This window comes from Halorubrum sp. ARQ200 (assembly GCF_005435115.1).
In the GTDB taxonomy this organism is placed as follows: Archaea; Halobacteriota; Halobacteria; order Halobacteriales; family Haloferacaceae; genus Halorubrum; species Halorubrum tropicale.
Genome location: NZ_SGTZ01000002.1, coordinates 163,812 through 217,596 on the forward strand (window position 1 = coordinate 163,812; position 53,785 = coordinate 217,596).

63 protein-coding genes and 2 tRNA genes (2 of these 65 only partly in view) are annotated in these 53,785 nt (G+C 68.9%); 38 read left to right on the forward strand and 27 right to left on the reverse strand.

Annotated elements, in window-relative coordinates; genetic code table 11:
* On the forward strand, positions 1–29 hold the 3' portion of the coding sequence (locus EXE50_RS04070) for an NAD(P)-dependent oxidoreductase (protein ID WP_053772715.1). The gene continues 823 nt to the left of window position 1, outside the view; 29 of the gene's 852 nt are visible here — the last part of the coding sequence; its start codon lies off the left edge, out of view; the stop codon is at positions 27–29.
* Positions 30–68: 39 nt separating this feature from the next.
* Here EXE50_RS04070 and thiE read toward each other — a convergent pair whose 3' ends face one another.
* A complete protein-coding gene (gene thiE / locus EXE50_RS04075) occupies positions 69–701 on the reverse strand; it encodes a thiamine phosphate synthase (RefSeq protein WP_053772716.1) in 633 nt (210 codons plus the stop codon).
* Positions 702–816: 115 nt separating this feature from the next.
* On the opposite strand from thiE, the gene EXE50_RS04080 reads away from it, so the two are divergent.
* On the forward strand, positions 817–2,268 hold the full coding sequence (locus EXE50_RS04080) for an MATE family efflux transporter (protein ID WP_137704423.1): 1,452 nt from the start codon (positions 817–819) through the stop codon (positions 2,266–2,268).
* Between the two features lie 21 nt (positions 2,269–2,289).
* Here EXE50_RS04080 and EXE50_RS04085 read toward each other — a convergent pair whose 3' ends face one another.
* From EXE50_RS04085 to EXE50_RS04110, 6 genes are all read right to left on the reverse strand, one after another.
* Complete coding sequence (locus EXE50_RS04085; RefSeq protein ID WP_137704424.1) at positions 2,290–3,147, reverse strand: mechanosensitive ion channel family protein; 858 nt, start codon at positions 3,145–3,147, stop codon at positions 2,290–2,292.
* Positions 3,148–3,241: 94 nt separating this feature from the next.
* Positions 3,242–4,405 carry a 7,8-didemethyl-8-hydroxy-5-deazariboflavin synthase subunit CofG gene (gene cofG, locus EXE50_RS04090; RefSeq protein WP_121599623.1) on the reverse strand — a complete coding sequence of 388 codons (1,164 nt, stop codon included), beginning with the start codon at positions 4,403–4,405 and terminating at the stop codon, positions 3,242–3,244.
* A gap of 143 nt (positions 4,406–4,548) precedes the next feature.
* Positions 4,549–5,205 (reverse strand): 2-phospho-L-lactate guanylyltransferase, encoded by a 657-nt coding sequence (gene cofC / locus EXE50_RS04095; RefSeq protein ID WP_053772720.1) that lies wholly within the window; start codon positions 5,203–5,205, stop codon positions 4,549–4,551.
* Between the two features lie 17 nt (positions 5,206–5,222).
* Positions 5,223–6,401, reverse strand: coding sequence for a tubulin/FtsZ family protein (locus EXE50_RS04100; RefSeq protein WP_173230323.1), 1,179 nt, complete (start codon positions 6,399–6,401; stop codon positions 5,223–5,225).
* A 109-nt stretch (positions 6,402–6,510) separates the two neighbouring features.
* Positions 6,511–7,407, reverse strand: coding sequence for a complex I NDUFA9 subunit family protein (locus tag EXE50_RS04105; RefSeq protein ID WP_137704425.1), 897 nt, complete (start codon positions 7,405–7,407; stop codon positions 6,511–6,513).
* A 117-nt stretch (positions 7,408–7,524) separates the two neighbouring features.
* Positions 7,525–8,388 (reverse strand): universal stress protein, encoded by an 864-nt coding sequence (locus EXE50_RS04110; protein ID WP_137704426.1) that lies wholly within the window; start codon positions 8,386–8,388, stop codon positions 7,525–7,527.
* Between the two features lie 143 nt (positions 8,389–8,531).
* Between EXE50_RS04110 and tmk the strand changes: the two genes are divergently transcribed.
* Complete coding sequence (tmk, locus tag EXE50_RS04115; RefSeq protein WP_137704427.1) at positions 8,532–9,125, forward strand: dTMP kinase; 594 nt, start codon at positions 8,532–8,534, stop codon at positions 9,123–9,125.
* Between the two features lie 34 nt (positions 9,126–9,159).
* On the opposite strand, the gene EXE50_RS04120 is transcribed toward tmk, so the two are convergent.
* Together EXE50_RS04120 and EXE50_RS04125 are read right to left on the reverse strand one after the other, a co-directional pair.
* Entirely contained in the window at positions 9,160–9,483 is a 324-nt protein-coding gene (locus EXE50_RS04120) for a hypothetical protein (protein ID WP_053772725.1), read from the reverse strand.
* Between the two features lie 39 nt (positions 9,484–9,522).
* Entirely contained in the window at positions 9,523–10,080 is a 558-nt protein-coding gene (locus tag EXE50_RS04125) for a DUF5813 family protein (RefSeq protein ID WP_053772726.1), read from the reverse strand.
* A gap of 151 nt (positions 10,081–10,231) precedes the next feature.
* Here EXE50_RS04125 and EXE50_RS04130 point away from each other — a divergent pair, with 151 nt between their 5' ends.
* The gene (locus EXE50_RS04130) at positions 10,232–11,536 is read left to right on the forward strand and encodes a carboxylate--amine ligase (RefSeq protein ID WP_137704428.1); all 1,305 of its coding nucleotides are present in this window, start codon (positions 10,232–10,234) and stop codon (positions 11,534–11,536) included.
* Between the two features lie 25 nt (positions 11,537–11,561).
* Here EXE50_RS04130 and EXE50_RS04135 read toward each other — a convergent pair whose 3' ends face one another.
* Positions 11,562–12,824 carry an MFS transporter gene (locus tag EXE50_RS04135; protein ID WP_137704429.1) on the reverse strand — a complete coding sequence of 421 codons (1,263 nt, stop codon included), beginning with the start codon at positions 12,822–12,824 and terminating at the stop codon, positions 11,562–11,564.
* Positions 12,825–12,982: 158 nt separating this feature from the next.
* Here EXE50_RS04135 and pyrF point away from each other — a divergent pair, with 158 nt between their 5' ends.
* From pyrF to EXE50_RS04160, 5 genes are all read left to right on the forward strand, one after another.
* The gene (gene pyrF, locus EXE50_RS04140) at positions 12,983–13,813 is read left to right on the forward strand and encodes an orotidine-5'-phosphate decarboxylase (protein WP_137704430.1); all 831 of its coding nucleotides are present in this window, start codon (positions 12,983–12,985) and stop codon (positions 13,811–13,813) included.
* 236 nt (positions 13,814–14,049) lie between these two features.
* Positions 14,050–14,664: a tRNA (pseudouridine(54)-N(1))-methyltransferase TrmY gene (gene trmY, locus EXE50_RS04145; RefSeq protein ID WP_137704431.1), complete on the forward strand. Its 615-nt coding sequence runs from the start codon at positions 14,050–14,052 to the stop codon at positions 14,662–14,664.
* Positions 14,645–15,067, forward strand: coding sequence for a CHY zinc finger protein (locus EXE50_RS04150; RefSeq protein WP_137704432.1), 423 nt, complete (start codon positions 14,645–14,647; stop codon positions 15,065–15,067). The genes trmY and EXE50_RS04150 overlap by 20 nt, the downstream gene beginning before the upstream one ends.
* A gap of 369 nt (positions 15,068–15,436) precedes the next feature.
* Positions 15,437–15,509 (forward strand) — tRNA-Pro (locus EXE50_RS04155).
* A gap of 470 nt (positions 15,510–15,979) precedes the next feature.
* A complete protein-coding gene (locus EXE50_RS04160) occupies positions 15,980–17,920 on the forward strand; it encodes a hypothetical protein (protein ID WP_241982625.1) in 1,941 nt (646 codons plus the stop codon).
* 45 nt (positions 17,921–17,965) lie between these two features.
* On the opposite strand, the gene EXE50_RS04165 is transcribed toward EXE50_RS04160, so the two are convergent.
* Positions 17,966–18,184: a transcriptional regulator gene (locus tag EXE50_RS04165; protein ID WP_137704433.1), complete on the reverse strand. Its 219-nt coding sequence runs from the start codon at positions 18,182–18,184 to the stop codon at positions 17,966–17,968.
* A gap of 110 nt (positions 18,185–18,294) precedes the next feature.
* Here EXE50_RS04165 and EXE50_RS04170 point away from each other — a divergent pair, with 110 nt between their 5' ends.
* Positions 18,295–19,086, forward strand: coding sequence for a DNA methyltransferase (locus tag EXE50_RS04170; protein WP_137704434.1), 792 nt, complete (start codon positions 18,295–18,297; stop codon positions 19,084–19,086).
* Here EXE50_RS04170 and EXE50_RS04175 read toward each other — a convergent pair.
* On the reverse strand, positions 19,083–19,802 hold the full coding sequence (locus EXE50_RS04175) for a hypothetical protein (RefSeq protein WP_137704435.1): 720 nt from the start codon (positions 19,800–19,802) through the stop codon (positions 19,083–19,085). The two genes, EXE50_RS04170 and EXE50_RS04175, sit on opposite strands and share 4 nt — an antisense overlap.
* Before the next feature lie 591 nt (positions 19,803–20,393).
* On the opposite strand from EXE50_RS04175, the gene EXE50_RS04185 reads away from it, so the two are divergent.
* The 7 genes from EXE50_RS04185 to EXE50_RS04215 all read left to right on the forward strand — a co-directional run bounded on the left by EXE50_RS04185 (position 20,394) and on the right by EXE50_RS04215 (position 25,882).
* Complete coding sequence (locus tag EXE50_RS04185; RefSeq protein WP_137704436.1) at positions 20,394–20,756, forward strand: hypothetical protein; 363 nt, start codon at positions 20,394–20,396, stop codon at positions 20,754–20,756.
* Positions 20,756–21,157, forward strand: coding sequence for a hypothetical protein (locus EXE50_RS04190; RefSeq protein WP_137704437.1), 402 nt, complete (start codon positions 20,756–20,758; stop codon positions 21,155–21,157). The genes EXE50_RS04185 and EXE50_RS04190 overlap by 1 nt, the downstream gene beginning before the upstream one ends.
* Positions 21,158–21,283: 126 nt before the next feature.
* Positions 21,284–22,981, forward strand: coding sequence for a hypothetical protein (locus EXE50_RS04195; protein WP_241982626.1), 1,698 nt, complete (start codon positions 21,284–21,286; stop codon positions 22,979–22,981).
* Positions 22,982–23,014: 33 nt separating this feature from the next.
* Positions 23,015–23,503, forward strand: coding sequence for a hypothetical protein (locus EXE50_RS04200; protein ID WP_241982627.1), 489 nt, complete (start codon positions 23,015–23,017; stop codon positions 23,501–23,503).
* A complete protein-coding gene (locus EXE50_RS04205) occupies positions 23,500–24,339 on the forward strand; it encodes a hypothetical protein (RefSeq protein WP_137704439.1) in 840 nt (279 codons plus the stop codon). Before EXE50_RS04200 ends, EXE50_RS04205 begins: the two co-directional genes overlap by 4 nt.
* Positions 24,332–25,291 (forward strand): hypothetical protein, encoded by a 960-nt coding sequence (locus EXE50_RS04210; RefSeq protein ID WP_137704440.1) that lies wholly within the window; start codon positions 24,332–24,334, stop codon positions 25,289–25,291. The genes EXE50_RS04205 and EXE50_RS04210 overlap by 8 nt, the downstream gene beginning before the upstream one ends.
* Positions 25,292–25,393: 102 nt before the next feature.
* Entirely contained in the window at positions 25,394–25,882 is a 489-nt protein-coding gene (locus tag EXE50_RS04215) for a hypothetical protein (RefSeq protein WP_137704441.1), read from the forward strand.
* Between the two features lie 124 nt (positions 25,883–26,006).
* Here EXE50_RS04215 and EXE50_RS04220 read toward each other — a convergent pair whose 3' ends face one another.
* Positions 26,007–26,243 carry a winged helix-turn-helix domain-containing protein gene (locus EXE50_RS04220; RefSeq protein ID WP_137704442.1) on the reverse strand — a complete coding sequence of 79 codons (237 nt, stop codon included), beginning with the start codon at positions 26,241–26,243 and terminating at the stop codon, positions 26,007–26,009.
* A 337-nt stretch (positions 26,244–26,580) separates the two neighbouring features.
* Here EXE50_RS04220 and EXE50_RS04225 point away from each other — a divergent pair, with 337 nt between their 5' ends.
* From EXE50_RS04225 to EXE50_RS04240, 6 genes are all read left to right on the forward strand, one after another.
* On the forward strand, positions 26,581–26,835 hold the full coding sequence (locus EXE50_RS04225; protein ID WP_137704443.1) for a hypothetical protein: 255 nt from the start codon (positions 26,581–26,583) through the stop codon (positions 26,833–26,835).
* The gene (locus tag EXE50_RS17110) at positions 26,832–27,002 is read left to right on the forward strand and encodes a hypothetical protein (RefSeq protein ID WP_158293649.1); all 171 of its coding nucleotides are present in this window, start codon (positions 26,832–26,834) and stop codon (positions 27,000–27,002) included. The genes EXE50_RS04225 and EXE50_RS17110 overlap by 4 nt, the downstream gene beginning before the upstream one ends.
* Positions 26,999–27,175 (forward strand): hypothetical protein, encoded by a 177-nt coding sequence (locus EXE50_RS17115; protein ID WP_158293650.1) that lies wholly within the window; start codon positions 26,999–27,001, stop codon positions 27,173–27,175. Before EXE50_RS17110 ends, EXE50_RS17115 begins: the two co-directional genes overlap by 4 nt.
* Positions 27,172–28,245 (forward strand): site-specific integrase, encoded by a 1,074-nt coding sequence (locus EXE50_RS04230; RefSeq protein ID WP_137704444.1) that lies wholly within the window; start codon positions 27,172–27,174, stop codon positions 28,243–28,245. The genes EXE50_RS17115 and EXE50_RS04230 overlap by 4 nt, the downstream gene beginning before the upstream one ends.
* Positions 28,246–28,405: 160 nt before the next feature.
* A complete protein-coding gene (locus EXE50_RS04235; RefSeq protein WP_053772732.1) occupies positions 28,406–29,179 on the forward strand; it encodes a DUF429 domain-containing protein in 774 nt (257 codons plus the stop codon).
* A 105-nt stretch (positions 29,180–29,284) separates the two neighbouring features.
* Entirely contained in the window at positions 29,285–29,986 is a 702-nt protein-coding gene (locus EXE50_RS04240) for a TVP38/TMEM64 family protein (RefSeq protein WP_053772733.1), read from the forward strand.
* A 51-nt stretch (positions 29,987–30,037) separates the two neighbouring features.
* Here the strand turns inward: EXE50_RS04240 and EXE50_RS04245 are convergent, their stop codons facing one another.
* Entirely contained in the window at positions 30,038–30,460 is a 423-nt protein-coding gene (locus tag EXE50_RS04245; RefSeq protein WP_053772734.1) for a GtrA family protein, read from the reverse strand.
* On the reverse strand, positions 30,457–31,980 hold the full coding sequence (locus tag EXE50_RS04250; protein ID WP_053772735.1) for a sulfatase-like hydrolase/transferase: 1,524 nt from the start codon (positions 31,978–31,980) through the stop codon (positions 30,457–30,459). Before EXE50_RS04250 ends, EXE50_RS04245 begins: the two co-directional genes overlap by 4 nt.
* Positions 31,981–32,138: 158 nt before the next feature.
* On the opposite strand from EXE50_RS04250, the gene EXE50_RS04255 reads away from it, so the two are divergent.
* The gene (locus EXE50_RS04255) at positions 32,139–33,095 is read left to right on the forward strand and encodes an alpha/beta fold hydrolase (RefSeq protein ID WP_137704445.1); all 957 of its coding nucleotides are present in this window, start codon (positions 32,139–32,141) and stop codon (positions 33,093–33,095) included.
* A 126-nt stretch (positions 33,096–33,221) separates the two neighbouring features.
* A complete protein-coding gene (locus EXE50_RS04260) occupies positions 33,222–33,497 on the forward strand; it encodes a hypothetical protein (protein ID WP_053772737.1) in 276 nt (91 codons plus the stop codon).
* Positions 33,498–33,531: 34 nt separating this feature from the next.
* Here the strand turns inward: EXE50_RS04260 and EXE50_RS04265 are convergent, their stop codons facing one another.
* Complete coding sequence (locus EXE50_RS04265) at positions 33,532–34,059, reverse strand: hypothetical protein (protein ID WP_053772738.1); 528 nt, start codon at positions 34,057–34,059, stop codon at positions 33,532–33,534.
* A gap of 83 nt (positions 34,060–34,142) precedes the next feature.
* Between EXE50_RS04265 and EXE50_RS04270 the strand changes: the two genes are divergently transcribed.
* Positions 34,143–34,217 (forward strand) — tRNA-Val (locus EXE50_RS04270).
* Between the two features lie 180 nt (positions 34,218–34,397).
* On the opposite strand, the gene EXE50_RS04275 is transcribed toward EXE50_RS04270, so the two are convergent.
* Both EXE50_RS04275 and EXE50_RS04280 read right to left on the reverse strand, forming a co-directional pair.
* Positions 34,398–34,826, reverse strand: coding sequence for a desampylase (locus EXE50_RS04275; RefSeq protein WP_053772739.1), 429 nt, complete (start codon positions 34,824–34,826; stop codon positions 34,398–34,400).
* A gap of 83 nt (positions 34,827–34,909) precedes the next feature.
* Positions 34,910–35,650 carry a molybdopterin-binding protein gene (locus tag EXE50_RS04280; protein WP_053772740.1) on the reverse strand — a complete coding sequence of 247 codons (741 nt, stop codon included), beginning with the start codon at positions 35,648–35,650 and terminating at the stop codon, positions 34,910–34,912.
* Positions 35,651–35,739: 89 nt separating this feature from the next.
* Between EXE50_RS04280 and EXE50_RS04285 the strand changes: the two genes are divergently transcribed.
* Both EXE50_RS04285 and EXE50_RS04290 read left to right on the forward strand, forming a co-directional pair.
* Entirely contained in the window at positions 35,740–38,199 is a 2,460-nt protein-coding gene (locus EXE50_RS04285; protein WP_137704446.1) for a penicillin acylase family protein, read from the forward strand.
* The gene (locus tag EXE50_RS04290; RefSeq protein WP_137704447.1) at positions 38,196–38,534 is read left to right on the forward strand and encodes a hypothetical protein; all 339 of its coding nucleotides are present in this window, start codon (positions 38,196–38,198) and stop codon (positions 38,532–38,534) included. The genes EXE50_RS04285 and EXE50_RS04290 overlap by 4 nt, the downstream gene beginning before the upstream one ends.
* 20 nt (positions 38,535–38,554) lie before the next feature.
* Here EXE50_RS04290 and EXE50_RS04295 read toward each other — a convergent pair whose 3' ends face one another.
* Positions 38,555–38,920 carry a cupin domain-containing protein gene (locus EXE50_RS04295; protein ID WP_053772742.1) on the reverse strand — a complete coding sequence of 122 codons (366 nt, stop codon included), beginning with the start codon at positions 38,918–38,920 and terminating at the stop codon, positions 38,555–38,557.
* A 174-nt stretch (positions 38,921–39,094) separates the two neighbouring features.
* Here EXE50_RS04295 and EXE50_RS04300 point away from each other — a divergent pair, with 174 nt between their 5' ends.
* The 6 genes from EXE50_RS04300 (at position 39,095) to EXE50_RS04325 (ending at position 44,429) form a co-directional block, all read left to right on the forward strand.
* Positions 39,095–39,952: a hypothetical protein gene (locus EXE50_RS04300; protein WP_137704448.1), complete on the forward strand. Its 858-nt coding sequence runs from the start codon at positions 39,095–39,097 to the stop codon at positions 39,950–39,952.
* Between the two features lie 80 nt (positions 39,953–40,032).
* Positions 40,033–41,064, forward strand: a complete 1,032-nt coding sequence (locus EXE50_RS04305) for a VOC family protein (RefSeq protein WP_137704449.1) — start codon at positions 40,033–40,035, stop codon at positions 41,062–41,064.
* Positions 41,065–41,154: 90 nt separating this feature from the next.
* Positions 41,155–42,015, forward strand: a complete 861-nt coding sequence (locus EXE50_RS04310; protein WP_137704450.1) for a TatD family hydrolase — start codon at positions 41,155–41,157, stop codon at positions 42,013–42,015.
* A complete protein-coding gene (locus EXE50_RS04315) occupies positions 42,012–43,133 on the forward strand; it encodes an SDR family oxidoreductase (protein WP_137704451.1) in 1,122 nt (373 codons plus the stop codon). The genes EXE50_RS04310 and EXE50_RS04315 overlap by 4 nt, the downstream gene beginning before the upstream one ends.
* A 158-nt stretch (positions 43,134–43,291) precedes the next feature.
* Positions 43,292–43,873 carry a DUF2150 family protein gene (locus EXE50_RS04320; RefSeq protein WP_137704452.1) on the forward strand — a complete coding sequence of 194 codons (582 nt, stop codon included), beginning with the start codon at positions 43,292–43,294 and terminating at the stop codon, positions 43,871–43,873.
* 73 nt (positions 43,874–43,946) lie between these two features.
* Positions 43,947–44,429, forward strand: a complete 483-nt coding sequence (locus tag EXE50_RS04325) for a DUF456 domain-containing protein (protein ID WP_053772748.1) — start codon at positions 43,947–43,949, stop codon at positions 44,427–44,429.
* A 17-nt stretch (positions 44,430–44,446) separates the two neighbouring features.
* On the opposite strand, the gene EXE50_RS04330 is transcribed toward EXE50_RS04325, so the two are convergent.
* The 3 genes from EXE50_RS04330 to EXE50_RS04340 all read right to left on the reverse strand — a co-directional run bounded on the left by EXE50_RS04330 (position 44,447) and on the right by EXE50_RS04340 (position 46,561).
* Positions 44,447–45,253 (reverse strand): DUF63 family protein, encoded by an 807-nt coding sequence (locus EXE50_RS04330; protein WP_137704453.1) that lies wholly within the window; start codon positions 45,251–45,253, stop codon positions 44,447–44,449.
* The gene (locus EXE50_RS04335; protein WP_053772750.1) at positions 45,253–45,702 is read right to left on the reverse strand and encodes a universal stress protein; all 450 of its coding nucleotides are present in this window, start codon (positions 45,700–45,702) and stop codon (positions 45,253–45,255) included. Before EXE50_RS04335 ends, EXE50_RS04330 begins: the two co-directional genes overlap by 1 nt.
* A 73-nt stretch (positions 45,703–45,775) precedes the next feature.
* A complete protein-coding gene (locus EXE50_RS04340) occupies positions 45,776–46,561 on the reverse strand; it encodes a DUF547 domain-containing protein (RefSeq protein ID WP_137704454.1) in 786 nt (261 codons plus the stop codon).
* Between the two features lie 100 nt (positions 46,562–46,661).
* Between EXE50_RS04340 and EXE50_RS04345 the strand changes: the two genes are divergently transcribed.
* Together EXE50_RS04345 and EXE50_RS04350 are read left to right on the forward strand one after the other, a co-directional pair.
* On the forward strand, positions 46,662–47,180 hold the full coding sequence (locus EXE50_RS04345) for a peroxiredoxin (RefSeq protein WP_053772752.1): 519 nt from the start codon (positions 46,662–46,664) through the stop codon (positions 47,178–47,180).
* 3 nt (positions 47,181–47,183) lie between these two features.
* Entirely contained in the window at positions 47,184–48,119 is a 936-nt protein-coding gene (locus EXE50_RS04350) for a prenyltransferase (RefSeq protein ID WP_053772753.1), read from the forward strand.
* A 72-nt stretch (positions 48,120–48,191) separates the two neighbouring features.
* Here the strand turns inward: EXE50_RS04350 and EXE50_RS04355 are convergent, their stop codons facing one another.
* Together EXE50_RS04355 and EXE50_RS04360 are read right to left on the reverse strand one after the other, a co-directional pair.
* The gene (locus EXE50_RS04355; RefSeq protein WP_121599656.1) at positions 48,192–49,112 is read right to left on the reverse strand and encodes a Dam family site-specific DNA-(adenine-N6)-methyltransferase; all 921 of its coding nucleotides are present in this window, start codon (positions 49,110–49,112) and stop codon (positions 48,192–48,194) included.
* 88 nt (positions 49,113–49,200) lie between these two features.
* A complete protein-coding gene (locus tag EXE50_RS04360) occupies positions 49,201–49,500 on the reverse strand; it encodes a hypothetical protein (protein ID WP_121599657.1) in 300 nt (99 codons plus the stop codon).
* Positions 49,501–49,839: 339 nt separating this feature from the next.
* Between EXE50_RS04360 and EXE50_RS04365 the strand changes: the two genes are divergently transcribed.
* Positions 49,840–50,127: a hypothetical protein gene (locus EXE50_RS04365; RefSeq protein WP_121599658.1), complete on the forward strand. Its 288-nt coding sequence runs from the start codon at positions 49,840–49,842 to the stop codon at positions 50,125–50,127.
* 121 nt (positions 50,128–50,248) lie between these two features.
* Here EXE50_RS04365 and EXE50_RS04370 read toward each other — a convergent pair whose 3' ends face one another.
* Together EXE50_RS04370 and EXE50_RS04375 are read right to left on the reverse strand one after the other, a co-directional pair.
* Positions 50,249–51,304, reverse strand: coding sequence for an NAD(P)/FAD-dependent oxidoreductase (locus tag EXE50_RS04370; protein WP_137704455.1), 1,056 nt, complete (start codon positions 51,302–51,304; stop codon positions 50,249–50,251).
* Positions 51,305–51,348: 44 nt separating this feature from the next.
* A complete protein-coding gene (locus tag EXE50_RS04375) occupies positions 51,349–51,858 on the reverse strand; it encodes a universal stress protein (protein ID WP_137704456.1) in 510 nt (169 codons plus the stop codon).
* A gap of 343 nt (positions 51,859–52,201) precedes the next feature.
* On the opposite strand from EXE50_RS04375, the gene EXE50_RS04380 reads away from it, so the two are divergent.
* Entirely contained in the window at positions 52,202–53,563 is a 1,362-nt protein-coding gene (locus EXE50_RS04380; RefSeq protein WP_053772759.1) for an OFA family MFS transporter, read from the forward strand.
* Positions 53,564–53,652: 89 nt separating this feature from the next.
* On the opposite strand, the gene EXE50_RS04385 is transcribed toward EXE50_RS04380, so the two are convergent.
* On the reverse strand, positions 53,653–53,785 hold the final stretch of the coding sequence (locus tag EXE50_RS04385) for a hypothetical protein (protein ID WP_137704457.1). The gene runs 272 nt beyond the window's last position; only the last 133 of its 405 coding nucleotides appear in the window; its start codon lies beyond the right edge, outside the window; its stop codon occupies positions 53,653–53,655.

Here is a 53,785-nt window from a genome sequence, read left to right on the forward strand (position 1 = left end):
TCGACCCGGAGTTCGAGCGCGACTGGTGACCGCGCCGGTGCGGTCGACGCCACACCGGCGGGGCCGGATCACTCCGTCACGGCCTCGCGCAGCGCCGCGGTCGCCGCCGCCGGGTCCTCGGCGGCGGTGATGGCCGACAGCGCCGCGACGCCGGCCGCGCCCGCCTCGACCACGGGCGCGGCGTTGCTCGCGTCGATCCCGCCGATCCCGAAGACGGGGACGTCGACCGCGTCGGCCACCGCGGCGATCCGCTCAACCCCGATCCCGTCCCGGTCGCCGGAGACGTCCTTCGAGTCGGTGCCGTAGACGGCCCCCACGCCGAGGTAGTCCGCGCCCGCGGCCTCGGCCGCCTCGGCCTGCTCGACCGTCGAGGCCGAGACGCCGACGACGGCGTCCTCGCCCAGCCGTTCGCGAGCGACCGCGACCGGGAGGTCCGTCTGCCCGAGGTGGACGCCGTCGGCGTCGACGGCGGCGGCGAGGTCGATCCGGTCGTTGACGAGCAGGGGAACCCCGGCCTCGGCGGTCAGCTCGCGGATCCGGAGCCCCGTCTCGTAGCGCTCGCGGTCGGTCACCGCCTTGTCGCGGAGCTGGACGACGTCGAGCCCCCCGTCGAGCGCGGCCGCCACCACCTCGGGGGTCGCGCGCCCCGCGGAGCGGCTCGCCGCCGTGACGAGGTACGTCCGCCACTCGCTGATATTCACGTATGGTACAATCCGATGGTCGCGTCAAAACGGTTGCGCTTCGACCGCGGCCGCGCGGCCCGGTCGCGGGCCGTGACGGACAGACACAAGCCGGCGCGACCCGTACGGGAGTCCAATGCTATCCCGGCTCCGGAACGGCGCCGCGCGCGTCGCCGAGGCGGTCGCGGGCGCGCTCGACCGGGCCGGCGTCATCGACCGGTCGCGGCTGGACGAGACGATGGGGCTGGCGTGGCCCCGGATCGTGACGGGGTTCGCGATCATGTCGAAGAACACCGTCGACCTCGCGGTGATCGGGTACGCGGTCGGGGTGTCGGCGGTCGCGGGCATGGGGTTCGCGTTCGCGTACTGGCAGCTGGCGAAGTTCGTCTCCATCGGGCTCGCGGGCGGCACCGTCTCGCTCGTCTCGCAGAACTACGGCGGCGAGGAGCGCGGGCGCGCCGGCCTCGTGGTCAAGCAGTCGCTGATCGTGGCCGCGCTGCTGGTCGCGCCCATCGTCGCGGGGTACGTCCTCGGCGCGGAGCGGCTGATCGCGCTCGTGGGCGGCGACGGCGCCGCGCTGTCGGCCGGGACCACCTACCTCGCCGTCACCGCGCCCGCGCTCGCCTTCGAGTTCTTCAACATGATCGCCAGCCGGACGTACGCCGGCGTCGGCGACACGCGCACTCCGATGGTCGCGCGCGCCGGCGGTGCGATACTGAACGTCGTCCTCACGGTCTGGCTCGTCCTCGGCGCGGGGTTAGGCGTGTTCGGCGCCGGCCTCGGCACCGCGGTCTCCATCGCCGCCGTCGGGCTCGTCCTCGCGTGGGGGATGACCGGGCGGTCGTACCTCGGCCGCGGCGCCTCCCCCGTCCCGGTCGGCCGCTCCGGCCCGTGGTTCGACGCCGGGCTGACGCGCCAGCTGCTCCGGGTCTCGTCGCCCCTGATCGCGCGCCGCGTCGCCGAGGGCGTCGTCGTCTTCCCGCTCCTGTGGGTCGCGTCGTCGTTCGGTCAGGCGACCGTCGCCGCCCTGGAGGTCGGCCGCCGCGTCAGGGCGCTGCTCGGCAGCTTCAGCTGGGGGTTCTCCATCGCCGCGAGCACGCTCGTCGGCCAGCGGCTCGGCGCCGGCGAGGAGGCGCTCGCCACGGCGTACGGCCGCGACGTGATCTCCCTGTCGGCGGTCATCTACGTCCTCGCGTCGGCCGCGGTGATCGCCGCCGCCACGCCGATCGCGGGCGTGTTCGTCGACGAGCCGGCGGCGGTGAGCGCCACCGCGGCGTTCGTCGTCGCCGCCGCGGTGAGCGCGCTGCCGCTCGGCGTGGACGGCTCGATAACGGGGTCGCTTCGCGGCGCGGGCGACACGCGCTGGCCCTTCCTCGCGTCGATGATCGGCCTGTACGCGTTCGCGCTCCCGGTCGCGCTGGTCGGCCTCGTCACGCCGCTCGGCGTCGGCGGGCTCTACGCGGCGCTGGTGGCTGAGAAGCTGGTGCCGGCCGGGTTGAACGGCTACCGGTTCCGCTCGAACCGGTGGCAGGCGGTCAGCCGGCAGTACCGGCCCGACGCGGGCGAGGCGGAGGAAGAGGTCGGATAGCGGTGCGGACGCGGCTGCGGCCTACTCGGCGGCGACCTCCTCGATCACTTCGACGCTGCCGGTGAGCTGCCGGTGGACGTACGGCATGTCGATGCCGGCGTCGTCGAACGACTCCTTCACCGCGGTGACGTACTCGGAGCGCACGCGGACGAAGTCGCCGCGGTCGGGGTCGGCGATCCACCACCGCGACTGGAGCCCGACGGCCGAGTCGCCGAGCTCGACGAGCCGGACCGAGACGCCGGGGTCGTCGAGGATCTCCTCGTGGGCCTCGGCCTCCTTGACGATGATGTCGGTCGCCTCGTCGATGTCGTCGTCGTAGCCGATCCCGAAGACGAACTTCTGTCTGAGCGTGTCGTAGGCGACGGGGTTGGTGACCGCGCTGTTCGCGAGGTCGCCGTTCGGCACCGTCACCAGTTCGTTATCGAACGTCCGGACCCGCGAGACCCGGAGGTCGATCTCCTCGACGCGGCCCGAGTTGCCGTTCCACTCGATCCAGTCGCCGACCTCGAACGGCTTGTCCTTGAGGATGAACACGCCGGCGACGAAGTTCCCGAGGAGCTCCTGTGCGGCGAAGCCGACCGCGAGCGCGATGGCGCCGCCGAACACGGCGAACGCAGAGAGGAAGCTCCCGTAGCCGGCGACGGCGAAGCCGATCGCGACCGCGGCCACCCAGACGACGGCGTTGAGAACGTTCGTGCCGAGGCTCAACACCGCCTCGTCGAACCCGCGCGCCCTGACGACCCGTCGCAGCCCCGGGATGAGGACGAGCTTTCCGAGCAACAACACGGCGACGAAGCCGGCGACGAACCTGACCACCGTCACGGCGATCGCCGCCACGTCGACCGCGTTCGCGATCGCGTCGAGCTGTAAGGGGAGCATCGTCACCCCGTTCGCGAGACTATATAAAGAAGCTACTGGCAGCGCGCTTGTTTACGCCCGGCCGGAGGAGGCGCTCGCCCGGCGCGGCGGCGTGTCAGTCGCTCCGCACCGCGAGCGGCCCGTCGCCGCGAGCGACCGCGCGCAGCCGACGGCCGTGGACGTCGTCGTCGGCCATCCGCTCGCGAACCGCCGGAGGGATCCACGCCTCGCGACCGTCAGGATCGGGGGCCCGGTCGACGCCCGGCGGCCGGATGTCGTCGGGGAGGTACCGGGCGTACGTCGGGAGGCGCTCGCGGAGCGGCACGCCGCCGGCGTCCGCCACGGCCTCGAGCCCGCGGAGGTCGGGCCACTCGTACGCCGGGTTGATGTAGTCGTCCGTCACCGGCGAGACGCCCCCGAGGTCGTCGATCCCGCAGTCGACGAGCTCCGCCGCCGGCGAGAGGTTCGGCGGGACCTGAACGGAGACCTCGGGCGGCAGCGCCGCGCGTGCCATCGCGACGACGCGGCGCATCACGTCGCGGTCGGGCCTCGAGAAGTCGGAGCGCTCGTTGGGCACGACGTTCTGGACGATCACCTCCTGGACGTGGCCGAACCGCTCGTGGAGGGCCCGGATCGCGAGCAGGCTCTCGGCGCGGTCGCGCCAGTCCTCGCCGATGCCGACCAAGACGCCGGTCGTGAACGGAACGCCCTGTCGACCGGCGGCGCGGATCGTGTTGAGCCGCTGGCCGGGCGTCTTCCGGCGCCCCCCGGCGTGCGCGTCGACGTCCGCGGTCGTCTCCAGCATGACGCCCATCGACGCGTTCACCTCGCGGAGGTCCGCGAACTGCGCCTCGGTCAGGTCGCCCGGGTTCGAGTGGGGGAGCAGCCCCTCCTCCAGGGCGATCTCGCAGGCCCGGTAGAGGTACTCGTGGATCGAGTCGAACCCCCACTCGGCGAGCGTCTCGTGGATCTCGGTGTACCGCTCGTCCGGATCGTCGCCGAACGTGAACAGCGCCTCCGTACAGCCAGCGTCGGCGCCGACGCGGCACTGCTCGCGCACCTCGGCGGGCGACAGCAGCGACGCCTCGCCGGGCACGTCGTAATAGGTACAGTAGGTACAGGTGTACCGGCACGCCGTCGTGAGCGGGATGAAGACGTTGCGCGCGAAGGTCAGCCGGTCGGCGGCCTCGACGTCGTCCGGGCCGACCGAGAGCAGTCGCTCGACCGCCCGGTCGGCGACAGTCACGTCGACCCCGTACTCGTCGGCCCCGGCGAACACGGCCGTCACTCGCGGTCGGCGTTTAAAAAGAATCGCGGTTGCGGATCCCCCCGACGACACCGGAACCGGTTACGCCCGGCGACAGGCGGAGGAGACGACCGCGGCGATGGGTGGAGAAAACGACCGCGGCGACCCTGTCTCGGTCACTCTCGAACGACAGCGACGCGGCCCTCGGACGCGTCGAGCGCGAAGCCGGCCTCGCGGAGCCACGCCGCCGCGCGGCCCTCGCCGTGGATCAGTACCTCGGCGAGGTCGTCCGGCTCGTCGACGTCGGTCCCGAGGCGGTGCGAGTCGACCGCGGCGAACGACGCGCCGACCTCGGCCGCGATGTCGCGGTGGTCGAGGTAGGAGGCGCCGTGGTAGTCCACCCGGAACTCGGGGTGCGAGGCGACGAAGGCGTTCGTGCCGCCGCCGCGGCCCGGCACCATGGCAACTTCCGCGTCGCGCCCGGCCGCGAACAGGCGCTCGACCGCGTCGGGGGTCGCCAGCGCGAGGTCCGCCATCACGACGGCGACCGGTTCGGGGGGGCCGTCGGCGTCGCTCTCGTCGCCGTCAGCCCCTAGTCGCGCGTCCAGCGCCGCGTTCACGGCCGCGGTCAGCGGGCGGTCGTCGACGGTGACCGGGCGGTCCGCGTCGACCGCGTCGGTGGCGAGGACGCGCGGCTCGCCGCCGGCGGCGGCGACGGCGTCCAGCACGTCGTCGAGCATCGCGCGGGCGAACGCCGAGCGCTCGTCGGGGGAGAGGGCGTCCGAGAGTCGCGACTTCGGACGGTCGGTCGAGAAGGGAACGATGACCTCCATCGCGGCGGTGGGAGGTCTTAGAACAGGGATTCCAGCTCGTCGCTGTCGTCGTTGACGAGCTCGTCGAGGTTGTCGTCGCTCTCCTCGCGGATCTCGTCGAGGTTGTCCTGCGCCTCGATGGCGACCTGCTGGAGCTCCTTGATCCGCGGGACGTTCGTGACGCCCGCGAGCAGGATCACGGTCGCGACGAAGCCGGCGCCGCGGTACGGGTAGTCCCCGCCCCGGACCTCCATCGAGCCGGTCTGCTCTTCGAGCCACTTGCGGCCGCGCTCGATGCCCTTCCGGTTGAGGTACTCCGGCGGCCCGGCGAGCACGAGCAGCGCGCGCTCCGCGCCCTCGATCTCACAGGGCAGCGTGAGCCGGCCGAGCGCCGCCTTCCGGACGAGGCTGGTGATCCGGTTGGTGGTGTGGGCGCTGTCGAGCTCCTCGTCGTTGCCGTCGTCGCGGAGCCGCGAGAGCAGGCCGCCCGAGGAGCGCTCCTCGACCTCCTCCTCCGCGTAGCCGACCGTGGAGACGCCGCCGCCGGAGAGCGTGTTGATGATCTCCGAGGAGTCGACGACGCTCTCGGCGACCTCCTGACCCTGCTGGATCTCGCCGGCGCCGAAGAGGATGCCGAACCGCCGGACGATCTCCTCGTTGATCTCCTCGTAGCCGCCTTGGACGGACTCGCCCGTTTTCCGCCAGGCGTCGTTGTCGAACACCATCAGGTTGTCCACCTCGCGGACGAACGTCTGGAACGAGCGGGCCGCGTTGAGGGTGTAGATACCTCCTTCATCGCTGCCCGGCAGGATGCCGAGCCCGTAGACGGGCTCGGTGTAGATCCGCTTGAGGTGCTTCGCGAGCACCGGCGCGCCGCCGGAGCCCGTCCCGCCGCCGAGGCCGGCGACGACGAGGAAGGCGTCGACCTCGTGGACCGGGATCGAGTCGATGGCGCCCTGGACCTCGTCGATGTCCTCCTCGGCGATCTCCGCGCCCAGTTCGTTGTCCGCGCCGACGCCGTGGCCCTTCACGCGCGACTGGCCGATGAGGACGCGCTGGTCCTCGGCGATGTGTTCGAGCCCCATGAGGTCCGCCTTCGCCGTGTTGACGGCCGCCGCGGCTCGAACGATCTCGGAGCCCGTCCGCTTGTCGTACTCCAAGAACTTGTCGACGACTTTACCCCCCGCCTGTCCGAATCCGATCATTGCGAGTTTCATCGTGTGCTCCCTCCGCGTTTGAACTGAACAGAACGCGATCTCGTATATAAGCCTTCGGTTGCCGTTACCAGCGTTGAGATTAGGACAGTTGACACGTTCAGTCCCCCGGTCATCGGATCCCGAGGTGTTCGCCGAGCGTCGTCAGGTCCGCCTGGTCGACGCCGAAGGCGCCGACGTCGCTGTCGGCGGTCGTGTTGTCGAACTTCAGCGACCGGTACTGGTCCGGCCCCATCGGGAACCCGGGCACCGCCCCGAGCACCGAGAGGCCGACCTTCGCGAGCGGCATCGGCAGCGGGACGATGGTGACGCCCTTCCGTTCCGCCTCGTAGACGAGGTCCGTCACCTGCCGGAGCGTGAGCACCTCCGGGCCGCCGATCTCGTAGGTCTCGCCGGCGTGCTCGTCGTCCGTCACCGCGGCGGCGATCATCGGGACGAGATCCTCGACGTGGATCGGCTGGAACCGCGTCTTCCCGCCGCCGGGGAGCGGGTACAGCGGGACCCCCGGCGCGAACATCCCCTTCAACCGCTTGGTGAAGGAGACGAACTCGCCGCCCTCGCCGAAGACGACGGAGGGGCGGAAGACCGTCCAGTCGAGCTCGCTGTCCCGGACGATTTCCTCCGCCTCGCCCTTCGCGCGGATGTAGGCGGTGTCGCCGTTCGGGTCCGCGCCGAGCGCGCTGAGCTGGACGAACCCGTCGACGCCGCCGTCCTCCGCCGCGCGGACCAGGTTCTCCGTCCCGCCGCGGTGGATCCGGTCGTGCATGCGGTTGCCGCCGTCGGGCTCGAACAGCGGCGAGAGCGCGACCAGGTTCACGACCGCGTCGTGCCCCTCGACGGCCGAGGCGATGGAGTCGTAGTCGGTCACGTCGCCGCTGACGCCCGTCACGCCCTCCGGCGCCTCCTCGGGCGATCGGGAGAGCGCGGTCACGGCGTGGCCGTCGTCGGCGAGCGAGCGACAGAGGTACGACCCGATGAATCCGGTCCCCCCGGCTACCAACACTTTCATGCGAGCCACGAGGCGTGGAAGGCCCGTAAACCTACCGCGATGTCAGACGCTCGCGGACGCCGGCGCGATCCGGGGCAGGGAGGTCCGCGGCGAGGGCGGTTGACCCGTTTGTCGCGGTCACTCCTCGTCCGGAACCGGGACCGTCAGCACCGGAACGGGAGCGCTGCGGAGGGTGCGCTCGGCGACGCTGCCCAGCAGGTACCGGCCCACGCCGGTCCGCCCGTGCGTCCCCATCGTCACGAGATCGACGCCGGGGTCGTCGACGTACGACAGGATCCCCCGGGCGGGCGAGGAGGCGACCTCGACGGCGCCGACCGCCTCCAGTCCGGCCGCCTCGACGCGTTCGACGCCTGCCGCGACCGCGTCGTCGGCGTACTCCGAGAGCACGTCGACGTCGACGTGGTCCCCGACGCCGATGCCGCCGGTGTCGACGACCGAGAGGACGTGGACCGTCGCCCCGGCCCGTTCGGCGACCGGGAGCGCGCGGTCAAGCGCGGCGGTCGCGGCCGGGCTCCCGTCGGTGGGCACCAGCACGTCCTCGTACGGGTACGGGACGGCCTCGTCGCCCGGCCGGAGGGCCAGCACCGGCACCGGTGAACGCCGGACGACGCGTTCCGTGGTGCTGCCGACGAGGCGTTCGACGCCCTGCCGCCCGCGCGTGGACATCGCGACGAGGTCGGCGTCGGTCCGGTCCGCGTAGTCGACGACCGTCTCGGGGACGCCCCCCTGCTCGACGGCCGTCTCCGCGTCGACGCCGCGCTCCGCGGCGCGCGCGGCCGCCGCCTCGACGATCGACTCGCCCTCCGTCTCCAGCACGTCGACCACGTCGCGGCCGATGCGCGTTACGCTGTCGCGGGTCGTGTCCGCGACGTGGAGGACGTGGACGGTCGCGCCGTGGTCGGCGGCGATCGCCAGGACGTGGTCGAACGCCGCCGCGGCCGCGTCGCTGCCGTCGGTGGGGACGCAGATCCGGTCGAACATATCCCCTCGGTCACGCCCGCGGGTGAAAAACGCTCGCGTCGCTCTCGCCGCCGTCGACCAGCGCGCTCGAACGCGTCGCGACGCCTCCGAGCGACCCCGTTCCGACCCGGGCCGTTTATTCCTCGCCGCGGCGGAACGCGACCATGCTGATCACGCTGGAGGGGCTCGACGGCAGCGGCAAGACGACGGTCTGGGAGGCGCTACATGACGTGTACCCCGACGCGACGTTCACCCGCGAGCCCACCGACAGCTGGTACGGCGAGGCGGTCGGGCGCTCGATGGACGACCCGGACGCCGACCCGCTCGCGGAGCTGTTTCTGTACACCGCCGACCACGCGAACCACCTCTCGGAGACGGTGCGTCCGGCGCTCGCGGACGGCGGCCTCGTGATCGCCGACCGGTACTCCGACTCGCGGTTCGCCTACCAGGGGGCGACGCTCGCGCGCTCGGACGCCGGGATCGAGCGACCGCTTGAGTACGTCCGCGGGATCCACGCCGCCTTCTCGCGCCCGCCGGACGCGACGATCTACCTCGACTTGGACCCGAAGACCGCGGCCGAGCGGGCGGGCCGGACCGACAAGTTCGAGCGCGACGGCTACCTCGCCGCCGTGCGCGACAACTACGAGCGGCTGATCGACGCCGACCCCGGTCGGTTCCATCGCGTCGACGCGACGCGCGCGCCGGAGGACGTGGTCGCTCGGGTCGAGGACATCGTGGCCGGCTTGGTCGACCGCTGACCGCCGGGGCAGCCGCGGGCGACGGCGGTCGCCGTCAGCGCGTGTCCGGCAGTTCGTAGTCGTCGGGCGACGGGACGTAGAGGTAGTCGATGGCGACCCCGAGCGCCAAGGGGAGCGCGATCAGGAGCGCCAACAGGATCGTCGAACTCCCCACGTCGATCCCGGTTCCCACGCCGAGCGCGCCGGTAAACACGAGCGTGGAGACGAGCAGGAGCAGGGGAGTCAACACGAGCGTGTAGAGGACGGATCCCCACGACGTGGAGAGCTGAATCCGGAAGAACCGGGTCGCGACCCCGGCGAGGAACGTGTGGAACGCCACCAAGGCGAGGAGGCTGCCGAACCCGAACAGCGCGAGCATGGTCGTCGTACGGGCCGCCGACACTTCCCCCTATCGGCCTCAGACGGGACCGCCGCCGCCCTGCTGCCGCGCGGCCGAGAGCAGGTCCGAGACGGGCGCCGTGTACTCGTAGCCCGGGATGACGCCCTGGACGTACGTCCCCTCGACGAAGTCGATCAGCGCGCCCGCGTCGTCGACGCCGCGGCGCTCGTTGACGTCGACGAACTCGTAGGCGACCGTTATCTCGTCGCCCTCGCGCTCGACGACGGGGTCGAACTCGCGGTCCGTCCGGGTGACGCCGCCCACGTCGACCGCGCGGCGCTCGAACGTGTCGGCCCAGCCGTCCTCGACCACGTCGGCCACCTCGTCGGCGGTGACGGCCGACAGCGTCGGCACGCGGACGGTGACCGCGAACGCGATCCGTCCCTCAGCCGCCGGCTCGGCGCAGACGCGGCCGTCGAACGCGGTGGTCGTCGAGACCCAGACGTCGCCCTCGCGCTCGAACGAGCCGTGGTCCGCGAACGCGCGCCGGACCCGGTCGGGGAGCTCGTCGGCCGTGGCGGCGTCGTCGGCGTCGTCGACGCGCTCGGCGTCGGCCTCGTCTTCGGTTTCGGTCATACCGATCCGGAGGCGACGCGCCCTGAAAAGCCGCTCGCGTCGCCCGCGCGAACCGCGACCGCCGACGCGGACGATCCCCGCTCCGTCCTCGATACGGGCACTCCGGGCCGGCACGTGGGACCCTTTTGTGCGTCCGCCGACGAGGCGGGGTATGGCAGACACGTTCCGGTCCACGGAGGGACTGATCGACGCGCTCGCGGGCGCCGAGTTCGACCGGCCGCCGGCGCTCGTCAGCAACGCGCACATCACCGGGCTCGGCGTCGCTCGCGCGCTCGACGCCCACGACGTGCCCGTGATCGCGCTCGACCGGGCGGGCGGCGACGCGGGAGCCGACGCCGGAGCCGTCGCCCACGACGGGCTCGCGCCGCCGTCCGACGCGGTCGACTACGCCGGGGCGGTGACGTACCCGCTCGACGACCTCGACGGGTTCCGCGAGGACGTGGAGGCGGTCGTCGACGCCGCGGGCACCGAGGCGGTCGCGTTCGGCTGTATGGACGAGTGGGCGCTGTCGTACGCCGAGGCCGATCCCGACGGCGTCCGGCTCCCGTTCGCCGGCAGCGAGACGCTCGACGACGTGTTGAACAAGTCGGAGCTGTACGCGACCTGCGAGGCGCTCGGCGTCCCCTACCCGGAGACGTACCGGCTGGCGGAGACCGCGGCGGCGGCGACGCGCGAGCCCGACGCGACGGTCGAGGAAGCGGCCGACGCGCTCGGCTTCCCGCTGGTGGTGAAACCCGAGCTCAAGCGCGACTTCGAGGAGGCGTTCGGCACCAACGTGATCGAGGTCGCGGACCGCGGGGAGTTCGCGGACGTCGTCGCGGCCGCGAGCGACGAGGGGATCGCGGTGATGGCCCAGAAGCGAGTCGACATCGCGGCGGGGCGCGACCACTCGCTCGCCTCCTACGTCCCGCCGTCCGGGAGCGGCGACACGCTCGCGGTCGTCGGCAACGCCGCGGTTCGGTACCCGCGCAACTTCGGCACCTCCTGTCTCGTGGAGACGGCCGACGAGCCCGCCATCGAGGAGCGCGCGCTCGCCGTCCTCGGCGACGCGGGGTACCACGGGATCAGCGAGTCGGAGTTCGTCTACGACGCCGACCGCGAGGAGTTCCTGCTGCTCGACGTCAACACCCGTCCGTGGAAGTGGATCTCGATGCCGGTCGCCGCGGGCGCGAACCTCCCGATGGCCGCCTACGCCGCTGTCACGGACGCGACCTACGAGTCCGACGGCGTCGAGCCGACGCGGTGGGTGTACCTCCGCGACTACCTCTCGCTTTTGGCGGGCGACGACGCCTTCTGGGACCAGCTGTCGGCGGCCGACTGGCGCCGGCTCGTCTCCGGCGCGTTCGAGCGCGAGGGGGACCTGACGACCGGCGTGTACCGGCCTTCCGACCCGGGTCCGGCGGCGACGCTGTTCGAGACGGAGTTCGCCGACCGCGAGTACTACTGCTCCTGTTAGCGGGCGGCGGCGCCGAGCGAGCGCCTCAGCCGTCCGGGCGTTCACCACCCGAGCCGTCGGCCGGCTCGTCGCCGACCGGGACCCGCCAGAGGAGGGCGGCCGTCGCCCCGACGACGAGGACGCCGCCGCCGACGCCGAGCGCGAACAGCGGCGAGACGGCGTCGGAGATGACGCCGCTGCCGAGTTGGAATGGGACGACCGCGAGCCCGCTCACCATCGCCATCGCGCTCAGGACGGTGGCGCGGCCGAGCGTCTCCGCGCGGTCGTTGACGTACTGCCCGGCGAACGACCGCGTGACGTCCGACACCCCCCGAATCAGGAGGAACGTCGGGAGCGCGAGCACCGGGACGAAGTACATTCCGAGCAGCGCGCCGCCGACGGCGAACGGGAGCGCGAGGAACCACGCCCGCAGCCCGATCCGGTCCCGTATCGCCCCCGTGTAGTAGGTGAGGACCGCGCCGACGAGGCTGTACGCCGCGTAGAACCACCCGAGGAGGGGTTCGACCCGCGACCGCGCCACCCCGAGGTCGAGGACGACGGTCTCGAACACCGGCTGGAGGAAGACGAACGCGAGGTACGTGACGGCGGCGTACAGGACGTAGTAGTACAGCAGGAACGAGCGCATCCGACGGCGCGAGAGCACCTCCCGCACGATGCCGACGGTCCGGCGGAGGGTCAGGTCGTCCGCGTCGGCCTCCTTGTACGTCTCCGGTTCGTCGAGGGTGAGGAGCACCGCGACGCCGAGGCTCGTCACGCCGGCCGCGACGAACCACGGGTACGAGAGGTCGACGCCGCCGAGGTACCCGCCGAGGACCGCCGCGACGGCGCCGGCGGCCAGCGCCGCGGACTCGCCGCGCCCCCGAACGCGCGCGAACTCGTCCTCGGAGAGGTCGTCGGTGAGCGTGTCGTAGAGCCACGCGTCCTCGCTTCCGGAGCGGAAGTTGTAGCCCAGCGACCAGCAGACGTACAGCCCCGCCAGCGGGAGGAACGAGTCCGACAGGCCGATGCCGAGGAGCGTCGCGGAGATGAGCGCCGTCCCGATGAGGAGGCTGTTTCGCCGCCCGACGCGGTCGCCGACGTATCCGGTCGGGATCTCGCCGAGCACGGTCGTCAGGTTGTACAGCGCCTCCAGGACGGCGATCTGCGTGAACGAGAGCCCCTGCGCCAGGAAGAAGAGGTACATGATCGGCCGGTAGAACTCGACCGACTTCGTCGCCTTGTAGACGTAGTACTTGACGATGGGTCCGGAGACCGCCGTCCCGAGCCTACCGCCCGTGCGACCGGCCATACGTGTGGCGACCGACGAGGGGCCGACCGGTGTATCCTGTTATTACGGCGGCCCCGGGTCGGCACATACGTCGGCCCGGCCGGCGGGGACGCTCGCGCGCGCCCCGGGCCGCGGCCGCGGAACACAACGGTTAGTGCGCCCGCCGACGCAGGGCGCGTATGGGCTTCTTCGAGACGCTCGCGGACCGGATCGACGCGGTCGACAGCGTCGTGTCGGTCGGGCTCGACCCCGACCCGAGCCGACTCCCCGAGACCGTGACCGACGCCGACCTCCCGCGGTGGGCGTTCAACCGCCGGATCATCGACGCGACCCACGAGCACGCCGCCTGCTACAAGCCGAACGCGGCCTTCTACGAGGACCCGGAGGGCTGGCGCGCGCTCCGCGAGACCGCGGCGTACGCCGAGGGGAAGGGCGTCCCCGTCCTGCTCGACGCGAAGCGCGGCGACATCGGGAACACCGCGCGCCAGTACGCCGGGATCCTCGACCACGTCGACGCGATCACGGTGAACCCGTACCTCGGCCGCGACTCGCTCCAGCCGTTCCTCGACCGCGCGGACAAGGGCGTGTTCGCGCTCTGTCGCACGTCGAACCCCGGCGGGGCCGACCTCCAAGACCTCGAACTCGCCTTCGGCGAGCCGCTCTACGAGCGCGTCGCCGCGCTCGCGGACACCTGGAACGCGAACGGCAACGTCGGCTTGGTCGTGGGCGCGACGACGCCCGACGAGCTGGAGACGGTCCGCGAGATCGTGCCCGAGGTCCCGTTCCTCGTGCCCGGCGTCGGCGCGCAGGGCGGCGACGCGGAGGCCGCGGTCGAACACGGGCTCGCGTCCCGGCCCGACCTCCCGGTCGACGTCGGGCTCGTGAACTCCTCGCGCGGCATCATCTTCGCCGGCGAGGAGTCGAGCCGCCCCGACGACGAGGCGACGTACTTCGGCGCCGCGGGCGACGCGGCCAAGCGGCTCAAGAAGCGACTGAACCGCCACCGATAGGTCACCGACGGCGAGGCGTTCCGGCGGGCGTCGGCTCAGCCGGCGCTACCCTCGTCCGGCGGCGCAGCCCGAGCAAACGCGGGCGGTCTCGTTCCAGTGGTCGTCGCAGACGGCGCGCCCGCAGCGGTCGCAGGCGTGACTCGCGGTCGCCGCCTCGCAGACCTGGCAGAGTCCGGTGAGGCTCACGGCGGCGGTTGGGTCGCACGGCTTATCAGGATCGGGGGCGAGCCCCGCACATGCGCCAGTTCGTCGTCATCGGCCGCGACGTGCCCACCGACCCCGACGCGATCTCGCTGTCCGACATCCCCGGGGCCGGGCGGCTCGACCTCCTCTGTCGGTGCGTGAGCGCGGGCCTCTTCCTCTCGCACGGCATCCGCGAGTCGGTCCGGGTCCACCTCGTGATCGCCGACGAGTTCGCCGTCACCGTCGACGCCGACACGGTCCGCCACCTCCACCCCGACGAGCGCAACGTCGCCGCGCGGATCCGCGACGCGCTCGACGCGAAGGCGGACGCCATCGGGCACATGCCCGCGGACGTCTCTCCCGGCGTCGAACTCCGCCGGATGGGACTCGAAGCGACCCTCGACCGGCTCGTCGGCGACGACGGCCGCGGTCCCGACGGGACCCTCGTCCAGCTCCACGAGGACGGCGACCCGCTCGTCGACGCGGAGCCGCCGAGCGATCCCGTGTTCGTGCTCTCGGACCACCACGACTTCGCGCCCGACGAGGCGGAGGCGGTCGCCGAACGCGCCGAGCGGCAGCTGCGCGTCGGTCCCGAACTGCTCCACGCCGACCACACGGTCACGGTGGTTCATAACTGGCTCGACACCGATGGCTACGCCGAGTACTGACCGCGAGACGACGACGGCGCCCGACGCCGACCCGCGCTTCGAGGTCCCCCTCCGCGGAATCGACGTCGACCCCGAGACGCGCTGCGCGCACTGGGACGACCCCGTGGACGTGATCGCGCTCCGGTTCGGCTGCTGTGAGGCGTACTACCCCTGCGACGCCTGCCACGACGCGGCGACCGACCACGAGGCGGTCCCGTGGCCCCGCGAGCGCTTCGATGAATCGGCGGTGCTGTGCGGCGTCTGCCGGACGACGCTCACCGCCCGTGAATACCTCAACGCCGGCGAAGACGCCTGCCCCGTCTGCGGCGCCGCGTTCAACCCGGGCTGTCGGAAGCACCGGGACCGGTACTTCGAGGGCGAGGGTCCGCACGACGAGGACGGCGACGACGATTTATATCGATGACGCGGGGCGGCAGCGCGTGCCTGCGAGTGGCCGCCCTCAGCGGCCGCGAGTGAGCACGCGCGAGGGAGCGGCGAGCGCTCGGAGAGCGCGAACCGCGAGGCCGGGGAGGCGTGAGGTGCGGTGCCGTCTTGGGCGCGACTCAAACGGGTAGCCGCGAGGCCACAGTCGGCGATGGAAGCACTGGAAGGAGCACGGAGTGAGAGACTGAAGCGCGCAACGAGCGTACTGTGGCCTCGAGGCTGGGGCTTTGGAGGTGTCGGCGGCTGCTATCAATTTGCTCGTTCCTCCCCGATTCGCGTTCCATCAGTGTCTCACTGATCGCCCCCCTTTCGGAAGGATTAAAAGAACGAGCGGCCTTCTGTCGAGTGCGGGCCGGTGGGGTAGCTTGGTATCCTTCGGCCTTCGGGTGGCCGTAACCACGATTCAAATTCGTGCCGGCCCACTACCCCCTTATACTTTTTCCAGCCTCTACTGACAGGTCTTAGCGTCTCTACGGGGTGGTCTCTGTGAGCCTTTCCGACGGCTCAACCGGGACTACCCTCTCTGCTGACGGTCCGGGCGAGTTCTGGTGCGGGCTCTGTAACCAGCGGTGTACTCGTAACTCGTCGAGCGGCGTCGAGTACGGCCACGCCCTGGACTGTCCCGCGCGTCCCAGCGAGCTCTCGAATCCCGACGAGAAGTGAGCCGGCCAGCTGCGCGCCGGTCCACCTCCCCACGGCTCCGGCACGATCTCGTTCGCCCCCTCGACCCGACCCTCGTCAGTCTCTCCAAGCGGTCGGCGACCTTGTGGTGCGCGAGGACCGGCGGACCCGGTCCGAGCGCCGCCGACCGCGCACAGGCGGCCGAAGGCCGCCAAACGAGTGGCGGTGTGGTCGCGGAGCGGTCGCTGTCGCGCACGCTCGGAGGTGAGCGATGAGCGCGCCCGACGAGCCGGCCGCGTCTTGGCCTTCCAAGAAGACTAACTCTGTAACGGCTTCTCTCACCGGATTAGAGGAGGACGCCGATCCGATCGTCGAACGGGTGAGCGAGTTTGCGACTGAGTACCCACACCTCGCCGACCTCCCGCTTTCGGAGTCGCACGGTCGAAAGCTCCGCCGCATCGTCACCGAAGCCGACTGGGAACAGGAGTTCGTCGACCCCGACCACCCGCTCGAAGATTCGTTCGCCGTTGACTCGCTTCGCTCCCGTTCGGCCGGGACGTGGCTCGACGCGATTCACGCCTTCCTGCGCGCTCATCATGAGTACGATGGGATGATGGCCCGTTTCGAGGACCGCGAGTCAGGTGACGAATTCGACGTACCGCTTGCTGACGCGTGGGGGAAAGAGTACAGCAAGAAGCAGTACGCGCGGGCTCGCGCGCTCCAGCGACAGATGTCCGGCGGAAAGCGTCCGTCCGGTGGCGAAGCCGCTCCCGCGTGGGATGACCCGGTGACTGTGATGCTCACCCTGACCGCCTCGTCGGTCCCTGACGACGACCGACTCCCGCCCGTCGAACAGATGGACGCGATACACGACTCGTTCAGCTACGGCGGCGTTCGCGACACGCTCCGGAACGTGATGGAGTATCACCTCGACCTCGACTCCGAACAGTGGGGCTACTGGCTCCAAGCGGAACCGCACGGAATGGGAACCGCTGCGGACCCCGACAAAGACGCTGGCCTCAATGCCTGCTACACTCATATTCACGTCGGCGTCTACTTCGACGGAGCCGGGTTCGGAGATCTCCGCCCGGTCGCTTCTGAGTTCGAACGGGTGATCGACAAGCACCTAGAGGTCTGCGACCCAGCCGGCTGGTCGGCGCACAACTACGACGCCATCGACGACTACCTCCTGGAAGACGACGGCTGTATCTCGATGAACGCAGACGTCGGGAACCTCGGTTCCTACCTCGCTGCGTACATGGGCGGCTACACTGAGGACCTGCTAGACAAGCCGATCGAGTATATCGCGTGGGGAGCGGTCTACTGGTCGGCCGCCCGCCAGCGGACCACCCGCTCGCAGACCGTGAATCAGGCCATTCGTGCCGATCGGTGCGAACAGCGCGCGGAGAACGAAGAGTCCGGACAGGTTGACGCGCACGGCGAGCGCATCCGTTGGGACGACGGCCGCGGTGCCGATGTCGTCTGCTCCTGCTGTGGCTCACCGTGGACTGTCGACCAGGATCAGCTCGACGGACCGCCTGAGACAGAATCTGCGCTCGACGACGATCTTCGTTGGGCCGCTGACGCAGCTGCTCCGCCGCCGGAACCGGAACAGGACCGATCACTCGCCGAGCGGTGGCCCAGTGCCGACAGCGCATGGGCCTACGGAGAATCCCCCCGAAAGACGTTGATACGCGACCGGGTTCACGACTATCTTGACGTACACGGTAAAGACGTGTCTCTGCCCTCGATACTGGCTCATCTGAACATCGACCCGTCACACCGGGAGTTCGTCGGTCAGATTCTAGATGGTGAGATGGAACCCGACTCCGAGGCGTTCGATCGTCGCTCAACGGAACCCGTGTTCGGCTACGAACTGAAAGCGATCGTCGACGCCGAAGGCAACGAACACCAGCCCGGTGGTGGAGGTGTTGATATGGTTCAGCTGAAGCTTCCCGTTCAAAATCTTGTTGAAAACACTCGCCTTAGTAACGACCTCGCACAGGGAGAAATTTTTCGAAACAGTCAGACAAAAATTGCTTCCCACAATCCTCAAACTATCGCGAGAGGGTTCATTGATATTGGTATTACTGATCCAGAAATTGCTAATCGACTCCTAATTGTTGAAGACTATCATGTGTCTAATCCTCAGATGTCGAGAGACAAGCCGCGTTTATGTATGACTCTCCCCGATATTAATCTGAATAATTAAACATTTCAGGACTATATCTATTAGACACAATATTTGTGGAAATTATTATCGGATAGACCAAATGAAAGCTTGTCCAACCACCTCATAATCTATCTTTTCTTTATTTTTCAAATCATGGAGGCGACGATACGCAAGGTCATACGAACAGCCCACTTCATCAGCAACACTTTGGGTACTCGCTATAGAAAGACTGCCTATTGCCGATAAGAATTCCTCGTCACTATATTGCTGATTAAATTTTCCTTCTTCGTCGCGATCGTCCATCCCTTTAGGAGCTAAAATGACCTGATATTAAAAACCAAAGAGACCCCATCCGTTCAACCCCGGATTGAATGGATATATTTATTAGACGCTCCCTCTTCCATAGAGTAGGAATGAGTGAATCAGTAGAGCTGGTCACCGATTTCTCTGAAGTAGACAAGCAAGAGTTTCGAATTCAAAATGAGAGTTTTCAAGAAAAATTAGCCGAGGAAGATCTCATTCTATCAGCTTACGTTTCTCGAAATGATGATGTCCTCCCACGGACCCTTGACTTACATGTTGAAAAAGGGTCCACCATAGCCGATGTCACATATGGAAAAGGTAATTTTTGGACAAATGTAAACCTAAACGATTATGAAGTATATGCCTCGGATTTAGACCCAGGAAAGTCACCATCTGGATACCCAGTTGACTGCCGCGATCTTCCATACGAGGATAATAGTCTGGATGCTATCGTTCTGGATCCACCTTACAGAGAGGGATTTTTCAGACAAAATAAGGATATGCTAGCGACTGGAGATGAGGAACACGACAGATTTAGGAAAGCATATAGTAATGGAGAAGTCCTGGACACGAAAGGATCAAAATATCATCAGGCAGTACTTGACCTCTACTGGGAAGCAGGTATTGAGGCACATAGAGTACTGAAGGAGGACGGTACATTGATCGTGAAGACACAAGACGAAGTGAGTTCAAATACCCAAGAACTCACTCACATTCAGATAACGAACTTCTATGAGAAAGAACTTGATTTATACACGAAGGATCTGTTTGTTGTTGTTCGATTGGGCAAACCTGCTGTATCCGGAATGAATAATCAAGTACACGCTCGGAAGAACCATTCTTACTTTTTGGTGTACGAAATGAATACAAACGATCCTGTAAACGTGCTATACGATGATTAGTCGGTGAAATCTTGGAGACTAGTATCTTCAGATTTCAATTCTGACTGGTCTTGTTCTCTTTCATCCTGGTTCTCACCTTTTTTGCCACCTCTATTCCTTTCCTCAATTATTTCTTCAATTAATTCGAATGGATTCTCCCTATAATCTACGTGTTCGTTAATTTCTGGTGGATACTTAGCTTCTGGACTACTAGCTATGAGACGCGGATGTACGTCCGACCGAGTTAGATCTTCACTTCTTGCGAACATGAATTTGTACTCGTCGAAGTACTCAAACATGTTTACCGCCAGTATGTCAAACAGACCAATTTCAATTAACGATGTTTCAATTGTCTCTCCTGTTTGAAGTGTCCGTTCTATATAATCACTTTCTCGCATCTGAACGGTACCCATGTACTTGCGCTCGCCATTCATATCGTCTGTTATCTGAATGTCGCCAGGTTGTGTATCCAGAGATTTGACCTCAATAATGATTTCTTCACCCTTATAATCAAATATGATGTCTCCTTTCTTTGAAGTATCATGGTCCCGAGGACTTTGTAGATTCGTTATTTTTTCGTTGTTTCTGAAATATCTTTCAGTAACTCTTTTTTCGCTCAAATATCCGAACAGGGCAGAATACACGTTCTCATTGTTATTGAAAATTTCGTTAAACTCATCTGGACTTAACCCCCAAGCATTCCAATAGTCAATAAAATCAGGATTATTATCAGACATTAGATGGACTGACCTCTTTCAGTAGATCTCCTATCTGCGAGTTGAGTGACTTCTTCTAAAATCAACCAGCAGCAATTCCGGTGATCAGTGGAGTTGATACTGCCTATCACAGGACACCGATATACATCAAATAGGAAGTAAGTCGTTTAAATCCAGAATTGATTGGATGGTGTCTCTTAAATATGGTCTGCCCTGTGAGTCCCTCATATTGATCGCGACCGGATTGAGATCATCTCTTCAGAGAGTGCCAGAGGCGATAATTTTACGGATTACTTGTGCTATCCGAATACTCGCCTCCGGCACGACCTCGCTCAAGGTGAGGTGTTCCGCGACGCCCGTACCGAGGTCGCGAGACACGACCTGAGGACTGTTGCCGCTCGGTTCGTCGAGGACGGAATAACTGACCCTGGGGTCGTCGATCGTCTCCTAATCGTCGAGGACTATCACGTCTCCAATCCTGCTATGGATCGAGACGAATGACGCCCGCTGTAGGGTTCATCTCAGTGAGAGGTGATCCCTCCGCTGTCTAACTACTTTCACCAAGCCTAGCCTGATACTATATATGACTTCTCTGACCACTAACAGTTGGAGATGTCGACTGAAAGACCGACGCCGCCTGACGGTTACGAACAGTTCGAAGGAGAGTCGCCGGAGTCCGATTTACCCACCGTGGAACTCGGTCCCGGTGACGTGCTGGAGGGACTCGTACTCGACCTCACCGAAGGAGAGGGTGAGTACGGCCCTTGGTACCGCTTGAAGATCAAGGACGAGAGTCGCGGAGTCGTTCGCTACTTCGCGAAGGACGAGGTCAAGCGCGCAGCTGCGCAGGACCGCATCGAGGTGGGCGAACAGATCTGGGTCGCGATGGACACCGACGAGGTGACGCTGGAACGCGACGACGGCTCGACCCACGACTACAACCCGACGATGGTCGCGTTCCCGGGTGGTGACTGATGGCGTCGTCGTACTCGAACTCGATGGGTGACGCCCTCTCGGACTACACCCACCTGCGAACGCTCCCGGCGCTCCTGAGCGTCGTGTTCGTTCTCGCTGGACTCTACCAGTTCGGTGGGATTTCCGAGGTGATGCTCACCTGGATCGACTACACGCTCACCGCCCAGCACGCCACGTTCATCTCGCTGGCTGCGTACGCGATCGCCTTCGCGAGCAGCGAGACCAAACAGTTCGAATCGTACGAGCAGTGGGAACAGGTCGCGATCGCTGTCGGTCCCCTTGTCATCGTCGGCTACCAGTACGTTCCCCAGCTCGCTGACCTCATCAACACGAGCAGCAACCTCGGCCCGATCGTCGCGTTCCTTGCGACGGTCGTCGCGTGGGGCGTCGCTGTTCGGTAAACTGCCCTCGCACCTCACCTTATGAGTTCAAACCATGACACATCGACTAGCTGTAACGCCTCTGACCGCCCTGCTGCTGGGGACCGCGTGGGCGCTGACGACGCTCCTGCTCGGTCTCGTTCTCGTGTGGGCCGCCGCACCTTCATGAAGGGTCTCGGCGGGTCTGCCGCTGGCGCTGTCGCCCTCGGATCGGACTACGGCTTTACTCGCGAGGCCGAAGCGATCGCCCCGCTGATCGGCGTCGGCGCGATCGGCGCCTCAGCCGCCCTCGGCTGGGCGCTCCGCGAGTTCGAGATTGTCGGCTCCGACCCACCGGCGGAGGGTTTGACCGCTGACGCTCTTGAACAGCAAATCTATCAAGCCGTCAAAACGCGGCGCTCTAACAACCAGAGTACGATCGTCGACAATCAGAACATCCTCGACGGCGTCAAGAATACCGCGTACACCGATGCCAAGGTGGCTGCCATCGAGCAGCTGAACGCTGGCGTCTCGGAGAGTGAGGTTTTGTCCGCGGCGAACGCCGCGATTGACTCGTACGAATCCACCGTCAAGGGGAACTTCCTCAAGTCGTGGAATGAGTCGGTCAACGAGCTTCAGGCGCTGCTTCAGTCGGCTGTCGATCACCCTGACATGGGCGAAGGCGACCTGCTCAACAGCTACGATATCAGCATGGAGATGCGTTCGCAGGACCTCTCTGTCTCCGATGTGAGCAACACCCTGCCCGACGGGACGGACCTTCCTGTCAAGGAGATTTCCATCCACTGGTACGACGACTGGCAGGCCACGCTTTCCCCGTTTACCGCCACGGAACACGTTCCGAACCAAATCTCTGAGGGAAAGAAGGCTGTCCACTTGTCCCTGAGCCAAGTTGATGGAGACTTCATCTACCTCAACGCCGCCGAATGGAAGCCTCTGTACGACGAGATGGATACCACGTTTACCGATGTCCGTAACGGTATCTCGACGTGGGTGACGAACGTCTACGGCGACGTTCAGTCCGGCTCGATCGAGATCTCCGAACTCGTCACACCTCGCGAACGCGCGGCGATGATGTCCGATGAAGAAGGTACTGCGCAAGCGATCGCTGACCTCGCCGCGCTGAACATCTCCGTCGACGTTGAACGCGAGGCGACGATCACCTTCAGCGACTCCGGGGCTACGCTCCGTGGGACGTTCGGACTCACCGATGAGTCTGACGGCCCGATCGAAACTGGCGAGACTTACGACCCGACGACCTTCAACGGCGACGTGTACTTCACCACGGACACCTCGCTGCTCGAAGGCGACTGGTCCGCGTATGAGTCCGGCGTCGACGGTGGGAACATCACGCTCACCTCGGAACCTTACGAGGGAACCGCTGTTGAGGTGACGACAGCCGCGAACGAGACCGTGGCCGTCAACGCAACCGACTGGACCGCGACCGGAAGTGGGACGTGGTACTACGACGCTGCCGACGACCTCGAAACTACCATCACCGAGGTCACGGACGCTCGCTACCGCGCCAACACCACGGAGACGAACATGGAGACGCTGAACCTCGAAGCGACGTTCACGGTCGACAAGTTCGAGAACACCAAAACTGGCGAGGAAGCACAGTCTGCCTCGTTCGAGTCGTCTGAACCCCAGACCGACTCGAACTACATCACGCAGGAAGAGTGGAACTCTCTCGAACAACAGAATCAAGAACTGGTCGAGAAGTACGAGGCGAGCCAAAACAACGGCGGCGGCCTCGACCTCGGCGCGCTCGACATGTTCGGGTTACCGGGAGAGATCGTCGGCGTCGGGATCGCCGCGATCGTCGGCTTCCTCGCGCTCTCGGACTAACCCATGTTCTCTCGATTTTTACTCATCGCCGTCGTGGTAGTCGCGTCTCTGTCCGGCGCTGTCGCCGCACAGGACGCTCCGAACGCGACGGCTGAGAACTCGACGGAGACCTGCGGCGAGTACGTCACCGAGTACATCTCGCTCTGCTCGGCTGACTACGACGGCTCCGCCGCGGTGATCGTCCTTGACGCCGACCGGCGCGAGCGCATCACAGTTACCGAGGCCGTCGCCCTGACCGAACCGCGAGAACTGAACCGTCGCTCGTTCGTCGTCGACGGGCGCACGACGATCCGCTTCGCGGTCGACCCCGCCAACGGCGCCGCTGGCGTCACGATCGACGACGGAACCACGCTCTACGGCGTCCCGCTTGAAACCTCGTCGACGATCGTCGCCGGGCCGTTCACCGCGAGCGATACGCAAGCCGCCGGAGTCGGCGGCGCGCTCGGTGTTGCGCTCACTACCCTGTACCTCGTTGCTCGGCGCGTCTACGGCAAATCGGAAGAGGCAGAGAGGATAGCATGAACGCCACGAACCCCGCCACCGAGGACGAACAGCCCGCGCACCTCGACCTGCTCGATTGGCTCCGGGCACGCGCTCCCCAGCTCGTCGTGCTTTCCATCGCCGCCGCGATCGTCGCGATGGTCGCCGGGTTCGACATTTCGATTCCGCGCTTCTGGTACATCGCTGGTGTAGCCGCGTTGCTCGTGACACCGCTCGGCTGGATGACCGGATCGAAGGTCGTCAGCTGGCTCTACAATCCTTCGTTCGTCTGGTTGATCGACCTCGACGCCCGCGTGCTGGAGGGTGGTATCTACCGACTCCCGCCCGACGACTTCCGCGAGATGGATGTACTCGACGAGGAGGACTTCATCAATTCGACGTACGAACTCACGCAGCTCTCCCCGAACCTCTACGTCGGGAAACAGGTCGACCTCGAAGACATGACCGTCGTCGGCACCTGGCGCGGCACGCTCGACGACCGAGAACTCACCCGCGCTCTCCGTGCTGTTCACGAGTGTCGTGGCCAGCTCCAGGAGGACGCCCAGCGTGGTTTTATCCTCGAAACCTCCGCGTTCGTCGTGGTTCGCCGGGCCACCCGGAACACGGTCGAGCGTGTCGTCGAACTGTTCGAAGACGGCTCGCTGCCCGACTCCGGCTCGGGTATCGAGCGCGCCATCGACCAGGAACTCGAAGAGTTCGGACTGGCCGATTCGGACAATCAGGACCTTTCCGACCTCGTCGACGACGCCGACCTAGACGACCTCGACCACAAGTCCGGGTTCGACTTCTCCGAACCTGAGCCTGCGACCGAGCGGAACGGTCACGCGGAGAAAACGGAGGTGTCCGTCGATGGGTAACTCCGATGAGGGGATGCTCACGGCTGCGAAGCTCGCCGAGCAGCTGTCCGGCAACCTCGAAACGGATCGCGATTTCGCGTCCGGCGCGGGCGCGCTCGACCCCGAGGACGTTCCCGCCTCGGTGTTCCTCGACGATATCGAACCAGACGTCACGGGTCGGTCCGAGCTGCTGTCGCTCGTCGACCGGACCCAACAGTCCCGACAGGCGTCCGAAGCGATTCGCTCGGGGAACTCGCTGCTGCTCTCGCACCTGGTGGGCGTAACTGAACAGGACCTCGACGCCTCTGCGCTGCGGCTCCCGCTGCGGCTCGACGAGGTCATGACGAACAACGACGCGACGGCGTTCATCGGCGGCGCGGGGAACCCGAACACGGGAAAGACGAACCTGATGGCGCTGCTGGCGGAACTCCGCTCGGCGACCGTCGACGATCTCCTCGTGATCTCGAACTCGCGCACCTGGCCCCGGACGGACATCGTCGTCACGAGCGCGCACGACCTGGCGGTGACGTGTATCGAGCATCGCGACCGGCCGAAGTTCGTGTTTATCGACGAGGGGTCGACGCACTTCGACGCACGGACGAACAGCTACGAGGTCGCGGCGCAGTTCTCTCCGCTGGCGAAGCGGATGGCGAAGATCAACGTCGACGTCTTCGGAACGGTATTCCACACGGGGAAGGACTGTCACCCTGAGCTAAAGCGCCTGTTCACGACAGCATATTTCAAGCACTCGAAGAAGGAGGTCGATTTCTTCGCCGACTGGCCCGCTGACGCCGACAAGCCGACGAATCAACTGTTCGGCGGGACCGTCGAGAACCTCGAACCCGCGACCGCGGAACCCGACCCGGACGACGCCGCTCCGTGGAACTGGAATCTTGAACCCGACCTATTCTCTCTGGATCTCGACTGGCCTGAGCTGCTGAACGAACTCCGTAATCGGGGTCCATCTGAATGATCCACCATCCGATATACAATGAGCTATTGACAAATAACAGATTTTGCCTAACTCCCATTAGATTGATTATGACAACTAGTCTTATTCAGATCATCCAGCATAATGTCTGTAAGAGATATTCCAGAAGTTTTTCGTGAGGAATCTCGTGTCTTTTTATTGTTTCCATCAGTCGCACACGGCTATTTGTATCATACTACTGGTAATGTGTTTTATATCACACTCGCAACTATCGCACTTATACCTCCCTCTTTGAGTTTCTGCTTATTCTACATAAACGGGTTAGGCGAGATAAACGGCTACCGTGACTACTTCGTGATTACTGCTGAAAGGGTTGGTTTCTCTTTACTTGCCCTCTATCTAATTCTTGGAGTTATTCATATATTTTCAGTAACCGGACTCATACTCCACATGGACCATACTGATTATATCCATGTGTTCTTGTTCTTATCTTCAATATTTTTGTCGTTAGTAGTGTCTTGGGACCTGTATTTCGGTGATGCCATTACAAAATTCGAAGCCGTGGAGAAACTTTCTCCTACTGAACGAATCGACCAGAGGCTTCCCAACGAGTCAAATGATAACGAGGATTAATTTGATCACCTGACTCGACTCACTCTCACTTTGCCCGACCCACCAACCGACCCACCCTTCTCCTGTGGTGGTATCAACCTGCGTTCTTGCCTGCGCGACCCCTCCTTGTGGGGGGTTGCGCAGGCTACTTCTCGTCTACAAAATCTGCTCCATCTTCTGTTATCCACCAAACTGGACTATTTCCTGCCTTCTTCTCGTCAACCAGTCCCTTCTCCTCCAGAGAATACAATCTCTTTCTGATTCCATTAAGCGAAAACCCCGTCTCATCGGCTAGTTCGCTTGTAGTCAAGACCGGGTCTGTCGCTGATTTCAAAATGATAAGGATCTCTTTGTCGCTGATCGTCTCCTTTCTCCCGGCCATTAACCCCAATCTCGTCTGCTCTTACTAATTATCACCCTCTATTTTAGTGTAACCTTACAACTGGTGTGAGCGTTACAACTAAGTCGCCTCGATATGACTGGTTAGCTAACGGAAGACCTCAATCAAAACCGGACCTCGCTGCTGGTGACAGCAGGTCCGGACGGGCTTCCGTGAACCAGCCACGAAAGCCATGTCAGCAAACACGGCCGGGGGTATTCAATCCCCCCACGGCGGACGTGATCGCGCAGCAACCAGCGGACCCGCTCCGCTTCAGTTTCACTTTCAGTCCCCGTACAAGGATTTCCCCTTTTATACGCCACCTCGTCGGCGTGAGGTGATGCCTCCAAAGGAAGTTGTGCGGATCGAAGATGACGCAGATCGGTGGCGGTTCCTCTGTCCCCGCGGCCACCGAACGTGGGAACCGACGAATCACCATTTCTGGTGCCAGCTCTGCGCGCGCCGCGACGACGCCGACGGCGTGTTCCACGAGCTGCGCGACCAGAAGACCGACGCCCTCCTCGAACGCGACCGGGTCCAGCTGCTCACGGACTCCGGACCGTACGATCACGACCTCGACGGGGGCGCGCGATGACGACGCTCTACTGCGCCGACTGTCGGTCCCGGTTCGAACCGGACGACCGGCACGTTTGGATTCAAGGCGAGACTCGCTCCGTCGACGATCGTAACCGGCTCGAAGACTTCGCGATGTGCCCGGACTGCTGGGCCGACCTCACGGAAGACTGGGGTGAGCCGGTGTGAACAGTCGCACCGCTCGCGACCTCTCCACCTGCCCCGTCTGCGAGGCCCGGATCGACCCCGAGCCGCCGGACGGGTTCACCCGGTACGCGCGGCAGGTCGCGGGCTATCTCGACCACTTCGCTGACGCGCACCCGGATCATCCGATCCTCGACGCCCCGGAGGGTTACCTGTGAGCCGGGACCGCTCGCGCGATCCCGGCGACCTCGCCCCGCGGGAGGCGGTCACCCGCTACCTTCGTCGACGGCGGTCCGACTCGACTGACGCCAGCATCAAATCGTGGAAGTACCGGCTGAAGCTGTTCGTCGAGTGGTGCGAAGGTATCGGCGTCGAGCGCGTCGATGATCTCCGCGGCTACGACCTCGACGAGTATTACGAGCTGCGCAGCGGTGCCGTCGCACCGGCGACCCTCGAAGGGGAGATGTGGACGCTCCAGAAGTTCACCGAGTACCTGGAACAGATCGGCGCCGTCGACGACCTCTCCGATTCGGTGCGGGTCCCTAACCTCGACCCGTCCGACCGCGCGAACTCGGAGAGTTTATCGACCGAGCCGGCACTCGCGCTGCTCGACTACTATCGAGATTCCGACGTTCACCGGGCGACCCGGCAACACACCTTCCTCGAACTTGCGTGGCACACCGGCGCGCGACAGGGCGGCCTCCGGGCGCTCGATGTTCACGACGTGTACCCCGATGAGGGGTACGTCGAGTTCCATCACCGCCCGGAGACGGGTACCCCGCTCAAGAACAAACGGCACGGGGAGCGCGCCGTGGCGGTCCCCGACGAGGTCGCGACGGTTCTACGGGAGTTCCTCGGGAAGCGGTACGAGGTTCACGACGACCACGATCGGCAGCCCTACCTCGCGAGCCGATACGGGCGGCCGACCGAGAACACGATCCGCACCTGGTCGTACGTCGCGACGCTCCCGTGTCTTCACTCGGACTGCCCGCACGGAAAGGAGCGCACTAGCTGCGACTACACCGAGATTAAGCACGCGAGCAAGTGCCCTTCGTCTCGGTCTCCGCACCGGATTCGTACCGGCGCGGTAACGTGGATGCTGAACGCGGGGATTCCTCCCGAGGTCGTCGCGCAGCGCGTGAACGCCTCGGTTCAGACCATCCGCGATCACTACGACTGGGCGACCGAGTCCCAGCGGTGGTCTCGCTATCACGACCAGATGGACAGCCGTCGCGAACACCTCAAGAAACTCGATTTCGACGATGAACTTGATTTCACCACCCAGTAAGATGAATCGACAGATAGACACCACCGAGCGGGCCGCTCAAGGCCCTAGATCGCCGTCGTGCCGGCCCACTTCTCCCGCATCCGTTCGCCTCGGTGAGCGACGGCCGTCGGTTTCCGACGCACCGAACCGATTGAGTGTCCAGAGCCGGAACCGATCGGTAATGCCAACCGACACCGTCGCGGGCGTCGACTGGGCGGGCGGCGCGTGGCTCGCGGTCGTGATCGACGGGGACGGCGAGCCGGACGCGCGCCTCGAACGCGACCTCGAAGCGCTGTGGGCGGACGGCGTCGATCGGATCCTGGTCGACGTGCCGATCGGGCTCCCGGACGACGCGGAGACGCTGGCGGCCCGAGAGGCCGTCGACGCGGCCGCGCGGTCGGCCAGCGGCCGACCGAGCAGCGTTTTCCCCGTCCCCTCTCGGGGCGCGTGTGAGGCGGCGGCGGACGGGGGCGACTACGAGACCGTAAGCGAGCGGAACCGACGAGACCTCGACAAGGGACTGAGCCGGCAGTCGTACCACATCGCGCCGGCGGTCGGGGAGGTCGACGCGTTCCTTCGAGAGGACGAGGCGGCGCGCGAGGCGGTAATGGAGGCGCACCCGGAGGTGTGCTTCCGCGGGCTCGCCGGGCGGCCACTCGACCACTCGAAGACCGGTGCGCCGGGCGTCGGCGAGCGGCTGGACGCGCTCGCCGACCACTTCGGCGAGCCGGGCGCCGCGCTCGGGGAGATCTGTCGGGGGCTGGCCGACGACGCGCCCGACCTCGCGGAGGCCGCGGACGCGACCGTCGACGACGCGATCGACGCGCTCGCGCTCGCCGCCGTCGCGCGCCGGCCGGCCGACGAACTCCGATTCCTGCCGGGCGACCCCGACTACCGCGACGCCGAGGGGATCCCGATGCGGATGGCGTACTGGAGCGCGGAGCCGCTGGCGTGAGGCGCGGCCGGGATCGGGGCCCGCCGACGTACCCAGGGGAGACGAGCGAGATCCGATTCAGACGTTGGTAAGGTTCAAGTCCCTCTGTCGCCCGCTACGACACGAATGAAACTCTTCTCCTCGCGGGCGGACCGCCGGCGGGGGATCGCGGCCGCGGTCGGCGTCGCGGTCCTCGCGGTCGGGCTCTACGTCCTCGTGAGCCGCTACGCGGGCTTCCTCACCAACGCCGAGGCCCTCCGGACGTGGCTCGATCAGTTCGGCGTCTTCGCCCCTATCGTGTTCATCGGCCTCCAGGCCCTCCAGGTCGTCGTCGCCCCGATTCCGGGACAGGTCGTCGCCCTCGTCGCGGGCTTCCTCTTCGGCTCGCTCTGGGGAACCGTGTACAGCCTCACCGGCGTGCTCATCGGCAGCGCGGTCGCCTTCTCGCTCTCGAAGCGGTACGGGCGCTCCTTCGTCGAGAACGTCATCCACGAGGACGTGATCGAGCGGTTCGACGGGTTCGTCGACACCGTCGGCGTCCCCGGGCTGTTCGCGTTCGTCATCATCCCCGGCCTCCCGGACGACGCCATCTGCTTCCTGAGCGGCCTCACCAAGTGGTCGCTGCCGACGTTCATGGGCGTCATCGCCGTGGGGCGGCTCCCGGCGTACGTGCTGACGGTGTACGCCGGCGGGGAGCTCGCCAGCGGGCGGTTCCTCTCGGCGATGGCGCTGGTCGGGCTGGTCGTCGCCGCGTCAGCGGTCGGCTACTACAAGCAGGAAGCGGTCCGGGACCTCGTCGAACGGGTCGAGCCGCGGCTGCCGTTCTGAGGCGCGCGGCGCGTTGCGGGCCGGGCAATCCGGCGGTGGTCGACTCCGGGGCTACCCCCACGTCCACTGCGCGTCGAGCACGAAGCGGTAGAGGCCGCTGATGATGATCGCGACCACGTTCGCGACGAGATACATCACGCCGCCCCACTCGACGAGCGCGGCGAGGACGCCCAGCTGGATCGGGATGGCGGTGCCGCGGACCAGGTTCGTCTTCAGCAGTCCGGTGAGGTACTCGGAGACGCCCGTGTTGCGGCTCGCGCGGAACGTCCACGCGTTGTTGAGGACGTACGAGCAGACGATCGTGATCTCGATGGCGACGGCCGCGCCGACGAGGTAGTTCAGTCCCGCGGTGTCGACGAACAGCCAGAGCAGTGCTAACTGGAGCGCGGCGGTGAGCGCGCCGACGACGACGAACCGGCGCATCTGGACCGCGATCGGTCCGCTCGCGAGGTCGCGCAGGACCGCTCTGATCATTTGTACCCGAGCGCTTCGAGGCGGGCTTCGAGGTCCTCGTCGACCTCCCCCTCGTCCTCGCCGCGCTCGGCGGCCGCCGCGGCCGCCGCCGCACCGCGCTCGCGGAGCAGTTCCGCGTGGGCGTCGACGACGGGCGCGAACCGATCGATGACCGCCTGCGCCTCCGCGTCGGGGTCGACCGCGAGGTTCGTCTGCTGGGTCGGGTCGGAGGGGCGGTGGTACAGCTCTCGCCCGCCGGCGTCGACGTTCTCGATGTACGTCCAGTCCTCGTCGCGTGCGCTGACGAACAGGTCGCCGTCGGACAGCGACCGGGGGATCGGCTGCTGGGTCACGTCCCCGCCGCGAACGGTCACCGAGACGACCGGGTCGGCCGCCGACTCCTCGTCTGTCTCCGGGGGCGTCCCGTCGCCGCGCAGCGCCGGGAGGAGCGACTCGCCGTGCCAGTCGTCGGGCGCGTCGACGCCGAGGAGGTCGGCCACGGTGGGCGGGATGGCGTCCAGCCCGACCCGGCCGTCGACGCGCCCGCCGTCGAGCCCGGGGACGTCGGCCACGAACGGGACGCGGATCAGCTCGTCGTACAGCTTCGGGTAGTGCGCGAGGTGGCCGTGTTCCTGGAATTCCTCGCCGTGGTCGCCGGCGAGCAGGACCGCCGTGTCGTCGCGGACGCCGCCCGCGTCGAGCGCGTCGAGCAGCCGGCCGACGCTGGCGTCGACCTGTCGCACCGTCGCCTGATACAGGGTCCGCAGCTCCGTGAGGGTTCGTTCGTCGACTTCGAGGCCGAGGCTCGTCCGGGCGTGCGCGTGGAGCATCTGGTGGGTGCCGACGATGCCGTCCGACACCTCGCGGATGTACCGCGGCGCGGGCACGTACGGGGTGTGGGTGTCCATGTAGTGGACCCACAGGAAGAACGGTTCCTCGGTGTCGTCGACGAACGCGGTCGCGGCGTCCTCAACGTCGAACATGCGCGAGGCGTCGAGGAACGGGCGGTCGTCGCTGTCGCCGCGGAGCTTCGAGCCGAGGCGGCGGATCGGCGAGGTGGCGAGCTGGATCCACGCCTCGACGGTCGGGTGCGCGGCGAGGTACCGGCTGTAGACGCTGGAGCCGACGCTCGTGACGAACGGCTCGAACTCGTCGAACCCGTCGGGGTACCCCCAGTGCTCGGTGAGGAACCCGTTGGCGGCGTTGAAGCCGCCGGTCGCGACCCCGGCCTCGGAGACCGCCTCCGCGAGCGTCACCGACTCGTCGACGCCGATGTCGCCCGTCCGCGCGAACACCGGCTCCGAGGCGAGGATGGCGGGGAACGAGAACGGCGTCCAGTTGCCGGTCGCGAACGCGCGGTCGAACACCGTCCCCCGGTCGGCGAGGTCGTCGATCACCGGCGAGCGGCGCTCGGCGTCGTACGGGGAGACGGCGTCCGCGCGAAGCGAGTCCACCGTGACCAAGACGACGTTGGAAACGGGCGCGTCGTCGGTCGACGCGTCCGCGTCCGCGGCTGAAGGGGTCGACGAGTCAGATGTCATAGGGTACGGTGCGAATCCCCGGAGAACGCGCACACCGCGGCGGACTTCGGGATCCGCGAATACACCTGGAACGGCGATAGCCAGCGGCTTGAGGATTTCGATCCCGGGCATCTCCCGTCGAGCGTACCTATTTCCCGGTGCCGGCACACCGTGTCGACATGGACGAGACGCCAACCGGCCGGCCGGTCGACGACGGGGCGTTGCCGGAGTCGGTCCCAGACGACGAGATTCCCGAGTCGGTTCCGGGCCGATCCCGCGCGGTCGAGACGAACGGCGTGCCGCTCCACGTCGTCGAGGCCGGTCCCGTAGACGGGAAGCTGCTGGTCCTGCTCCACGGCTTCCCCGAGTTCTGGTACGGCTGGCACGACGCGATCGCGTCGCTCGCGAACGCGGGCTACCGCGTCGTCGTCCCCGACCAACGCGGCTACAACTGCTCCGGGAAGCCCTCGGCCGTGCGCGACTACCGGATCGACGAACTCGCGCGCGACGTGGTCGGGCTGATCGACGCGTACGACCGGGAGACGGCGGCCGTCGCGGGACACGACTGGGGCGCTGCGGTGGCGTGGTGGCTCGCGCTCCACCACGAGGACCGCGTCTCGGAGCTGGTCGCCGTCAACGTCCCGCACCCGAGCGTCTTCGAGCGCGCGCTCCGCACCTCGTGGGACCAGCGGCTCAAGAGCTGGTACGTGCTCGCGTTCCAGTTCCCCAGGTTGCCCGAAGCGATCGCCAGCGCCGGGAACTGGCGGCTCGCGGCGAACGCGTTACGCGACACGAGCGCGCCGGGCACCTTCACCGACGAAGACCTGCGGCGCTATCGCCGCGCGTGGGACCGCGACGGCGCCTTCGAGGCGATGGTGAACTGGTACCGCGCGATCGTCCGCGACCGCCCCGAGCCGGCGACGACGGAGGTGACGGTACCGACGCTGGTCGTCTGGGGCGCACAGGACCGGTTCCTCGTGCGTCGACTGGCTCATGAGAGCGTCGAGCGCTGCGCCGACGGCCGGCTGCTCGTGATCGACGAGGCGAGCCACTGGGTCGTCCACGAACACCCCCACCGCGTCGCCGAGGCGATCGCGGACCACGCGGACCCGCTGCCGCCGGGCGCCCGAGAGTAATCCCTCGGTGCGGTCTCGGCGTTCCCGAGTCGGGCTCGGCGTTCGGATCGGGCGGCGCGCCGCGACGAATATTGTCCTCGGTGCGCCGCCACAAAGGTTATATCTGCCCTTCACCAAGGGACAGATATGAGTAAGCACTTCGAAGACGCACGGTACTACCTCGGTCGAGCGGCGGACCACGCGAAGGCGGGCGTGAAAGAGGAGTTAGCGCCCGTCGAGGAACGGGTGAAAGAACTCGTGGGCCGGGAGGACGACGAGGAGCCGGAGCCCTCACGGCTGGACAAGCTCCAAGCGGACCTGAAGGAGCTCGAAGAGCGCGCCGAGGGCGAGGCCCGCGAGGCGGTCGCGTCCGCTCGGAAGCGCGTCGCGGAGTACCGCGGCAAGGACACCGCCGCGGAGTAACGGCGCTCCGTTCGGCGCGATCGCGTACGCCGAGTTACTTCAGTGGTGGGCCGGCCGTCGCGGCCGCGTCGCCGCCGATTCGCTGTTCGGCGGGCAGCACCGCGTACTCGATATCGGCCGCCTCGAACAGCGACCGCACCCGTCGGATCCCCTCCTCGGCGTCGACGTCCGTCGCGCGGTAGTGGCGGATCGGGTGCCGGATCCACGACGGCTCCCAGTGAGCGTACACGTCGGTCGTCGAACGGTCGGCCCCGGCGTACAGCGCGAGGTGAAGCTGGTCGTCGCTTTCGAGCGGCCCCTCCGGGTACCGGACCCAACTGGCCACGGTCGTCTGCGGGGGCGTCTCGTAGTCGCGGTACTTGAGCGAGGAGACGAGGTTCCGAACGAACCCGAGCCGGTGGAGCCGCGCCTCGACGACCGGGTACGGCTCGCGGAGCGTAAGCGCGTACTGCTCTCGTGGCGTCTCTCGCTCGGCGTAGAGGCCGACGAGCGACAGCGGCGCGTGGAGGAGACTCGCGACGCTCTGGCGGAGCCGTTCGAGGAAGCGGAGTTCGTGAGTCACGACGAGGGATCCGGGCGGCCGCGAAATGAAGCTTCGGCGTAAAGTAACTCTTAAGTCCGGACGTCGGATACCTCGGAGTGAGCGGGTTGGTGGTCTAGCCAGGTTATGACGGCTCCTTCACACGGAGCAGGCCGGCGGTTCGAATCCGCCCCAACCCATACATTTCCCTGCCGTTCGTGAAGGAAGTGTCGAAAGTCACACGCGCACGTGTCGTCCGTCTCGCAACCGAGAGCACCGGCGCAAAAAGTCACCACCCGGGCCGACCAGAACCGCGCCACAACTCCGCGAGCCCACCGAGTCGGTCGCCAAAGCCCAGATTTCGGCCACCGGGCGGGCCGTTACCGCTCGCTCCGGACCGTCACCGTCTCCTGTTCGAACTCGTCCGCGCCGTCGCGCCAGCGCCACGAGCCGACGAACGGGTAGCCGTCGAGCGCGCAGATGACGTACGAGTGGTCGGGCCACGTCGCCCGCGCGGCGTCCGTCTCGCTCGGGTGCGTCGGGCCGGTGGGGTGGGAGTGGTAGAAGCCGACCACGTCGCGGCCCGCCGCCTCGACGGTCTCGATCAGGTCGAGCTGCGCTTCGGGGTCGATCCGGTAGCGGATCTCGGGCGTGTCCGCGACGTTCTCGGCCGGATGGGTCTCCGTGACCACGCTGGGGTCCCCGTCCGTCCCGCGGTCGCCGGCGAGGACGCCGCAGACCTCGGCCTCGCCGCCCTCGTAGGCCCGGTACACGATGTCGTCGTACGCCGCCCGCGTGAGTTCGATCATACCGGATGAAGGCCCGACGCCGGCATAAGTCCGATCGGACCAGCGGGGGAGAGGCCCGAACCGGTCCGCGGGCGACACCGTGCTCACCAGTCCCTGGACACCGGCGTCTCGCTCGCGTCGACGCGCTCCAGCAGCCACGCCGCGGCCGCGTCGAGCGCGTCGTCGTCGGTCCCGGTCACCTTGAGCCGGTTGTGGTCGGCCTCGCGGTCCGGGTAGCAGCCGACGGCGACATCGAACCGCTCAGTCGACTCCTCCAGGGCGTCGACGATGTTCGACTCCGGCTCGACGGTGTAGAGGAACCGCGAGCGCCGGTCGCCCGCGAACTCGTCGGCGACGGTCTCGAACGTCGCCTTCAGCTCGTCCGGGATCCCGGGCATGACGTAGACGTTCTCGACGACGCAGCCCGGCGCGAGCCCGGCCTCGGTCACCAGCGGGCGGCTCCCCGCTGGGACCGACGCCTCGGCCGCGACGTCGACGTCGAACTCGCGGTCGGGGACGCGCTCGCGGATCGCGGCCAGCCGCCGCTCGACCGACTCGCGCGTGAGGTCAGTCGGGGCCATCTCGCGGTCGAACGCGTCCGCGACCGCCTCCATAGTCACGTCGTCCGGGGTGCTGCCGATCCCGCCGGTGACGATCACGGCGTCGAAGTCGCCCGCGTACTCGCTGACCCGGTCAGCGATCTCGGCCCTGTCGTCGGGGATCGAGAGGATCCGCGACACGGCGACGCCGCGCTCGCTCAGCTCCGCGGCGAGCCAGTTCGCGTTGGTGTTCACCGTGTCGCCCGAGAGCAGTTCGTCCCCGACCGTGATCAGCGCGACCTCCATCGGACCGGCGTACGAGCGGCCGACGGATGTGCGTTTCCCGCCGCGGACAGACCCGAATAATAATGAGGGACCGCGGCCTCGGTCGGGAGGTGACACGCGACACCACACGCCGTGCGGTCCTCGCGAGCGTCCTCGCGGCCGGCAGCGCCGGACTGGCGGCGAGCGACGCGGCCGACCTCCTCGACTCGTTCGCCCCGCTGTCGGGCGGGGCGTGGGACGCAGCCGATCGGTCGCTCCCCGAGACGGTCGAGAGCCCGCACGGGGCGGCGAGCGTCTCGCGCGACGAGTTCGGCGTCCCGCAGGTCGAGGCCGACGCGGAGCCCGCGGCGTACTTCGCGGTGGGCTACTGCCAGGCGTTCGACCGCCTGTTCGCGATGGACCTCCAGCGCCGGGTGATGCGCGGCCGCCTCTCGGAGGTGATCGGCGAGGCGACGCTCGACAGCGACGAGTTCAACGTCGCGATGGGCTTCGCCGACGCCGCCGCGGCCACCTGGGACGCGGTCGCCGAGACGCGCGCCGGCCCGCTCGCCGAGGCGTTCGCCGACGGCGTCAACGCCGCGATGGAGGACCTCCCGCTCCCGCTGGAGTTCGTGCTGGTCGGCTACGAGCCCGAGCCGTGGACCCCGGTCGACTCGATGCTGATGGAGAAGCAGATATCGTGGACGCTCACGGGCAGCTTCTCGGAGCTGCGCCGCGCGCTCGTCGCCGACCGCCTCGGCGCGGAGCGCGCGGCGACCCTGTTCCCGACGCGGTACGACCACGACGACCCGATCCTCGACGGGACCGAGACGCGGCTCGACGGGGCGCGGGAGTCCGCGCTGGCCGACGCGGGCGAGCGGGGGGAGCGGACTTCGAACGACCGGGAGCGAGCTTCGAACGGTCGGGAGCGCGGCTCGGTCGACCCCGTCGACCCGGCCCTAACCGACTGGCTCTCCGGGTTCGAGTCGCCGACCGGCGTCGGCTCGAACAGCTGGGTCGTCTCGGGCGAGCACACCGCGAGCGGGACGCCGACCGTCGCGTACGACCCGCACCTCTCGCTTCAGGCGCCGCCGCTATGGTACGAGCAGTCGGTCGACACCCCCGAACGCTCGGTGCGGGGCGCGACGTTCTCGGGCGTGCCGTTCGTCATCGCGGGCGTGAACGACCGCGGGACGTGGTCGTTCACGAACCTCGGCGCCGACGTGCTCGACTGCTACCGCTACGAGATCGACGAGGCGGGCGACCGCTACCGGTACGACGGCGAGTGGCGCCCGTTCGAGGTCGACGAGCGCGAGACGATCCCGGTCGCCGGCGGCGAGGACCGGGAGCTTCGCGTCCGCCGCACCGTCCACGGCCCGCTGATCGAGCGCGAGGGGCGGACGGTCGGCGTCGCGTGGACCGGCCACACGGCGACGCGCACCACGACCGCCATCGAGGCGTACGGGCGCAGCGGGGGGATAGACGACCTGATCGACGCGACGCGCGACTTCGACCTGCCGACGCAGAACCTCGTGTACGCGGACGCCGACGGCCGGACGCTCTACTTCGCGACCGGGCGGCTGCCGATCCGCCGGACGGACGGCGAGGTCGTCGACGGCGACCGGGTCTTCGACGGCTCCGCGGGCGAGGGCGAGTGGGAGGGGTTCGAGCCGTTCGGCGAGTCCTCGTGGGAGGGGTTCGTCCCCTTCGAGGAGAAGCCGCACGCGATCGACCCCGACGCGCTCTCGACGGCGAACCAGCGGCCGATCGACGACCCGATCCACTACGTCGGCGTCGACTACGCGACCCCGTACCGCGGCGCGCGCATCGCCGACCGGTTGGACGCGCGGACGGCTGACGGGGGGACGACCGACCCCGAGTTCCACCGCGGGCTCCAGAGCGACGTGCGCGACGGGCGCGCGCCGGAACTCGTCCCGGAACTGGTCGCCGCCGTGCGCGACCGGTCCGACCCAGGCCCGGCGCTCGTCGACGCGGCCGACGCCCTCGACGAGTGGGACTACCGGATGGCGCGCGACGCCCGCGGCGCGCTGCTCTTCGCCCGCTACCTGCCGGCGTTCCGCGAGCGCGTCTTCGGCCCCGCGTTCGGCGAGGCCGACCTCGACGACTCCTACTACCCGAGCGACTGGACGCTCGCGCGGCTCCCCGACGACGACCCGCTGTTCGACGGGCGCTCGCGGGCCGACCTCGCGGTCGCGGCCCTCGGCGACGCGCTCGCCGAGGTCGACGAGGCCGGGTGGGAGCGGTACAGCGACTACAACACCACGCGGGCGATGACCCACCCGCTCGGCGGCGAGGCGCCGTTCCTGAACTACGCGGAGCGCCCGGCGGACGGCTCGCCCGCCACCGTGAAGAACTACCGCGTCGAGTCGTCCGTCGGGTCGAGCTGGCGGATGGTGGTGCGCCCGGGGACCAACGCCACCGCGGTCCTCCCGGGCGGGAACTCGGGCGACTACTTCTCAGAGCACTACGACGACCAGCTCCGGCGCTGGCTCGAAAACGACCAGCGCCCGATGCCGCTCGGCGGCGGCGACCCGGTAGTGCGGTTCGAGCCGACGGAGGGGTCGCGATGAGCGACGGGCCGTCGCCGGTAGAGCGCGCCAGGACGGAGCCGCGGGCGCACGCGGTCGCGGTCGTCGCCGCCGTGGCGGTCGGCGTCGCGCTCGCGTCGGTCCACTGGCTCGGGCTGATTGCGGCCGGCGCGCTCGCGTCGCTCGCCGCGCCGACGGTCCGCCGCGGCGTCGCGTACGCGCTCGGGGCGGGCGTCGTCGCCCTCGCCGCGTTCGCGGTCTCGCTCGGCCCGGCGGCCGCGGCGGTGCCGGGGATGCGGCCGATCACCTACGTCGCGGTCGGGGCGGGGCTGGCGCTGCCGCTGTTCGGGTCGCTCGCGCGGGCCGTCGCGACCTGACGCGCTCCGGCGGCCGGCGCTCAGTCCAGCCGCTCTACGTCGGTGACGGTCTCGTCGGTCTCGACGTCGCCCGTGTTGCGCGTCTCGCGCGGCTCGAACAACAGGACCTCGGCCTCGGGCTCGGCGACGGGGCGGTGTTCGGTCCCGCGCGGGACGGCGATGAAGTCGCCGGCTTCCAGCACCGCGTCGTCCGCCTCGCGGAACTCGATCCGGAGCCGGCCGTCGCGGACGATAAAGAGCTCGTCGGCGTCCGCGTGGCTGTGCCAGACGAACTCCCCGTCAGCCTTCACGAGCTTGACCGCCTGTCCGTTGAGCTCGGCCGCGAGCCGCGGCGACCACGTCTCGTCGAACGAGCCGAACGCCTCCGCGAGGGACGCCTTCTCCATACCGGCGGTCGGGGCCGGAGCGGTAAAGTCGCTGTTCACCCCGGTCGCAGCGGCGCCCGCGACCGTCCGGGGCGCGTGGGAGATATATAGCACTCGGTAGCGGTGTAAACCGCTCGGGCGACCGCCGGACCCCTCATATAAGCGTTTACGAGGGGACTGTGCGTGCCGCGACGTATGGCAGCGACCCACGCGGACGAGGGGAGCGATCCGATCCGGGCGGCGCGGGCCGCGCTCCGCGTCGAGCGCCGCCGGACCGTCGACGAGCGGGAGGCCCTCCGCGCGTTCCGCGGCCGCGTCTCGTCGGTCCCGACCGAGGACGGGAACGCGACCGCGGCGGGCCCCGCCGCGATGGATCCGACGCGCGGCGCGGGCGGCGCGATCGGCGGGGCGGCGGGCAGTCCCGACGGCGCCGGCGGCGCGGCGTCGCCCGGGTCGGGCCTCGTCGCGGTCCGAGACGCGTACCGGGCGACGGTGATGTCCGTGCCGCACTACGAGACGGAGTACGACGACACCTACGAGCGGAGCGTCGCGGCCGAGTTCGGCCCCGAGATCGCGTACGCGCTCACCCGGACGGACAGCTTCCACGAGGCGTACAAGCGCTCGCTCCTGAGCGCCATCGAGACCGCGGTCCAGGAGCGCGAGGCGTTCCTCGACGCCTTGGAGTCCGAGATCGAGTCGGTCGAGCGCGCCGGGTCCCGGCTCGACCCCGTCCGCTCGGAGGTCGCGGCCATCGACGACGAGCTCGGCGACGGCGACGCCGCGGCGGCGGCCGCCGGGTTCGGCGCGCTCGACGCCTGCCGGACTCGAATAGAGGCGCTCGTCGAGGACTGCGACCGGATCGCCGCGCGGCGCCAGCGCGTGCTCGCCGACCACGAGCGCCGGCTCGCGATCGGGGACGATATCGACTTCGCGACGTACTGCTATCAGGACCTCGACGCCTCGTATCCGGTCCTCGCCGCCGTCGGGACGCTCGGCGACCGACTGGAGCGGCTGCGCGACCGGATCGAGCGGGCGATGGCGCGGACGCGGTGAGCCGCCCGTCGGCCGCGGCCGGGACCCGGTAACACCCGTGTCCGCGCCGGTTCAAGTCCCTCCGCGACGTAGTGCGGGACATGACAGACGCCACCGACGACGGCGCCGACCGAGCCGCGGGCGACGGCCCGACGCCCACGCCGGGGATCCACCACGTGACCTGCGTGGCGGGCGACCCGCAGCGCAACCTCGACACCTGGGTCGAGACGCTCGGGCTCCGCCTCGTGAAGCGGTCGATCAACCAGGACGACCCCGGCACGTACCACTTCTTCTACGGGGACGCCGAGGGGACGCCCGGCACGAGCGTGACGTTCTTCCCGTGGACGGACCTCCCCGAAGGCGAGGTCGGCGCCGGGCAGGTCTCCCGCACCGCGTTCCGCGTCCCCGAGGGGAGCCTCGACTACTGGGAGGACCGGTTCGACGAGCGCGGCGTCGACTACGACGACCGGGAGGAGCGGTTCGGCGAGACGGTGCTCCCGTTCCGCGACCCCGACGGGCTCCCGGTCGAGCTCGTCGCGGTCGAGGTTCCGGCCGACGACCCGACGACCGCGTGGACCGCGCACGTCCCCGAGTCGGCCGCGATCCGCGGATTCCACTCGGTGACGCTGTGGATCGACGAGCCGGAGCGCACCCGGCGGCTCCTCCGGACGATGGGGCTTGAGGCGGAGGCGACCGCGACGGACGCGGCGACGGGCGGCGAGCGCACGCGCTTCGCGGCGAGCGGCCCGGTCGGGAAGTACGTCGACGTGGTCGCGGTCGACCGGCGCGGGAGCTCCGGGCGCGGGACGGTCCACCACGTCGCGTTCCAGACCCCGACCGACGACGACCAGTCGGGGATGCGCGACGCGGTCGCATCGATGGGGCTCCGCCCCACGCAACAGATCGACCGGCACTGGTTCCGCTCCGTCTACTTCCGGGAGTTCGCGGGCGTGCTCTTCGAGCTCGCCACCTCGGACCCCGGCTACGCGAGCGACGAGCCGCTGGACGCGCTCGGCGAGCGCCTGGTGCTGCCCGGGCGGTTCGAGGACCGCCGCGACGAGATCGAATCCGGCCTCGTCGACGTGACCGTGCCGCGGGCCGACGGCGAGTTCGCGGCGCACCGCGCCGACTGATCGCGGCCGGCACGGACGTCGGGCGAGACGGACGGCGCGGACGACGCCGCGGACCGATCCTTCTAATCCGTCGCCGCCGAATCCACGCCCATGACCGAGGACCTCGGCACGCCCGTGCTGGACAACCACCTCCACCTCAACCCGCGACACGGCCGCGGGATCGAGGCCGTCGAGGAGTTCGCGCGGCTCGGCGGCACCCACCTGCTCGTCGTGAACAAGCCCTCGTGGCTGCTCGGCGTCGAGCCCGACGAGCCCGACGACTTCCGCGCCGTCTTCGAGGAGACGTTAGAGACGGTCGCGGCCGCCAGCGAGGCGCTCCCGGGGCGCGCGTGGCCCGTCCTCGGCGTCCACCCCGGACTGATCAGCCGGCTCGTCGACGAGCGCGGCTTCCCGCCCGAGGCGGCCCGCGACCTCATGCGCGGCGGACTCGAAGCCGCGAGCGAGTACGTCGCGGACGGCGACGCGCTCGCGCTGAAGTCCGGCCGTCCCCACTACGACGTGAGCGACGCGGTGTGGGACGCGTCGAACGCGGTCACCCGCCGGGCGTTCGAGCTGGGCGCCGAGGTCGGCTGCGCGGTCCAGCTCCACACCGAGGCGACCGAGGACCTGACCGACCTCGCGGCGGTCGCCGAGGAGGTCGGACTCGATCCCTCGAGGGTCGTGAAACACTACGCCGCGGGCGAGCTGGCGGGCGTCACGCCCAGCGTGATGAGCGACAAGGAGCGGCTGGAGCGCGCCGCCGAGGCGGGCGAGCCGTTCCTGATGGAGACGGACTTCGTCGACGACCCCGACCGCCCGGGGATGGTGCTCGGCCCGAAGACCGTCCCTCGGCGGGTGCGCTGGCTGCTGGAGGAGGGCCACGAGGGGGCGGTCCGTCGGGCGCACGTCGAGACGCCGCGCGACGTGTACGGGATCGACACCGAGGCGACGCTGGAGCGTGAGGAACCGTGAGCGGGGCGACGGCCTCGCGGCCGCCGGCGGTCCTGTTCACCGGGTTCCCCGGATTCCTCGGCTCGGCGCTGCTCCGGCGCGTGCTCGCCCGCGGCGACGGCCCGGTCGCCTGCCTCGTCCAGCCGCGGTACCGCGACCTCGCGGCGCGGCGCGCCCGCGACATCGTCGCCGAGGTAAAGGACGAGGCCGGCGACGGGGCGGCCGTCCACCTCTACGAGGGCGACATCACGGAGCCGGACCTCGGACTGGGCGCGGCGCTCGACGACCCCGACCTGCTCGGCGGCGTCGACGAGGTGTACCACCTCGCCGCGGTGTACGACTTGAGCGTCGACGCCGACCTCGCGGAGGCGGTGAACGTCCGCGGCACGGAACACGTCCTCGACGCGGCCGAGCGCGTCGGCGTCGACCGCCTCCACTACGTCAGCACCTGCTACGTCAGCGGCCGGTACGACGGGGTGTTCACCGCAGAGGACCTCCGCGAGGGGCAGTCGTTCAACAACCACTACGAGGCGACGAAATACCGCGCCGAGGTCGCGGTGCGGGAGCGGATGGCCGAGGGGCTCCCGGCGACCGTCTACCGCCCGGCGATCGCCGTCGGCGACAGCGAGACGGGCGAGACCGACAAGCTCGACGGGCCCTACAACCTCCTGCGGCTCCTCTTGGCCCAGCCGCGGCGGCTCGCGGTCGCGTTCTCGGTCCCCGGCGCGGCGGACACGGAGCTGAACGTCGTGCCCCGGGATTACGTGGTCGACGCGATCGCCGAACTGAGCGGTCGCCCCGAGACCGTCGGCGAGACGTACCAGCTCTGCGACCCCGACCCGCTCACCGTCCCGGCGTTCGTCGCCGCGATGAGCGACGCCGCCGGGCGCCGGACGGTCACGGTCCCGACGCCGAAGCCCGTCGCGAAGGCGGCCGCGCGGGTGCTCTCGGCCCGGGGCGTCGACGTGGAGCCGGCGACGATCGACTACTTCGACCACCCGACCCGCTACCGCTGCCCGAACGCGACCGACGCGCTGGCGGACACCGACGTCTCCGTCCCGCCGTTCGAGTCGTACGTCGATCGGATCGTCGCGTTCGCGCGGGCGAACCCCGACCTCGGCGACGACCCGATGACGTGAGTCCGGGAGGGGCGACGGAGGCGCCCGACCGCGGGACGGAGGCGTCCGACCGCGGGACGGGGGCGCCGCCGGGAATCCGGGATTCACGCGGGTGAGACGCGGTCTCGCGCGGCGATCGATAGGAAAGGCATTTGAGTTGGCCGGGCGACGTAGGGCACATGACCGACGACGACGCCGTCGAAACGTTCTATACCGACGAACGCTGGCAGAACTGGCTCGACAGGCTGGCCGAAGAGGAACTCGACCCCGAGAACGAGGACTCGGCGCGCCTCCTCCTCAACCTCCAGGACGACGCGGCGATCGCCGTGGTGAAGGTGCTCGCGGCGTTCGACGACGACCGCATCGGCGAGGAGCGCGCCGTGGAGGAGCTCCGCGACATCCGCGAGATCGTCCTCGCCGACGTCGAGTTCGACGACGAGGACAAGGTGATGCTGATCGACGGCGTCCAGACCTCGCTCGTCCCCGTCTTCTACGCGGCCGAGGAGTACGTCGTCGGCGGCGTCGTCGACGGCGACGTGAGCGAGTTCGTGCGCGCGGCCGCCGAGGCCGAGGAGGGCGACGACCTCGACGCCGCGCTCGGCTACGTGGTCCAGGCCGGCACGCGCGTCATCGACGGCGAGGCGCTCGACATCGAGCTCGTCGAGGACCTCGATTACGGGCTCGTCTCCGAGTGGGTCAACGGGCTCGACTCCCTCCAGTCGGCCATCGAGGACCCGGAAGTCGTCGAAGAGGAGGACTGACGGCGTCGACGGACCCGGCCCCGTCGGGTCGATCGAGGTGAAGTGTTTTCAGCGCCCGTAGCGTCGGGTCCGCATGGTCTCTCTCGCGGCCGGACTGGCGATCGCGCTCCTCGTCGTCTGGACGGCCAGCTCGTTCGTCCCGTTCGTGCCGGGCGGCGTCCTCGCGGCGCTGACGGTCGTCAGCTACGCGTACACCACCGGCTTCGCCGAGCCGAGCCTCGTCGCGCTGGTCGCGCTCGTCGCCGTCTCGCTGCTGGCCTCGGCGGCGGACCTCGTGTCCGGAATGGTCTCCGGCCGGATCGGCGGCGCCTCGACCCGGACCGTCGTCGTCGGGACGCTGATCGGGATCGTGCTCCTGGTCCCGCTCGGGCCGATCGGGCTCGTCGTCGGCCTTGGCGGCACCGTCTTCGTCGCCGCCCTCGACGAGCACGACGGCGACACGGGCGAGGCCGCCCGGCAGGCGGCCTACGCGGTTGTCGGCGCCCTCGCCAGCGCGTTCGTCCAGGCCGTCCTGCTCGCGGGCGTCACGGTCGCGTTCGCCCTCAGCGTCCTGTAACGCCGGTCGCGGGCGGGCTACGCCGCCACCGAGAAGAGGAGCAGGTTGTGCGCGGCCGGGCCGAGCCCTATCGCCGCGACGAATCCGAGGAGGAGGTACCCCTCGGCCGGCTCCTCGCGCACGTACGCCGCGAACAGCCACACGACGGCGCTCGCGACCGCGAGCTTCACGAGGAGGAACAGCCACCCCTCCCCGATCACCGGGAGCGACGGCAGCCCGCCGACCTCAAGCAGGATCCGCGAGAGGGGCGTGCGCTCGCCGAAGCCGAGCTGGGTCGTCCCGACCGCGGTCGAGACGCCGTCGAGCGCGTGGCCGAACACCGCGAGCCCGCCGACGCCGCCAGTGACCCTCGTCTCGGGGCGCGCGCGCGTCAGCCCGGCCCAAGTGGCGCCGGCGACAGGGACGGTGAGCGCGAGCGCGAGCATCGACCAGCGCGCGCCGACCGGGGAGACCCCTGTGCCGACCGCGACCGCGACGACCGGGACGAGACAGAGCGCGCCGGCGGCCGCGATCGTCGCCGCGATGCGGTCCGGGCGGGCGGCGTCGGCGGCGAGCCACGCCGCGCCCGCGAGCGCTCCCACGGTGAGGTAGACCGCCGGCGAGCCAGCGAACGGCGCGAGGAGCGGCGGGAGCGCGTCGACGACGTAGAGGACGTGGGCCGCGGAGCCGAGCGCCATCCACGGGGCGAGCGCGAGCACGCGGCGCCCGGTGACCGCGGGACGGCGGCGGAGCGCGGCGACGACGCCCGCGGTCGCGAGGAGGAGGACGACCAGGTGCGGCAGGGGCGGCAGCGTCGTGCCCGCGGGGAGGAGGGCGCCGACCATCAGACGGACAGGACTGGCTGGCTCGCGTACAGCAGCACGTACTCGGCGGCCTTCCCCAGCACCTCGCCGGGGTCGCCGGAGACGGGCTCGCGCGGGACGACGATGAAGTCCGACTCCAGCTCCTCGGCCGTGTCGAGGACGACGCTCCCGGGGTGGACCGTCTTCACCGACGTGGAGAAGCCGTAGGCGATGGAGTTGCTGTGGGGCACCCCGGCCGCGTCCGCGCGGCGGGCGACGGAGTCGGTGAACGCCTCGGAGTCGTCTGCCACCTCGCTCTCGTCGACCACCCCGTGGTCGATGGCGCGGACGACCTCCTCGTCGAGGACGTACAGCGCGTGGACGCTCGCGTCGTACTCCGCCGCGAGCGCGATGGCGTAGTCGACCGCCTCGTGTGACTCCTCGCTGCCGTCGACGGGCACGAGGACGAGGTCGATGTCGAGATCGGTCATACGCGGTCCCTCGTCGGGGGAGTTCAAAAAGCCCGCCCAATGCGGCCGCGCGTCCGGACTCCGGCGAGCGGACTCAGTCCCGGCCGCGGAAGGGATCGAGCGAGGGCGTCCAGTCGTACTCGCGGTAGCGGATCCGCGGCGTCGCGTCGGCGTCGATCACGCCGTAGCGCCGCAGCCACTCGCGGATCCCGCTCGTCCCGCCGAAGTCGCCGCGGTACCAGAGCATGAGCCGCGGCACGCGGGCGGTGCCGTCCGCGACGACCGTCTCGCCGCGCAGGTACGTCTCGGTCGCGTGGTCGAGCTGCTCGTCGACGGTCGCCGGGTCGTACGCGAAGACAGCCGGGCAGGCGGCCGCGCCGCAGTTGACCGCGAAGTGGATCCGCGGGTCCGGCTCGGCGACCCGGTGCCGGCGGACGAACGCGGACGGAAACGGGTTCGGCAGGTAGCCCAGCCCGTACTTCCACCGCGAGCGACGCAGGATCCCGTGTTCGATCTCGTCGAGGCTCAGGTCGGTGCCGGCCACGGAGACGACCGGGGCGCCGAAGAAGCGGCGGCGGTCCGACAGGCGCGTCGGGTCGTCGAGGAGCGCGTCGCCGGTGGCGCCGTTGTAGACGTTGATCCAGAACGCCAGCCGCTCGGCGGGCGAGAGGGCGTCGAGCGCGGTCGGCGACAGCGCGTCGAGCCGATCGCGGGCCGCGTCGGCGGCCCCGTCCGTCCGGACGGCGCGGAGGAACCCGTGGGCGGCGTCGACCGGCGCGGCCCCCGAGCCCGAGTCGGCGGTCGGAGGCTCTGCCGCCCCTCGGTCCGCGGCGGGCCGCTCCGCGGTCTCACCCCCGTCGGTCGCCCCCGGCCGTGCCATGGCCTGAGATATGGTCGCACGGACCTATATGTGGCCCGGTTCCGCGCGGCGGGCGCCAGACCGGGTCTCGATTTATCCGGCGCGAGCGCGTACGCGACGTATGAGCGACACCCGGACGTCCGCCGAGGCGGTCCCCGACTTCGAGCTCCCGAACGTCGCGGCCGGTCCCGACCCGTTCGCGCTGTCGGCCGCGGCCGCGGACCCCGACGCCGACGCGGTCGTCCTCCTGTTCCAGCGCGACTACCACTGCGGGAACTGCCGGACGCAGGTCCAAGCGATCGCCGACCGGTACGACGAGTTCGCGGCGCTGAACGCGACGGTGGTCTCCGTGCTGCCCGAACCCGTCGACCGGGCGCGGTCGTGGCAGGAGTCGTACGACCTCCCGTTCCCGCTGCTCGCGGACCCCGACGCGGACGTGAGCGACGCGTACGACCAGCCCGTGCGGTTCGGCGTCCTCGGGTCGCTACACGACCTCGTCGGGCGCATGCCGGTGGCGATGGTCCTCGACGTGCGCTCCGGCGAGCCGGTCGTCGCGTACGCGTACGAGGGGCGGCTGCCCGCCGACCGGCCCGAGACCGACGACCTGCTGGCCGAGGTCCGCGCGCTCCGGGACGACTGACCGATGGAGCGGCGCGCGCCCATCGCCCTCTGGCGGCTCTCGCGCCCGTCCCAGCTCGGCCTGATCGCGCTCGTGTACGCCCTCGGTGTCGCGATGGCGTACGGCCGCGGGCACGGCGCGACGGCCGGCCCAGTCCGGGTCGGCTTCGGGCTCGCCGCGCTGCTACCGGTCGCCGCGAGCGTCCACTACGCCAACGAGTACGCCGACGTCGAGACCGACGCGCTCACCGACCGCACACGGTTCTCCGGCGGGAGCGGCGCGCTGGTCGAGACCGACCTCCCGCGGGCGGTCGCGCTCCGGGCCGGAATCGCCGCCGGCGGCCTCGGGCTCGCCGCGGTCGGCCTCGGCGTTGCGGCCGCGGCGGTCGGCCTCGCGGACGGCCCGCTCCTGACGCCGCCGGCCGCCGTCCTCCTCGCGGGGATCCTCGTCGTCGGCTGGCAGTACTCGGTCGGGCCGCTCCGGCTCGCGTGGAACGGGCTCGGAGCGGCGACGAACGCGCTCCTCGGCGGCGCCGCGCTCCCGCTGTACGGGTTCGCGGTCGCGGCCGGTGCGGTCACCGCCGAGGCCGCGCTCGCGACGCTCCCCTTCGCCGTCGTGGTGTTCGTCAACCTCTTGGAGACGACGTGGCCCGACCGCCGCGCGGACGCCGCCGTCGGGAAGCGGACGCTCGCGGCGCGGTGGTCGGCGGCCCGGCTCCGCGCCGCGTACGCGCTTGGGGGCGCCGCGGCCGCGCTCGCGGCCGCCGCCCTCGCCGGCCGAGTGCTTCCGCCGCTCGTGACCGGGGCGACGCTGCTCCCGCTGGTCGGGCTCGCCCCGGGGTACCGGCGGTTCACGCGCCGGGAGGAGCCGCTGCCCGCGGTGGCGACGATGGTCGCGCTGGCGGCCGCGACGACGGCCGCGTGGGCGCTCGTCGCGCTCGGCGTCGGCCCGGGCGCGTGAGGGGCGACCCGACGCGCGGCGGGAGTCGGTGCCGCCCTCGCCGCGCGCGACTTCAGTCCCGCGAGCGGTCCCTCAGTACTGCGAGAGGTCCTTCTGTGCCGTTTCGCGTCGCTTCGCTGGCGGGACGTTCGTCGCGACGATCTCGTCGACCGCGTCCCGGTTGTCCGCGTCGCTGTTGATCGCGCGGGTCGCGCCCTCGCGGTCGACGCGGAACCCCGCCTCGGCGTACGCGTCGTACATCACGCCGCTGTTCGAGAGGACGACCCACACCCCGGCGTCGTCGAGCTCGCCGGCGACGTCGAGCAGGCGGCGCTGGTCCTCGCGGTCGAAGCCGTCCGCGCTGTACTCGTTGAAGTTCGCGGTCGCGCTCATCGGCTCGTAGGGGGGATCGAAGTAGACTAAGTCGCCGGGCTCGGCCGCGTCGAGGACGTACGCGAAGTCGCCGTTGCGGATCTCCGCGTCGGCGAGCAGGTCGCTCGCCCGACGGATCCGGTCCCGCCGGACCCAGTCGGGGTCGGCGTACCGACCGATCGGGACGTTGAACCCGCCGTCCGCGTTCTCGCGGTAGAGCCCGTTGTAGCAGGTCCGGTTGAGATACAGGAGGAGCGCGGCCTCCTCTAAGGGGTCGAACGAGCCCTCGTAGGGGCGGCGGTTGAACCGCGCGCGCTGCTGGTAGTAGTAGGCGTCCACCTCCCGGCCGCGGGGCGTCTCCTCGTCGTACGGGAGGGCCGGGTCGGGGTCGCTCTCGGGGTCGTCGAGCGACGCGAGCCGCGAGATCAGCTCGTCGGGGCGGTCGCGGACCTGCTCGTAGAAGTTCACCAGCCGCGGGTTCGCGTCGTTGACCGTCGCGCGGGCGGGTTCGAGGTCGAAGAAGACGGCGCCGCCGCCGACGAACGGCTCGTGGTACCGGCCGAACTCGGCCGGGAACCGGGCGTACAGCTCGTCGAGCAGCTGTCGCTTCCCGCCGGCCCACTTCAGGATCGGCTCGGCCATCGCTGTCGGGTGTCGCCCGCGCCCGGGGATAAACGTCCCGGGCCGCGTCGGCGGCGGAGCTCCGCGCCCGATCGACCGCTCGCGGCGGTCAGTCGTCGGAGGCCTCGACGCCCGGCATCGGGAGGTCGTCGACGTGGCTCGCGGCCTCCTCGAAGTTGGGACCGGGCTCGATGGTCCCGGCCTCGCGGTCCCACTCGATGTAGCCGGCCTCCTCTAAGGCCGGCAGGTGCGTCTCGCGGAGTTCGGCGGCGATCTCGTCGGCCCGCCCGCGAACGCGCAGATCCGCGACCGTCTCGACGGCGCCGTCCGCGAGGCCGGCGACCGCCCGCCTGCGCTCCGGCGCCGAGACGACGGCCGCTGTATCGGTGGTGGGAGTGTCGAGTGTCATTGTGTGGCTCCGTTCGTATCTACGGAAGCGGTCGTAACGAAATAAAAGCACCGCCGAACGCGCATCCCCGCACCGTCGACGCGCTCGACGGCGCGCGACGCGACGGCGGCGTCCGCGACCGGTCGCCCCGGCCGGCGACGGAGGAGAACCCGCGCCGAACGGCCGCTCGTTATCGACACGTTACAGAAATATGAGAAGTATACTAACGAGTAACATGGTACTGTTTACACCCCGTTAACAACCGTTTCAGATGTTCTGAATGCGTGTTGTGTGGTACCGTTTCTCAAAACTTATTTGGAAAGTGAAAGGTTTTAGTCGACCGAGCGTGTACGGTGAGATATGTACCAAGGCTCTATCACCTCGGCGGAGACGCACCGGCCGATCGGCGCCGACTCGCCGCCGGGCAGCCGCTCGCCGCTGGGGACGCTCGCGTTCCTCGCGCTCCTCGTCGCACCGTTCGTCGCGTTCGCGTACCCCGTCGCGACCGTCGCGCTGCTGACCGGCACCGTCGCGCTCGCCGTCGTCTCGCGGTCCGCCCTGCGGACCCTGCGCCGCCGCAGCGGTCGCGTCCGGACGCTCACGCTCCCCGGCCTGGGGACCCTCGAGTACCGGATCACGACGAACTGACGCGAACGACCGGCGTGCGGCCGAACCGCCGCAGAACAGCTTTTCGAAGGGACTCGCTCGCTCAGCGGCGACGCCGCGGGCGGCCGCGGACTCGCCGCGGGTTCCCGTTTCGCCGACTCGCTCAGATCCCGTACGCGACGCGCTCGCCGACGTCGAGCCCGTTCGCGATCGCGGCGTGGAGCCGCCCCTCGCCGGCGACCCAGTCGCCGAGCAGGTACAGCCCCGCATCGCGCGCCGAGTCGACCGGGCCGCGGTCGACGCCGCCCTCGGGCAGCGCGTAGCGCCACCCCTGGTGGTCGGTCCACGTCGGGTCGGCCAGCCGCTGGTCGCCGACGATGTCGGCGGTGTGCTCCGCGAGCGCGGCGACGTTCTCGCCCGGGTCCTCGTCGTAGCGCGCCGTCGACCAGGCGTCGCTCGCCTGGACGACGAGCAGCGTCTCGCCGTCCGGGACGTGGCCGGGCTTACACTCCTCGCGGGAGATCCAGCCGACGGCGTGCTCCTTGTCGGTGTTGACGAGCGCGTAGTAGGGCACGTCGAGTTCGAACGGGTACCGGAGGACCGCGGTCCAGACGCTGCCGTACTCGACCTCGCCGACCGCCTCGACGAGCGTCTCGCGGAGCGGGTCGTCCCACTCGGCGGTCGCGAGGAGGTCCCTCGTCTGCGGGGCCGGCGGGTTCAGCAGGAGGGCGTCGAACGGCCCGCGCGTCGCGCCGTCCGCGTCGACGAGCTCCCAGCGGCCGTCGCCGTCGGCCGCGCCGTCCAGGCGTCGGACCGTCTCGATCCGGGTCCGTCGGTGGACGGTCGCGTCGGTGCGGCCGAACAGGCGCTTCGCGATCTGCGTGAGCCCCCGCCGATAGCTCCACTTGTGGTCGTCGGCGTCCCGGCCCGGCGACACCGTCTCGTCCGCCTCGAAGGTGTACACCGGCTCCGTCACGTCGACGAGCCCCTCGTCGTCGAGCGTCTCCGTGATCAGCTCGACGACGCGGTCGTCGTCGCTCTTCAGGTAGTTCGCACCGTAGTCGTACGTGAGCTCGTCGTGGCGCCGCGTGGCCGCGCGCCCGCAGAGCCCGCCGGACTTCTCGAAGACCGTCACGTCCGCGTCCGGGACCGCGCCGTCGATGACGAACGCCGCCGCGGCCGCCCCCGCGCCCGCGCCGACGATGCCTACGTGGGTCACACCGATCATAGGGGCCGCGACCACTTAACCGGTCGCCGCGCGGGTCAGTCGTCGTCCGGGCCGACGACCATGACCGGGACGTCGACGCCGCGCCGGACGCGGGCCGGGACCGGGTCAGGGTGGAGCAGGCGGTCGAGCCCGGTCCGGCGGGCGGCGCCGACCACCACGAGGTCCGCGTCGTGCGCGGCGGCGAAGTCGACCGCCTCCCTGTGCGGCGCGCCGTAGCGGAACCACTTCTCGACCTCGACGCCGGCCGCGGCGCCCCGGGCCGCGGCGGCCTCGACGAGCTCCTCGCCGGCCCGCTCGCGGCGCTCGACGACCATGTCCCAGCCCTCGGTCGTGTCGACGACGTACAGCGCGTCGACGGTCGCCCCGTGCGTCGCCGCGAGGTCGACGGCCGCCGAGGCCGCGGCCCGCCCCGCGGGGTCGTCGGTCGTGACGACCATCACGCGCTCGAAGCGCCCCGGCCCGGGAGACCGCGGGACGCGGTCGGCGTCGCGGGGGGCGCTCGCGGTTCCGTCGCGCGGGTCGGCGGCGTCGGTGTCGGAGGACATGGTGTGGGTTCGGGCGTCGGCCTGTGACGCCCCGTGTTCGAATACGGCTACGAGAGGCGTCTTCTTAACAATTTTCCACAGGATAGACGATTATCATAATTTATCCGGGGCGCCGCGCGACGGATCGGGACCGCTGTCGGGCGGCGACCAACCGCCGGACGACCGCGGGCGATTCCGGACCGGCGAGCGGCTCGCGGGGACCGACCGCAACGACGAGTTTTAGTCGGCGAGCGCGGTGGGTGGAAACGAGACCTCCCCGAACCGGGGGACCGGTGCCGAGAGACGAAACGACAGGGCACGCACGTCATGACACAGACCGACACCACGCGGACGACGGACGACGATGGGTGATGGCGAACCGACGGCGGAAGGCGCCGACGGGGAGGGAGAGGCGACGGCCGGCGGCGACGGGTCGACGGGCGGTGTCGACTACGCCGCGCGCGCCGCCGACACGCTCGGCTTCTCCCGCTGGTGGCAGATCGCGGCCGCGGCCGGGATGATGGCCGCGGTGAGCCCGTACCAGTACGTCTGGTCGTCCATCTCGCCGGCGCTCTCCGAGGGCCTCGACATCGCGCTCCCGGCGCTGGGCGCGGTGTTCTCCTTTTACGTCGTGTTCCAGTCGCTCTCGCAGTTCCCGGCGGGCAAGTGGCGGGACAGCCGGGGGCCGGGCGCGCTCACCTTCCTCGCGGCGGTGCTCGCCGGCGGCGGCTACATCGGCCTCGCGTACGCGACGAGCCTGTGGCAGCTGTACCTGCTGTACTCGCTGGGCGCGGTCGGCGTCGGCATCGTCTACACCGTCGCCGTCAACACCGCCGTCAAGTGGTTCCCCGACCGCACCGGGCTGACGACCGGGGTCGGGACGATGGCGTTCGCGGCCGGCAGCGCGCTCGTGGTCCCGTACGTGCGGGCGAACGCGACCGTGGCGGCGTACAGCGACGTGCTCCGCAACATCGGGATCGGGATCTTGGTCGTCACGCTCGTCGGCTCGCTCCTCCTCCGGGACCCCCCGACGGACTGGCTGGACCGCGACGGGGACGACGACGGCGACGGCGGGGCCGACGGCCTGGCCGCCTCGATCCGCGGCCGCAACTACTCGACGCGAGAGATGCTCTCGACCTGGCAGTTCTGGCTGCTGTACGCGATGTTCATCGCGATGGCGAGCGCCGACCTCCTCGTCATCGCGAACGTGGTCCGGTTCGCGGAGAACTTCGGGCTGGCGGCGCTCGTCGCGACGCTCTCCGCGACGCTGCTCCCCGTCGCCGCCGGCGTCTCGCGGCTGATCCTCGGCGAGGCGACCGACCGCTTCAGCCGCAAGCGCGTGATGGCGGGCTCGTTCCTCCTCGCCGGGCTCTTCCGGATCGGGCTGGTGGCGGCCGGCGAGGCGGGCAACGGCGCCGTCTTCGTCGCGTTCGTCCTCGGCGCGATGTTCTTCTCCTCGCCGCTGTACGTCTTCTTCCCGTCGATACTGGCCGACTACTACGGATCGGCCAACTCATCCGGCAACTACGCCGTCCTGTACACCGCGAAGGTCGGCGGCGGGGTCTTCTCCGGGACGGTCGCCGGCTACCTCGTCGCGAACCTCGGCTGGAACCCGACGTTCCTCCTCGGCGGCGCGCTCGCGCTCGGCGCCGGAGCGGCGGTGTTCGTCCTCCGACCGCCCAGCGGCTCCGGGCTGGAGTCGACCGCCCCGTCGACGGCGGACTGACGAGCGGCGCGGGGGCGACCGCCGTCAGGCGTCTACCGCGTCCGCCGGCCCCTACCGGGGGCGCCGGCTCCGACCGCCTCCGCCGGCTCCTACCGCGTCGCCCGACGGACCGCGAACGCCCAGAGTCCGACCGCGACGCCGCCGGCGGTCAGCACCGCGTTGACGCCGACCGGTTCGAGCCCGAACGGCGTGAACGCGGGGGCGATCGACGCGTGAAGCAGG

Coding starts and splice junctions, on each gene's coding strand:
- EXE50_RS04170 (WP_137704434.1), top strand. CDS start 18,295: ATGAGTGAATCAGTAGAGCTGGTCACCGATTTCTCTGAAGTAGACAAG.
- trmY (WP_137704431.1), top strand. CDS start 14,050: ATGCGCCAGTTCGTCGTCATCGGCCGCGACGTGCCCACCGACCCCGAC.
- EXE50_RS04225 (WP_137704443.1), top strand. CDS start 26,581: ATGCCTCCAAAGGAAGTTGTGCGGATCGAAGATGACGCAGATCGGTGG.
- EXE50_RS04280 (WP_053772740.1), bottom strand. CDS start 35,650: ATGGAGGTCGCGCTGATCACGGTCGGGGACGAACTGCTCTCGGGCGAC.
- EXE50_RS04305 (WP_137704449.1), top strand. CDS start 40,033: ATGACAGACGCCACCGACGACGGCGCCGACCGAGCCGCGGGCGACGGC.
- EXE50_RS04240 (WP_053772733.1), top strand. CDS start 29,285: ATGAAACTCTTCTCCTCGCGGGCGGACCGCCGGCGGGGGATCGCGGCC.
- EXE50_RS04275 (WP_053772739.1), bottom strand. CDS start 34,826: ATGATCGAACTCACGCGGGCGGCGTACGACGACATCGTGTACCGGGCC.
- EXE50_RS04150 (WP_137704432.1), top strand. CDS start 14,645: ATGGCTACGCCGAGTACTGACCGCGAGACGACGACGGCGCCCGACGCC.
- pyrF (WP_137704430.1), top strand. CDS start 12,983: ATGGGCTTCTTCGAGACGCTCGCGGACCGGATCGACGCGGTCGACAGC.
- EXE50_RS04110 (WP_137704426.1), bottom strand. CDS start 8,388: ATGTTCGACCGGATCTGCGTCCCCACCGACGGCAGCGACGCGGCCGCG.
- EXE50_RS04360 (WP_121599657.1), bottom strand. CDS start 49,500: ATGACACTCGACACTCCCACCACCGATACAGCGGCCGTCGTCTCGGCG.
- EXE50_RS04100 (WP_173230323.1), bottom strand. CDS start 6,401: ATGAAACTCGCAATGATCGGATTCGGACAGGCGGGGGGTAAAGTCGTC.
- EXE50_RS04105 (WP_137704425.1), bottom strand. CDS start 7,407: ATGAAAGTGTTGGTAGCCGGGGGGACCGGATTCATCGGGTCGTACCTC.
- EXE50_RS04300 (WP_137704448.1), top strand. CDS start 39,095: ATGGCAGCGACCCACGCGGACGAGGGGAGCGATCCGATCCGGGCGGCG.
- EXE50_RS04220 (WP_137704442.1), bottom strand. CDS start 26,243: ATGGCCGGGAGAAAGGAGACGATCAGCGACAAAGAGATCCTTATCATT.
- EXE50_RS04380 (WP_053772759.1), top strand. CDS start 52,202: ATGGGTGATGGCGAACCGACGGCGGAAGGCGCCGACGGGGAGGGAGAG.
- tmk (WP_137704427.1), top strand. CDS start 8,532: ATGCTGATCACGCTGGAGGGGCTCGACGGCAGCGGCAAGACGACGGTC.
- EXE50_RS04235 (WP_053772732.1), top strand. CDS start 28,406: ATGCCAACCGACACCGTCGCGGGCGTCGACTGGGCGGGCGGCGCGTGG.
- EXE50_RS04375 (WP_137704456.1), bottom strand. CDS start 51,858: ATGTCCTCCGACACCGACGCCGCCGACCCGCGCGACGGAACCGCGAGC.
- EXE50_RS04365 (WP_121599658.1), top strand. CDS start 49,840: ATGTACCAAGGCTCTATCACCTCGGCGGAGACGCACCGGCCGATCGGC.
- EXE50_RS04345 (WP_053772752.1), top strand. CDS start 46,662: ATGAGCGACACCCGGACGTCCGCCGAGGCGGTCCCCGACTTCGAGCTC.
- EXE50_RS04130 (WP_137704428.1), top strand. CDS start 10,232: ATGGCAGACACGTTCCGGTCCACGGAGGGACTGATCGACGCGCTCGCG.
- EXE50_RS04190 (WP_137704437.1), top strand. CDS start 20,756: ATGGCGTCGTCGTACTCGAACTCGATGGGTGACGCCCTCTCGGACTAC.
- EXE50_RS04325 (WP_053772748.1), top strand. CDS start 43,947: ATGGTCTCTCTCGCGGCCGGACTGGCGATCGCGCTCCTCGTCGTCTGG.
- EXE50_RS04125 (WP_053772726.1), bottom strand. CDS start 10,080: ATGACCGAAACCGAAGACGAGGCCGACGCCGAGCGCGTCGACGACGCC.
- EXE50_RS04215 (WP_137704441.1), top strand. CDS start 25,394: ATGTCTGTAAGAGATATTCCAGAAGTTTTTCGTGAGGAATCTCGTGTC.
- EXE50_RS04245 (WP_053772734.1), bottom strand. CDS start 30,460: ATGATCAGAGCGGTCCTGCGCGACCTCGCGAGCGGACCGATCGCGGTC.
- EXE50_RS04085 (WP_137704424.1), bottom strand. CDS start 3,147: ATGCTCCCCTTACAGCTCGACGCGATCGCGAACGCGGTCGACGTGGCG.
- EXE50_RS04210 (WP_137704440.1), top strand. CDS start 24,332: ATGGGTAACTCCGATGAGGGGATGCTCACGGCTGCGAAGCTCGCCGAG.
- EXE50_RS04330 (WP_137704453.1), bottom strand. CDS start 45,253: ATGGTCGGCGCCCTCCTCCCCGCGGGCACGACGCTGCCGCCCCTGCCG.
- EXE50_RS04175 (WP_137704435.1), bottom strand. CDS start 19,802: ATGTCTGATAATAATCCTGATTTTATTGACTATTGGAATGCTTGGGGG.
- EXE50_RS04295 (WP_053772742.1), bottom strand. CDS start 38,920: ATGGAGAAGGCGTCCCTCGCGGAGGCGTTCGGCTCGTTCGACGAGACG.
- EXE50_RS04250 (WP_053772735.1), bottom strand. CDS start 31,980: ATGACATCTGACTCGTCGACCCCTTCAGCCGCGGACGCGGACGCGTCG.
- EXE50_RS04350 (WP_053772753.1), top strand. CDS start 47,184: ATGGAGCGGCGCGCGCCCATCGCCCTCTGGCGGCTCTCGCGCCCGTCC.
- EXE50_RS04355 (WP_121599656.1), bottom strand. CDS start 49,112: ATGGCCGAGCCGATCCTGAAGTGGGCCGGCGGGAAGCGACAGCTGCTC.
- EXE50_RS04135 (WP_137704429.1), bottom strand. CDS start 12,824: ATGGCCGGTCGCACGGGCGGTAGGCTCGGGACGGCGGTCTCCGGACCC.
- EXE50_RS04290 (WP_137704447.1), top strand. CDS start 38,196: ATGAGCGACGGGCCGTCGCCGGTAGAGCGCGCCAGGACGGAGCCGCGG.
- EXE50_RS04120 (WP_053772725.1), bottom strand. CDS start 9,483: ATGCTCGCGCTGTTCGGGTTCGGCAGCCTCCTCGCCTTGGTGGCGTTC.
- EXE50_RS04160 (WP_241982625.1), top strand. CDS start 15,980: ATGAGCGCGCCCGACGAGCCGGCCGCGTCTTGGCCTTCCAAGAAGACT.
- EXE50_RS04335 (WP_053772750.1), bottom strand. CDS start 45,702: ATGACCGATCTCGACATCGACCTCGTCCTCGTGCCCGTCGACGGCAGC.
- EXE50_RS04340 (WP_137704454.1), bottom strand. CDS start 46,561: ATGGCACGGCCGGGGGCGACCGACGGGGGTGAGACCGCGGAGCGGCCC.
- EXE50_RS04255 (WP_137704445.1), top strand. CDS start 32,139: ATGGACGAGACGCCAACCGGCCGGCCGGTCGACGACGGGGCGTTGCCG.
- EXE50_RS04165 (WP_137704433.1), bottom strand. CDS start 18,184: ATGGACGATCGCGACGAAGAAGGAAAATTTAATCAGCAATATAGTGAC.
- cofC (WP_053772720.1), bottom strand. CDS start 5,205: ATGGAGGTCATCGTTCCCTTCTCGACCGACCGTCCGAAGTCGCGACTC.
- EXE50_RS04080 (WP_137704423.1), top strand. CDS start 817: ATGCTATCCCGGCTCCGGAACGGCGCCGCGCGCGTCGCCGAGGCGGTC.
- EXE50_RS17110 (WP_158293649.1), top strand. CDS start 26,832: ATGACGACGCTCTACTGCGCCGACTGTCGGTCCCGGTTCGAACCGGAC.
- EXE50_RS04320 (WP_137704452.1), top strand. CDS start 43,292: ATGACCGACGACGACGCCGTCGAAACGTTCTATACCGACGAACGCTGG.
- EXE50_RS04185 (WP_137704436.1), top strand. CDS start 20,394: ATGTCGACTGAAAGACCGACGCCGCCTGACGGTTACGAACAGTTCGAA.
- EXE50_RS04260 (WP_053772737.1), top strand. CDS start 33,222: ATGAGTAAGCACTTCGAAGACGCACGGTACTACCTCGGTCGAGCGGCG.
- EXE50_RS04205 (WP_137704439.1), top strand. CDS start 23,500: ATGAACGCCACGAACCCCGCCACCGAGGACGAACAGCCCGCGCACCTC.
- EXE50_RS04310 (WP_137704450.1), top strand. CDS start 41,155: ATGACCGAGGACCTCGGCACGCCCGTGCTGGACAACCACCTCCACCTC.